Origin of the sequence: Azospirillum cavernae, from assembly GCF_003590795.1 — a bacterium.
Classification (GTDB): Bacteria; Pseudomonadota; Alphaproteobacteria; order Azospirillales; family Azospirillaceae; genus Azospirillum; species Azospirillum cavernae.
On record NZ_QYUL01000001.1, the window covers coordinates 322,672 to 378,442 of the forward strand.

Below are 55,771 nucleotides of genomic sequence, written 5' to 3' on the forward strand. Positions count from 1 at the left end.
TCAAACTCGTGCGAGAAGGCGACCAAGTCGGAGAAGCCAAAGGCGCCGCCGCCGCCCTTGATCGAATGGACGGCGCGGAAGATCGCGTTCACCTCGTCCATGTCGACGTCGCCGGGGGAGAGGCGCAGCAAGCCAGCCTCGGCGACCGCCAGCAATTCGGCGCTTTCGTCGAAATAGGTCTGCTTGAACCGGCTCAGATCGTCCACGATCACCCTCCTTGCCCGTGTCTGTCGGCTTGGCGTCCGAGACCTGCCAGAACGGGGATCAGCCGCACACCTTTTGCACGACGGAAACCAGTTTGTCAGGGTTGAAGGGCTTCACAATCCAGCCGGTGGCGCCGGCGGAGCGGCCCTCGGCCTTTTTCTTTTCGTCGGCTTCGGTGGTCAACATCAGGATCGGCAGGCTGCGGTGGGTCGGGATGGCGCGCAGCTTGCGGATCAGGGTCAGTCCATCCATCACCGGCATGTTCAGATCGGTGATGACCAGATCGACCTTGGCGGCGGCGATCGCGGTCATGGCGGCCTGCCCATCGGGGGCTTCCACCACGTCATAGCCAGCGGCGCGCAGGGTGAAGGACACCATGTCGCGCATGGTGCGGGAATCATCGACGGTGAGGATTTTCTTTTTCACGCTTGGCTCCATTGTTTCAGCCATCCTTGGAGGCCAAGGTCGTCGCACGCGTCCGCGAAGCTTTCCGACGGCGCGGCGACGGCGAAGAGGGCGCCCCGCGCGGCGGAATCGCGGGCGGCGACCACCAGAGCCTGAACGCAGGCCGCGCTGACCCGTTCCACCGCGTCGGCGTGAACCGTCACATCGGCGGACACCGCAAAGGCGGCGCGCAGGCTGTCCAGCAGAGGTTGCGCCATCGGCAGATCAAGATCGCTGGGCAAGGCCAAGCGAACCCGCCCGGCCTCTTCATTCCACTTTATCAGTGTCATGCCCATTCCCTTCCTGTGCGGCGCCAACGCTGAACGGTGCCAGATATGGCCTCAAGGATTCGTTAAGCTCGAACCAATGCCACGGCGGGAAGAGTCTTAGAACCTAGGGATGACCGCAATCCATGCCCTCGCGGGCGCCAAAACACCCAAGAGCGAGCGGCCCGCTACGCCTTCAATCGAGCGATGAGCGGGCGGAACTCGGCTAGGACGGCCTCATAGACGTGGCGTTTGAAAGCGACGATCAGGCCGGGCAGGGCTTCCGCGTCGATCCATTTCCAGGCGTCGAATTCGGGGTGTTCGGTGTCGAGCCGGATGTCGGCCTCGGTCCCGGTGAAACGGGCGGCCATCCACATCTGTTCCTGCCCGCGCCAGCGGCCCTTCCACACCCGGCCCAGCAGCTCGTCGGGCAGGTCGTAGCGGTGGGGGGCGGCGGACATGGCGAGGAATTCGGCCTTGGCGGTGCCGATCTCCTCCTCCATCTCGCGGAAGGCGGCGGCGCGGGCGTCCTCGCCCTCGTCGACGCCGCCCTGGGGCATTTGCCAATCGGCGTCCGACCCGGTGCGGCGGGCGACGAACACCTCGCCCCGGTCGTTCAGCAGCATGACGCCGACGCAGGGGCGGTAAGGCAGCGACTCGCGGTCGATGGGGGCGTGGGGTTTGCCGTGCTTGGACATCGGTGGACTCGCCTTATTGCTTCTGAATGTTGACGACCGCCGAGGCGGGGGCCAGGACAAAGCCCCGATCCGACAGCGCCGTCATCCACAAGGCGATGCGTTCGATGGTGGTCGGGTAGGGCGAGGCCATGCCGACGGCGGCGCCGTTGGCCTTGGCCAGTGTTTCCAACTCGTGGAGTTGGTCGTCGATGGCGCCGCGCGACAGGTCGCGGTCGATGGTGCGGTCGGCCAGCGCGCGGGGAACTCCGGCCAGCGTCGCCAGCGGCCCGGCCACGCTTTTGGGGTTGGCGCGGGCGTCGACGAACAGCAGACCGCGCGCCTTCAGCGCGTCGATCATCGGCTGCACGGCGGCTTGATTGCCGGTGAATTTGCTGCCCGTCGTGCTGGTGATGCCGACATAGCCGACCACCTTGCCCAGCGACCATTCCAACCGTTCCAGATTGCGGTCGGGGCCAAGCATGGTCAGCAGGGCGTTCGGGCCGGGATCGTCGCGCGGGTAGTTCAGCGGCTCCATCGGCACCGCCAGCATCACCTCATGCCCCTTGGTGCGGGCGCGCTCCACCCAATTGTCCAGCCGTTCGGCGTAGGGAACGAAGGCCAGCGTCACGCCGACCGGCAGCTTGGCCAGCGCGTTTCCGGTGGTGACGCCGCTGATTCCCATGTCGGCCATGATGATGGCGATGCGCGGGCGCTTGTCGGCGGCGGGGAAGGGGCGGGCGTAGACCTGCCAGGGCTTGCGCCCATCTTCGGCGATTTTGGGCAGCGGGCCGTTGCGGCTGTCCTCCACCAGTCCGGGAACCGGGGCGGGGGTCAAGGTGACGCTTGCGGCGGCGGCTTCCGGCAGGGCCAGAGGCGCGGCGGCGGTCGGCGGCGGCGGCGGCGCTGGAGGCGCGGCGGCCGGAGTCGCCGCCACGGGCGGTTTGGGCGGCGCCGCCGGGGCCGGGGGCATCGCCACCGTGACGTTGATCTTCGGCGTCGCCGCTTCCCACGCCTGGGTGGTTTCCGCGCCGTTCAGGGCCAACCAACCGGCGATCCCGCCAAACAGCAGGATCACCGCGCCGATGGCCCCCAACAGCAGCTTGGGTGGCGGTTTGCGATGAGAGTCCTCATCGCCGAAATCGGCGTGCGGGTTCATCTTCCGGCGCAGGCGCGCCAGCCAGCCGAATCCGGGGCGAAGGCCCCGGATGTCGAACTTCAGGCGGCCCAGAATCGCAGGCGCTTTCACCCTAAGGCTCTCCCGATCCGATCAGCGCGCGGCGGCGCGCGACTGGAACAGCGCCACGCCGCGCAACAGATCCAGCGCGCGGGCGAGCTGGAAGTCGAACGGGGCCGGAGCGCCCGCCGTCGTCGGAACCGGCGCGTCGGGATCGGCGGGAGCCGCCGGAGTCGTCGCCGGAGCCGCTGCCGGAGCGGCGGCGGGCGTCGTCGCCGGAGCGGCGTTGTTGGCCGCGCCCGGCGCGGGCGGCTTGACGCCCGGACGGTTCTGGTTGGCCGGGTCGGTGTTGCGCAGCGAGCCTTTCAGGTCGGCCTCGCGGCGGCGACCGGCGGCGGTGTCGAGATCCTCCACCTTGGCGACATGCACCTCGATGTCCGGGGTGACGCCAAGCTGTTGGATGGAGCGGCCCGACGGCGTGTAGTAGCGCGCCGTGGTCAAGCGCATGGCCCCGTGGCCGGGCAGCGGGATGATGGTTTGCACCGATCCCTTGCCGAAGGACTGGGTGCCCATGATGATGGCGCGCTTGTGGTCCTGCAACGCGCCCGCGACGATTTCCGACGCCGAGGCCGAGCCGCCATTGATGAGAACGGCCAGCGGCAACCCTTTGATGAGGTCGCCGGGCTTGGCGTTGAAGCGGGTGCCCTCTTCCGACTTGCGGCCACGGGTGGAGACGATTTCGCCCTTGTCAAGGAAGGTGTCGGACACCGAGACCGCCTGATCGAGCAGACCGCCGGGGTTGTTGCGCAGGTCAAGGACGAAGCCCTTCAGCTTGTCGCCCAACTGCTGCTGGATCCCGGCGATGGCCTTTTCCAGCCCGACCTGGGTCTGTTCGTTGAAGCTGGTGATGCGCAGATAGCCGATTTCGCCCTCCACGCGGGAGCGGACCGACTGCACCTTGACCACGGCGCGCGTCAGCGAGACCTCGAACGGCTCGCCCACGTCGCCGCGCCGGACGGTGATCTTCAGATCGCTGCCCACCGGGCCGCGCATCTTTTCGACCGCCTCGTTGAGGGTCAGGCCCATCACCGCTTCGCCGTTGAGCTGGACGATCAGGTCGCCCGGCTGCAAGCCTGCGCGGAAGGCCGGGGTGTCGTCGATGGGGGAGACGACCTTGACCAAGCCGTTTTCCATCGTCACCTCGATCCCCAACCCGCCGAACTCGCCCCGGGTCTGCACCTGCATGTCCTGGAAGCTTTTCTTGTTCAGATAGCTGGAGTGCGGGTCGAGCGAGGTCAGCATCCCGTTGATCGCCGCCTCGACCAGTTGCTCGTCCGTGACCTTCTCGACATATTCGGCGCGCACGCGCTCGAACACGTCGCCGAACAGGTTCAATTGCCGGTAGGTTTCCGACGAATTGCTGGACTGGGCGGTAACGGTGGCGACTCCAGCCCCCAGAAACACCAGGGCAGCCGCCGCGACGGCTCGCTTCATCATCCTCATCTACCCTTGTCCTTTTCCCTCTGGGGCGCCGAACCCGCGCTGCGGATTGATCGGCTGACCATTGCGTCGCAGCTCGAAATAGAGGTCCGGCGTCCCGTCCATCGGCATGGTGGCGATGGGTTCCCCCGCCGCCACCTTCTTGCCGACCGCCGTGTCGATCCGGCCCAAACCCGCAATCAGACTATGATATCCGTTGCTGTGTTCCACGATCAAGATGAGGCCATAACCTTTAAAGGGTCCGGCGAACATGATTGATCCGCCTTGCGGGGCGACCACCGCGGCGCCGGCGCGTGTTTGAATGGTGACGCCCCGGCTGGTCGCGCCGAATCGGTCGGTCTCGCCAAAGCGTGTGGCCAACCGCCCGCCGACCGGAGTCGGCATCCCGCCGACCGACGGCGGGCCGTTCGGGGCCTTGCGGGCCAGCGCCAGTTCGGCGGCGGCGCGGGCGGCTTCCTTGGCCGCGTCCTCCTTCGCGCGCTGCTCTTCGGCGGCTTTCAGGGCGGCGGCCTTTTGTTCGGCGGCGCGCAACTCGGCCAGCTTGCGTTCGGCGTCCTTGCGTTCGGCTTCCTTTTGCGCGGCGAGGCGGCGTTCGGCCTCGCGCTGTTCGGCCAGCCGCTTTTCCGCCGCCTTGCGTTCGGCCTCTTTCTGTTCGGCCTCGCGCTTGGCGGCGGCCTCGGCGGCGGCGCGGCGTTCGGCCTCGATCCGGTCCATCAGTTGCCGCAGGTCGCTGGCTTGGCCGGAAAGCTGGCCCATATGCTGGGAAAGCTGGAGCCGTTCGGCGTCGGTTTGGCGCGACAATTCTTCGCGGCGGCTGACGAGGCGGCTCATCTCGGCCTGTTTGTCGCTCAGCCCCTTGCGGGTGGCGAGCGCCTTGGCGCGTTGAGCGACCAGCGAATCGCGGGTTTCGGCCAGCGCGGTCAGGGCGGCGGTCAGCGCGTCGGCCCGCGCGCGCAGCACCGGCACGGTGTCGCGCAGCAGCAGGGCGGAGCGCAGCGTGTCCACCGGCCCTTCCGGGCGGGCCAACGCCGCTTCCGGCGGCACGCGGGCCAGCCGTTGCAGCGCGCCAAGCAACCCGGCGATCTGGCCGCGCTCGCTGTCCAGCGTGGCGGCGCGGCTGCGCTCCTCGGTTTCCAGGGCGGCGAGCGTGCCTTCCAACTCGTCGAGGGCGCGTTCCTGGACGCGGGTTTGGTCGGCCAAGCCGATCAACTGGCCGCGCAGGTCGTTCAGCTCCTTGTCGAGCGTCTGCGACTGGCGTTCGAGCTGCTTTTGCCGGTTCTTTTCGGTTTGGAGTTCCTGCTCCACCCGCTTCAACGCCTGCCCGGCGGCGTCGGTCTGCGCCAGGGCGGTTTGCGCGAAGGCAGGGGTCGAAAGAAGGCCCAGGGCCATCACCAACCCGGCCAACAATCCCTCTCCCGCTCCGGGAGAGGGTGGCCGCCGCAAGGCGGTCGGGTGAGGGGTGATCCAAGGAAAAAGCCCCTTGGGAGACACACCCTCAGATGAAACGATCAGGATTTTTGCGCAACCCCTCACCCTTCCCGCGTCGCGGGCCCCTTCCCTCTCCCGGAACGGGAGAGGGAAACGCCGAGAGGGGCCGACGGCCATTGGTTATTCCGCAGCCGCGCGGGCGGCGTTGCGGATCAGCAGGTTGCGGCCCGTCATCTCGTCGGGCTTGGGCAGGCCGATCAGGTCGAGCAGGGTCGGCGCGATGTCGGCCAGACGCCCGCTGTCGATCTTCGCCCCCGCCGGGCCGTTGACCAGAACCAACGGCACCTTGTCCAGCGTGTGGGCGGTGTGGGGGCCGCCGTTGTCGGGGTCCTTCATCAGCTCGCAATTGCCGTGGTCGGCGGTGATGAGCATGGTCCCGCCCTGGCGGCGGACGGCGGCCTCCAACCGGCCGATGCTGGTGTCCACCGCGTGCACCGCCTTGATCGCGGCGTCGAGCATGCCGGAATGGCCGACCATGTCGGGATTCGCGTAATTGACGACGATCAGGTCGTAGGCGTCCGAATCGACCGCCGCCACCAGCTTGTCCGTCACCTCCGCCGCCGACATTTCCGGCTGAAGATCATAGGTGGCGACCTTGGGCGACTGGACCAGAATGCGGTCCTCGCCGGGGTAGACGCGTTCCTCGCCGCCGTTGAAGAAGAAGGTGACGTGCGGGTATTTCTCGGTCTCGGCGATGCGCAGTTGCGTCAACCCGGCGTCGCTGACCACCTCGCCCAACACTTTGGTCAGGGATTTCGGCGGGAACAGCGTGGTCATCAATGTGCCGAGCGCGCTGGAGTATTCGACCATGCCGACGGTCGCCGCCAAGGCGGGCAGGGCGCCCCGGTCGAAGCCGTCAAAGCCCGGCTCGACATAGGCGCCGAGGATTTCCCGCGCGCGGTCGGCGCGGAAATTCGCCATCAGAATGGCGTCGCCGTCCTTCATCCCGCTGTAATCGCCGATGATGGTCGGCAGGATGAACTCGTCATGCTTGCCGGTGGCGTAGCTCTGTTCGATGGCCTGGATCGGGTCGGCGGCGCGTTCGCCCTCGCCATGGGTCATGGCGGCGTAGGCCTTGGCGACGCGGTCCCACCGCTTGTCGCGGTCCATCGCGTAATAGCGCCCGATCACCGTGACGATCTCGACGCCCGGCAACTCGAACACGTCGGCCATGAATTCGGCGACCTGGTCCTTGGCGCTTTGCGGCGGCACGTCACGCCCGTCGGTGAAGGCGTGGATGGCGACCGGCACGCCCTCGCGCGCCAAAATCGCGGCGAGCGCGGCCATATGCTCCTGATGCGAATGCACGCCGCCCGGCGACAGCAGACCCATCAGATGGCAGGTTCCGCCGGTCTTGGTCAGCGTCTTGACCAGATCATACAGCGCCTGATTGCGTTCCAGATCGCCGTTCAGGATGGCGTGGTCGATCATGACCAGATCCTGCATGACGACGCGGCCCGCGCCCAAATTCATGTGGCCGACCTCCGAATTGCCCATCTGGCCCTTGGGCAGCCCGACCTCCTCCTCGCTGGCGTCGAGCAGGGCGGTGGGTTCGTTCGCCCACAACCGATCCCAATTCGGCGTGTCGCCCAGCGCGATGGCGTTGTCGGCCGTTTCCTCGCGATAGCCCCAACCGTCCAAAATGCAGAGAACGACGGGCTTCGGGGAGTTGGCGGGACGCTGCGGATCGGTCATCGCGGGTGCCTCTTGCGGACGGTGTCGGGATGGGGTTGGGGTGGTCAAACGCGGTGATAGGGGTGCCCGGCCAGAATTTGCTGGGCGCGGTAAATCTGTTCGGCCAGCATGCCGCGCACCAGCATGTGCGGCCACGTCATCGGGCCAAAGGCCATCAGGAAATCGGCCCGCGCCCGCACGGCGTCGCCGTGTCCGTCGGCGCCGCCGATCAAAAAGGCGAGGTCGCCGGTTCCCCGGTCGCGCCAGTCGCCAAGCTTGGCGGCGAAGGCTTCGCTGGGCAGGGCCTTGCCGCGCTCGTCCAGCGCGACGACCACCGCCCCGGCGGGAATCGCGGCGAGCAGCAACTCAGCCTCTTGCCGCTTCAATTCGTCGGAGGACAGGCGTTTTTTCACCTCGACCTCGCGCAGGGTGAACGGCCAACTCAGCCGTCCGACATACTCGTCGAACAGGTCGCGGGTTGGTCCCCCCCGCGACCGCCCAACGGCGGCGAGCCACACACGCATGACGCAGCCCCCCCGCCTTTCTGGTCGTCGGTCCGTTCGCTTGTCAGGCGCTCAGGCGCGCCGGATCGGACGGCGCCGGCATTTCCGCGCCCCACATCTTTTCGATGTTGTAGAAGGTGCGGACCTCCGGCTTGAACAGATGGATGATGATGTCGCCAGCATCAACCAGCACCCAATCGCACTGTTCCATGCCTTCGGTTTCGACGCGGCGGAATCCGGCCTGCTTCAGCTTTTCGGTCAGCTTCACGGCCATGGCGCCGACATGCCGCGTGTTGCGGCCCGACGCGACGATCATGTAATCGGCGAAGGTGGCTTTCCCGGCCAGATCAATGACGGTGACGCCGTCGGCCTGATCCTCGTCCAGGGTGTGTTCGATGAGCGCCTTCAGAGCCTGGGGTTCCGGGATCTGGAGAACGGCGGTCGGCTGCGGGGCGGACGCGGCCGTTTCGGTGTGCGTGGTGATGGCTCTAACCTCTTGCAACGTGTCACGACGGATGCGCGATCCGGGTGGCGCGTGCTTGCCGGATCGCCGTCGCCGAGGTCGTGTCCAAGGGGTTGCGCAAGAACGCCCAGGCCGGCCGCTTGTGGCGCGCCAGCCCTTTCACCCCAGAGACGGACACCCGTCGACGCATGTAACGCTGGGCGGCTTGGCCGCTCAGCGCATTCAAACAATAGGTCGGACGGGCGAAAACCGCAACCGGCGCCAGCGCGAAGATTCGCGTCCAGGCCCGCCAACGGGGGATTTGCCGCAAATTGTCCGCGCCCATCAGCCAAACGAAGCGTGTTTTTGGGAAACGCCGGGTCAACGCCGCCAGCGTGTCGGCGGTGAATTGGGTGCCGAGCGCCGTTTCAATCGCCGTCACCTCGACGCGCGGATGAGCGGCGACGCGGCGGGCCTCGGCCAAGCGTTGGGCGAGCGGGGCCATGCCCGCGCGGTCCTTCAGCGGATTTTGCGGGCTGACCAGCCACCACACCCGATCCAGCCCAAGCGTCTTGAGCGCGTACAGGCTGATGCGCCGGTGCCCGTCATGCGCCGGGTTGAAGGAGCCGCCCAGGATGCCGACGGTGAGACGGGCGTAGCGCGGGCCGGAAAACAGGCCCGGCTCTCCCCTGGTGGTCGCCGCTCCGAATCCCTCTCCCCGTGGGGGGGAGAGGGCTTTGTCGGGGTTCATCTTACGGTCGCGTCTGGCCATCGCCGCGCACGACGTACTTGTAGCTGGTCAACTGTTCCGCCCCGACCGGGCCGCGCGCGTGGAATTTGTCGGTGGAGATGCCGATTTCCGCGCCCATGCCGAACTGCCCGCCGTCGGCGAATTGGGTGGAGGCGTTCCACAGCACGATGGCGCTGTCCACCCGCAGCAGGAAGCGTTCCGCCGTCGCCGCGTCCTCCGTGACGATGGAGTCGGTGTGGTGGGAGCCGTGGCGGTTGACATGGTCGATGGCCCCGTCCACCCCATCGACCACGCCGCAGGCGATGATGGCGTCGAGATATTCGGTGTCCCAATCCGCCGCGTCCGCCGCCGTCACGCGCGGGTCTACGGCTTGAGTCGCCGCGTCGCCGCGCACGGCGCATCCGGCGTCGAGCAGATCCTTGACCAGCAGCGGCAACGCTGCGTCGGCGATGGCCCGATCGACCAGCAGGGTTTCCGCCGCGCCGCAAATCGAGGTGCGGCGCATCTTGGCGTTCAACACCACCTTGCGCGCCTTCTCCAGATCGGCTCCGGCGTCGACATAGACGTGGCAATTGCCGTCCAGATGCTTGATGACCGGCACCCGGCTTTCGTCGGCGATGCGCTGGATCAGCGATTTGCCGCCGCGCGGGATGATGACGTCGATGAAATCGCGCATCCCCAGCATGAGGCCGACCGCCGCGCGGTCCGTGGTGGGGACCAGTTGGATCACCTCTTCGGGCAGACCCGCCGCGCGCAGCCCCTCGGCCAGACAGGCGGCGATGGCGCGCGAGGATTGGACGCTTTCCGAACCGCCGCGCAGGATCGCGGCGTTGCCCGATTTCAGGCACAGCCCGCCCGCGTCTGCGGTCACGTTGGGGCGGCTTTCATAGATGATGCCGATGACGCCCAGCGGCACGCGGACGCGCTGGATGTTCAGCCCGTTGGGCCGCGTCCAGTCGGCCAGCACGCCGCCGATGGGGTCGGGGAAATCGGCGATGTCCTCCAGACCCTTGGCCATCGCCTCGATGCGCTCGTCGTCCAGGGTCAGCCGTTCGCGCAGGGGGCCGGACAAATCGCCCGCGTTGGCGAGGTCGGCGTCGTTGGCGGCCTGGATCGCCGCCTTGTTGGCGCGGATGGCCGCCGCCGCCGCCCGCAAGGCCCGATCCTTGTCCGGCCCTGGCGCGGTCGCCAGCGCAGCCGAGGCGGCGCGCGCTTTGCTGCCAAGGGCAAGCATCTGATCGCGCAGGGTGTCGAGCAGGGCGGACATGGCTCTCTCTTTCCAGAAAAGGGACGATGACCTTAACGAATTGCGCGGGCCGGTGAAAGCCGTTCGGACGGCGAGCACGGCGGCCTTGCTGAAAACGCAGTGTTCCCAATCGTTGAGGGCAGGGCATAGTCCCCGCGCTGTGACCGCCATGGGGTAGGATTGCCGATGCTCACGCTGCTGTTGATCGTCTCCGCCTTTTTCGCCGGGGCGTTGAACGCCGTCGCCGGTGGCGGCAGCTTTCTGACCTTTCCGGCGCTGATTCTGGCCGGGGTGCCGCCGCTCAACGCCAACGCCACCAGCACCGTGGCGGTCGCGCCCGGCGCGCTGGCCAGCGCCTACGGCTATCGCCGGGAACTGGGCAAGATCAAAGAAATCCATCTGCCGTCCTTCCTGGGGGTCAGCCTGGTTGGCGGGTTGATCGGCGCGCTGGCGCTGCTGTGGACGCCGGAACGGACTTTTGAGGCGATTGTTCCCTGGCTTTTGCTGTTCGCCACCGTGCTGTTCGCCTTCGGTCCGAAGGTGTCGGCCTGGATCCGCCGGACGGTGACGGTCGGCTACGGCTCGGTTCTGGTGACGCAGTTCTTCATCGCGGTCTATGGCGGCTATTTCGGCGGCGGCATCGGCATTTTGATTTTGGCGACGCTCGGCGTCTTCGGCCTGACCGATCTGCACGCGATGAACGGGCTGAAAACCCTGGTGTCGGGCTGCCTGAACGCGGTGGCCGTCGTCGCCTTCATCTTCGGCGGCGCGGTTTATTGGACGGAGGCGCTCATCATGCTGGTGGCGGCGGTGGCGGGCGGCTACGCCGGGGCCGCCATCGCCCGCCGCATCCCGCCGCCGATCCTGCGCAAATTCGTCATCGGCGTCGGCGTGACGATGACGGCCTATTTCTTTCTGGTGAAGGGCTGAACCGTCAGGCGCGGACGCGGCACAGCGCGTCCCAATCCAGCGCGGCGGGATCCTCGACCAGATGGTCCACCGCGTCAAAGGCGATGCCGGGATCCTGCGGCCACGCGATGGTCAGCATCCCGGCGGCGGCGGCGCTGCGCGCGCCGGTCGGGCTGTCTTCGATCACCGCGCAGGCTTCGGGCGGCAGGCCCAGCTTGGCGGCGGCGGTCAGATAGGGTTCCGGGTGCGGCTTGCCGTTGGCGACGTCGTTCCGGCTGATGCTGAACCGGAAATGCGGCAGACCCATCGCCACCATGTGGGCGTCCACCACCTCGCGCCCGCTGTTCGACACGCAGGCCTGATGCAGGCCGCGCGCGGCGAAGGATTCGACCAGCGCGAAGGCCCCCGGACGCGGCTGAACGTTGGCGACGCGGGTCAAATAGAGCGCGTTGATCTCGTCGATGCACTGGTCCACCGTGACCGGCATCGGGCGGGCGGCGTTGAGCTGGGTGCAGAGGTCGCGGAAGGACACGCCGACCAGCGACGCGCACAGCTCCTCGCTCAGCTCATGGCCATAGCCCCGGCAGACATCGACGATGGCGCGCTTGTGCCAGGGTTCGCTGTCCATCAGCGTGCCGTCGATGTCCCACAGAATGGCCCGCACGGGCGCGTGATAGCGTCTCACCGCACCACCAGATCGTCGCGGTGGATGATCTCGTCGCGGTCGCGGTAGCCCAGCAGCTCTTCAATCTCGTGGCTTTTGCGCCCGGCGATGCGGCGGGCGTTTTCGGCGGCGTAGGAGACCAGACCGCGCGCCACCTCGCGCCCGTCCTGGGCGCGGACCACCACGACGTCGCCGCGTTCAAAATCGCCAAACACGGCGGTGACGCCGGCGGGCAGCAGGCTGGCGCCGTTGGCCAAGGCGCGCAACGCGCCGTCGTCCACCGTCAGCACGCCCGCCGTGTTCATGTGTCCGGCGATCCAGGCCTTGCGCGCGCTCGATGGTTCGGCCTGCGGCAGGAACCAGGTGCACAGCGCGCCGCCATCCTCTGGGCGTTTTTCCAGCGCGGCCAGCGGGTTCATCCGCTTGCCCTTGGCGATGACCATGCGGCATCCGGCGGACAAAGCCACCCGCGCCGCCGCGATCTTCGTCACCATGCCGCCGCTGCTGTAGCCGGGCGGCGGCTCGCCCGCCATGCCTTCGATGGCGGGTGTCAACTCGCGCACCGTCGGGATGTGGGTGGCGTTGGGATCCTTGCGCGGGTCGGCGGTGTAAAGGCCGTCGATGTCGGACAGCAGGATCAGCGTGTCGGCGCTTATCATCTGCGCCACGCGGGCGGCGAGCCGGTCGTTGTCGCCAAAGCGGATTTCAGCGGTGGCGACGGTGTCGTTTTCGTTGATGACCGGGACCGCGCCCAGTTTCAGCAGCGTGTCGATGGTGCTGCGCGCGTTCAGATGCCGCCGCCGCTCCTCGGTGTCTTCCAGAGTCACCAGCACTTGCGCGACGGTGACGTCGTGGCGGGCCAGCGTTTCCTGATAGGCGTGGGCCAGCCGGATTTGCCCGGTGGCCGCCGCCGCCTGTTTTTCCTCCAGCTTCAAGGTCCGGCCAACCAGCCCGAGATGCTCGCGCCCGCAGGCCACGGCGCCGGAGGTGACGATCACCACCTCCTGGCCCCGCTTGCGGCAGGCGGCGACGTCGTCGGCCAGCGCGTCCAGCCAGTCGCGGCGAATCTGGCGGGTGTCGCCATCGACCAGCAGGGCCGAACCGATCTTGACGACCAGTCGGCGGGACTCAAGAAGGGTGGGGGAGTCAGACGACATCGGGCTTGGTTCCGTGCTTTTCCTCGTCTTCGGCGTCTTCGGCGTCTTCGGCGTCTTCGCCGTCGCTGTCCTCGTCGGACTCGCCATCCTCGTCGTCGGCGTCCTCATCGTCGGCGTCCTCGCCGTCCTCTTCCCCGTCGAGGTCGCCCTCTTCAAGGTCGCCCTCTTGCGGATCGGCGTCGTCGTCGATCAGGTCGTCGTCGAGATCATCCTCCTCCAGAGGCTCCTCGTCGTCGCCGCCGACCCACACGCCAGCCTCGTCGTCCCACTGCATGCCTTCGTCCGGCAGCTTTTGGCCGACCGGCGGGCGCGGCATCGACCGGGTGGCGGGGGCGTGGATGACCTCCGGCTCGTCCTCTTTCGATTCCTTGATGACGGTCAGCAGGCGGTACAGCACCTGTTGCACGCCCTGGCCGGTGGCGCCGGACAGGACCATCACCTCGGCCCCCGATTCGGCTTCCAGCGCCGCCTTTTTCTCGTCGATCTCTTCGTCGAGCAGGGCGTCGGCCTTGTTCAGCCCGATGACCTCCAGCTTGTCGGCCAGATTGCCGCCATAGGCTTCCAGCTCGTTGCGAATCGTCCGGTAGGAGGCGACGACGTCGTCCGCCGTGCCGTCGATCAAATGCAGCAGAATGCGCGAACGCTCGACATGGCCCAGGAAGCGGTCGCCCAGCCCGTGGCCCTCATGCGCGCCTTCGATCAAGCCGGGGATGTCGGCGATGACGAATTCCTCGTCGCCCGCCCGCACGACGCCCAGATTGGGGGCCAGCGTGGTGAAGGGGTAATCGGCGATCTTCGGCTTGGCCGCCGTGGTCGCGGCGAGGAAGGTGGATTTCCCGGCGTTGGGCAAGCCCAGCAGACCGGCGTCGGCGATCAGCTTCAGGCGCAGCCACACCCATTGCTCCTGCCCCGGCCAGCCGGGATGGAACTTGCGCGGGGCGCGATTGGTCGGGGTCTTGAAATGGGCGTTGCCGTGGCCGCCGTCGCCGCCGCGCAGGAACACGCGGCGCTGCCCGGCTTCGGTCAGATCGCACAGCACGGTTTCCTGGTTTTCGTCCAGGATCTGGGTGCCGACCGGCACGCGCATCACGATGTCCTCGCCACGGGCGCCGTTGCGGTTGCCGCCCATGCCGTGATGGCCGCGCTGGGCCTTGAAATGCTGTTTGTAGCGGTAGTCGATCAGCGTGTTCAGGCCGTCGGCGGCCTCGATCACGATGTCGCCGCCGCGCCCGCCGTCGCCGCCGTCGGGGCCGCCGAACTCGATGTATTTCTCGCGGCGGAAGGCCACGGCGCCGGGGCCGCCGTCACCGCTTTTCAAGTAAACCTTGGCCTGATCGAGAAACTTCATCGTGCACCTTTGCCCATCGGGACGCCCGGTTGGCGAAAACGAAAGAAACGGAAAACCAAAAACAAAAAATCGGGAGTCCGGTCGCCCGGTCTCCCGATTTTATCCCACAACCGTACGGGCCTGCTAGACGGGCCGCGCGACGACCCCGTTCAGAGGCTCTGGTTACTCAGCCGCTACGGCCGGAACCGAGTCGTTCGCCGCCTGAACGACGTTCACATAGGTGCGGCCGTTCGAGCTGTGCTTGAAGAACACCTGACCATCGGCCATCGCGAAGATGGTGTGATCGCGGCCCAGGCCGACATTCACGCCCGGATGGAACTTCGTGCCGCGCTGGCGGACGATGATGTTGCCGGAGATGACGTTCTCGCCGCCAAAACGCTTCACGCCGAGACGGCGACCAGCGGAATCGCGACCGTTGCGGGACGAGCCGCCTGCCTTTTTATGCGCCATGGTGTGTTGACTCCTGTCCTAAAAACGACGCTGGACCAATCAGGCCGCGCCGTTGATCCCGGTGATGCGCAGGACGGTCAGGTCCTGGCGGTGGCCGTTCTTACGGCGATAATTTTGGCGGCGCTTCTTCTTGAAGACGATGATCTTCGGACCACGGTCCTGAGCGACCACCTCGGCCACCACAGCGGCGCCAGCCACGGTGGGGGTGCCAATCGTCGTGTTGCCGGCGTCGCCGACCATCAGCACGTCTTCGAGCGTGATGGAAGCGCCAGCTTCGGCTTCGAGTTTCTCAACGCGGATCACGTCGCCATTGGCGACCTTGTACTGCTTGCCGCCGGTGCGGATCACTGCAAACATCGTCGTCACTGCCTATATCAAAACAAACGGCGGGCCGCTCGCCCACCGTTCGATGCGCAAGCCCGTTCATGGGAGCGGGGATCTATACGCAGCCCGCTGTGAGAGTCAACAGGTTGCTGTTGGGCATGATTGCATTTTTCCGCAAAAAAGGGCTTGCGCGTTTCCTGCGGTTTGATTAGGTTCCCGCCACCCCGGAAACGGGGACGCGGAGGGGTGGCAGAGTGGTCGATTGCACCGCACTCGAAATGCGGCATACCTGTGAGGGTATCGGGAGTTCGAATCTCCCCTCCTCCGCCATAAAACACCGCCTGAAACGGCTTGATGACCGTCAGGCGGTGCAACGGCAGACCGGCAGGCCAAAAAAGCCGGTTCATAATGTTCAAGCGATTAGCGCGGCGTTTTCGTGACCTGAGCGGGCACGGCAAACGACGCGCTTGCGCGTTTTTGCCGAACTGTTTTGGGAGAGCGCGCCGGATCAGGCGCCGAACGCTCCGTCGATGGTTTGCAGCGATCCGGTGATCATGGCGCCATGCGGTCCGGCGATGAAGGCGGTCAATTCGGCGACCTCGCTGGCGTGGGCGTGGCGCTTGATCGCCATGAAGCCGTGCATGACGGCGGCGTTCGGGCCATCGGCGGGATTCATCTCGGTGTCGGTCGGGCCGGGCTGAACGCTGTTCACCGTGATGCCGCGATGGCCGAAATCGCGCGCCAGCCCCCGAACCATTCCTTGCATGGCCGATTTGGTCAGGGCGTAGGCGGCGGCGCCCGCGAAGGGCATCCGGTCGCCATTGACCGAACCGATGACGATGATTCGGCCATTGTCCGACATGCGGCGCGCCGCCTCCACAGCGGCGTGGTAGGGCGCGTTGACGTTCACGGCGATCATGCGGTCGATGGCGTCGGGTTCCAAAGTCAACGGATCCCCCATCACCAGAGCGCCAGCGTTGATGACCAGCACATCCAGCGCCCCTTGCGCGGCGACGGTCGCGATCAGCGCGTCGCGGTCGGCGCTGTCGGTTTGAATGGCCCGCGCGTTGGCGTCCGTGGCCAGAGCCTGGGCGGCGTCGGCCGACCCGGCGTAGGTGAAGGCGACCTGTCCGCCCGCCGCCGCGAAGCGGCGGACGATGGCCGCGCCGATGCCACGGCTGCCGCCCAAAACCAGGATGTTCTTTCCGGAAAACTCAGTCATCGCGACCTCCTTGAGTTAATGTAGTGGTCGCTATATAAATTCGGAGGCGGCTTCCTGGCAAGGATTATTTTAGTGATCACTACAAAAATAAGCGCACCCCGAGGGCGGGCGCGGTCCTTCGATCTGGATCAGGCGGTGGAGACGGCGATGCGCTTGTTTCACGCGCGCGGCTATGACGCGGTGGGGGTGGCGGAACTCGGCGCGGCGTTGGGCATCAAGCCGCCCAGCCTGTACGCGGCGTTCGGCAGCAAGGCGGGTTTGTTCAAACAGGCGTTGGAGCGCTATTTCACCAGCGACGCCAACATCTTCGGGCGGGCGCTGGCCGAGGGGGGCGGGGTGGACGCGGTGATCGGGCGGATGTTCCGTCTGGCCGCGCGGCTCTACCCGGCGCGCGACGGGGTGGCGGGCTGTCTGGTCCTGGACGGCGCGCGCAACAGCGCCGACGACGAGGCGCGCGGGCTGACGGCGGCGGCACGGGCGGCGAGCCGGGTGGCGATGCGCGACTTCATCGCCACCGAACACCCGGCGCGCGCCGACGATCTGGTTGATTTTGTGGTGATCGCGCTTGGCGGCATGTCGGCGGCGGCGCGGGATGGCGCGGGCGAGGCGTCGCTTGCCGCCTTCGCCGCCAAAGCCGACCGAACCTTCCGACGCGAGGCGGCGGAGGGCCGCTGATCCGGCCCAAAATCCGAAAAGGTGGCCGATAAGAAGGCTTGGCGATTTGGCGCCGCCGAATGCGCTCAAGTTTTTTCCGGTCAATCTCCTATGAATGAGAGACCGAGGCGCTCCGTTTTTTCGCGCATGAGGCCCGGTTTCATCGCGTATGAAGGAGGCTCCGCGTCGGCCATGACCAGGGTCGGCGGACGCTCCAACCACAGGGGATGGCATGGCGTGACGCGTCATCAGGCGATTTTGGAAGAGGCCGTCGCCCGGCATCGCGCCGGGGATCTCGCCCGCGCGCGCGTTTTGTACCAGCAGCGTTTGAAAGCGGCCCCGGCCTGCGTCGACGCCCGCTATCTGTTGGCGATGCTGGATTGTCAGCAGGGGCGTTTCGCCAACGCGGCGGGGCCGTTGCGCCGTTTGTGGCGGGAGCAGCCGGGCCGTTTCGACATTGGCTATACGCTGGGCCGGGCGTTGCATGAGCTTGGGGAATTTCCGGCGGCGGTCGAGGCCTACGCGCGGGTGATGCGGGGCGATCCCGGCAACCGCGAGGCCTTCGTCGAAGCGGCGCGCTCCTTGATGGCCCTGCGCGATTGGGCGGCGGCGGCGGGGGTGTGCGAGGTTGGGCTGGCGGTCCACCCCGCCGACGCGGCGCTGCATCTGGCGCTTGGCGTGGTGGCCGGGGCGCAAAAGCGGGACGCGCGGGCGGTTGGGGCGCTGCGGCGCGCCGTCGCCCTGGAACCCGTCAACGCGGAGCATCATTGCGCGCTGGGCCGCGCCTTGCGGCTGGTCAACCGGACCGGCGAGGCGGTGGCGGCCTTGGCGGAGGCGCTGCGTCTGGATCCGGGATTGGCGCGGGCGCGTTTGCTTCAGGCCCGCTTGTTGCCGGTGGCCTATGGAACCGAGGCGGAGGTCGCGGCGTGGCGCGCGCGGGTCGCCGAGGCGCTGGACGGCCTCGCCGCTTTCACCCCGACGACGCCGGACGCCGTTCGGGCGGCCTTCGACGCGGTGATGGACAGCACGAATTTCTATCTGGCCTATCAGGGGCAGGACGACCGCGCCCTGGCGGTTTTGTGGGGCGATCTGGTCCATCGGGTGGTCGCCGCCCGTTTCCCGGAGACGGCTCCCACGTCCCGACCGTCGCGGGCTGGGCGTCCGGCGCGGGGCGGGGGACGGCTGCGGGTTGGCTTCCGTTCGGCCTTTCTGCGCGATCACACGGTGCTGCATCTGTTCCGTCGCTGGATGACCGATCTGGACCGCGAGCGCTTCGAGGTGTTCGTTTTCGCCGACGGCGCGCAGGATGACGAGACGGCGCGGTTGGCCGCCGAGGTCGAGCATTTCCGCGTCCTGCCCGCCGACCCGGAGCGCGGCGCGCGGGATCTGCGGCGCGAATCGCTGCGCAGCCTGATCCATCTGGACATTGGCATGGAACCGGCGGGGCAATGTTACGGCTCGCTGCGGTTGGCTCCGATCCAGGCCGCCGCCTGGGGGCATCCCGTCACCACCGGGTTGCGCCACATTGATTGGTTCCTGTCCTCGGCGGCGATGGAGCCGGAGGATGGCGACGCCCATTACCGCGAGCGGCTGTTGCGCCTGCCGGGGTTGGGCGTCGGCTTTTCCCCATCGCTGGCCCCGCCGCCGCCCGCTGACCGCCGGGCGTTGGGCGTGGCGGCGGACGACGCGCTGTTCTTCTGCGCCCAATCCCTGTTCAAGCTGTTGCCGCAGCACGATCATGTGTGGGCGGACATCGCCGAACGGGTTCCGACGGCGCGCTTCCTGTTTCTGGAAAGCTCAGCGCCGGGGGTGGTCGATGTGGTGCGGCGGCGGCTGGATCACGCGTTCGCCGCGCGCGGCCTGCGGGCCGACGATCATGTCCGCTGGGCGCCGATGCAGGATCATCGCGGCTATCTGGCGCTGAACGCGGCGTGCGACGTCTTTCTCGACAGCGTTGGCTGGTCCGGCGGGCGCACGACGCTGGAGGCGGTGGCCTGCGGGCTTGTGCCGGTGACGACTCCCACCGCCTTCATGCGGGGCCGCCACACGGCGGGGATTCTCAACGCGCTGGGGCTGCCGGATTTGATCGCGGCGGACAAGGCGGCGCTGGTGGAACTCGCCGCGCGGTTGGCCGTTGACGTCGGGTGGCGGGACGGGCTGCGCGCGCGGATGCTGGCCGCCCGCGCTGGGCTGTTCCAGGCGCGGGATTGGCTGCCCGCGCTGGAATCCTGGCTGATTGAAACGGCCAATCCCTGAACCGTTCGGGCCTGAACCGTTCGGGCCTCTTCGAAGCGCGTCCGCTCAGCGCCAGCGCCGCCGGGCGCCGCCGCGTCGGTCGTCCTCGTCGAACAGTTCGGCCAGCTTGTTCATCATGGTGCCGCCCAACTGTTCGGCGTCCACGATGGTGACGGCGCGGCGGTAATAGCGGGTCACGTCATGGCCGATGCCGATCGCGACCAGCTCCACCGGGGAGCGGGTTTCGATCTGTTCGATCACTTGGCGCAAGTGACGCTCCAGATAATTGCCCGCGTTGACCGACAGCGTCGAATCATCGACCGGCGCGCCGTCGGAAATCACCATCAGGATGCGGCGCTGTTCCGGGCGGCCCATCAGGCGGTTGTAGGCCCATTGCAGGGCTTCGCCGTCGATGTTCTCCTTCAGGATGCCTTCGCGCAGCATCAGGCCGAGATTCTTGCGGGCGCGCCGCCATGGCATGTCGGCGGCCTTGTAGACGATGTGGCGCAGGTCGTTCAAACGCCCTGGCGTGGCCGGCTTGCCCGCCGCCACCCAGGCCTCGCGCGATTGACCGCCCTTCCAGGCGCGGGTGGTGAAGCCCAGAACCTCCACCTTCACCGCGCAGCGTTCCAGCGTGCGGGCGAGGATGTCGGCGCTCATCGCGGCGATGGAGATCGGGCGCCCGCGCATCGAGCCGGAATTGTCGATCAACAGCGACACCACGGTGTCGCGGAAATCGGTTTCCTTTTCCTTTTTGAAGGACAGCGGCAGAACCGGGTTGGCGACGACGCGGGCCAGACGGGCGGCGTCGAGGATGCCCTCCTCCAGATCGAAGCTCCAGGACCGCTGTTGCTTGGCCATCAGACGGCGTTGCAGGCGGTTGGCCAGCTTGGAAATCACGCCCTGGAGATGCTGCAACTGCTGGTCCAACAGGGCGCGCAGCCGTTCCAGCTCCGCCGGGTCGCACAGATCGGCGGCCTCGACGATTTCGTCGAACTGGGCGGTGTAGGGCTTGTAGGCGTTGGGATCGGGTTCGTTGCGGCGGCTTTGGTCGTTGCGCCAGGGCTGTCCGGGACCGGCGGGCTGTTCGGCCCCCTCGCCCTCGCCCATCTCCATGTCGCCTTCCTCGCCGGCCCCCTCCTCGGCGCTGTCGCCCATCTCGGAGGAGTCCTGCATCTCCGACGATGCCATGGCGTCCGAGTCGCTGTCGGAATCATCCTGGCTGCGGGTCTGGCCATGCTCGGGCGATTCGGAATCTTCGGAGGAGGATTTGGACTCGTCCTCTTCCTGCTCCTCTTCGGCCTCCTGGCCGACCTCCATGTCCAGATCGGTCAGCAGGCGGCGGACGGCGCGGGCGTAGGAATCCTGATCGGCGGCGTGTTCGGCCAGACCATGCAGATCCTTGCCGAGCTTTTCCTCGATCCACGGGCGCCACAGATCAACGGCGTGGGCGGCTGCGGGCGGCGGCGGCGCGCCGGTCATCGCCTCGCGCGCGATCATCCGCAGGGCCTCGGCCAAGGGAACCTGTCCGCGATCCTCGAAGCGGTCGAAGCCCTGGCGGGTGTATTTGTCGTCCAGCGCCGCTTCCAGATTGCGGGCGACGCCCGCCATATGCTGGGCGCCCAGCGCCTCGCAGCGGGCCTGCTCCAACGCGTCGAAGGCCTGGCGGGCGGAATCGCCCAGCGGCAGGCGGTGGGCGTGGATGATCGGGTCATGATGGCGCAGCCGCAACGACACGGCGTCGGCGGCCCCGCGCAGCTTGGCGATGTCCGCCGGATTGAGATCGCGCGCCGGAAGCGGCACCCGCACCCGCTGCCCCGCCATGCCGGGCGGGTCGGAGGAAAAGGCGACCTGCACCTCCATCCGATGCGACATGGCGCGCACCGTGGCGGCGGTGGACCGCTTGAAGGCCTCGACGGGGTTGTCGTTCTGGGTGGTCATCGCGGGGGTGTCTTCGCTTGTGGCGGTCAATCAGCGGTGGGCAAGGTTGCCACGGATTTCACGGATTTGGACGCGGATTTCACGGATGTTTTGGAGGCGGCAGCACGCGTCGTATGGCTAGGCTTGGCGCCGCAAAGTTGAACAGAAGGCCAACGGGCAAGCCGCTGACTCGAAGATAATTTACAACTTGGCGAAGATGGGCTTGGCCCAAAGCGTCGCAGACCTTCAACTCAACGATGACCCGGCCCTCCACGACGATGTCGGCAAAATAAGTGCCAACCAGATGTCCACGGTAGTGAACTTGGAAAGGGACTTCGTTTGCAGCCTCAAGGCCGCTGTCCGCGAGTTCACGGAGCATGGCCTTTTTGTAGACGGTTTCAGCGAAGCCATGACCGAGCGCGCCGTGAACGGCAAGGGCTGCGCCGACGACACGCTCGGTCAACCCATCCAATGTGGCGCCCAGGCTCACCTTCATCCGTGAAATCCGTGCTTCAATCCGTGAAATCCGCGTCAAATTTTGTGCGCGACGCCGCGCCTTCCCTTCAAGGGTGAGGCGCGGCGATCCCGCGACCGATCACACGAGGTTCGCTTGAACCCCGGTTTCCGGCAGTTCGACGCCGAAGCAGCGCTGGTAATATTCAGCGACCGTCGGACGCTCCACCTCGTCGCACTTGTTCAGGAAGGTGATGCGGAAGGCAAAGGCCACATCGTTGAAGATGCGCGCGTTTTCCGCCCAGGTGATGACCGTGCGCGGACTCATCACGGTGGAGATGTCGCCGTTCATGAAGCCCGCCCGCGACAGATCGGCCAGACGCACCATCGAGGCGACCAGCTCGCGCCCCTTGGGATCGTCATAGGCCTTGACCTTGGCGGAGACGATCTTGATCTCGTCCTCGACCGGCAGATAATTCAGGGTCGCGACGATGTTCCAGCGGTCCATCTGACCCTGGTTGATCTGCTGCGTGCCGTGATACAGGCCGGTGGTGTCGCCCAGGCCAACCGTGTTGGCGGTGGAGAACAGGCGGAAGGCCGGGTGCGGGCGAATGACGCGGTTTTGGTCGAGCAGCGTCAGCTTGCCTTCGACCTCCAGCACGCGCTGGATCACGAACATCACGTCGGGGCGCCCCGCGTCATACTCGTCGAACACCAGGGCGCAGGCGTGCTGCAAGGCCCAGGGCAGGATGCCTTCGCGGTATTCCGTGACCTGGACGCCGTCGCGCAGGACGATGGCGTCCTTGCCCATCAGGTCGATGCGGCTGATGTGGCTGTCCAGATTGACGCGAATGCACGGCCAGTTGAGGCGGGCGGCGACCTGCTCGATGTGGGTCGATTTGCCGGTGCCGTGATAGCCCTGCACCATGACCCGGCGGTTGAACGCGAAACCGGCAAGGATCGCCAGCGTCGTGTCGCGGTCGAAGCGATAGGCTTCGTCCACGTCCGGGACATGTTCGGTGCGCTGGCTGAAGGCCGGCACCTGCATGGTGCTGTCGATGCCGAAGACGTCGCGCACCGAAACGGTGGTGTCGGGCTTGTGGTCGAACAGGGCCGAACTGGCCTGCGTGGCTCCTTGGGAAGGCATGGGTTGGCTTCTTACGTTCCAGCGAGTGTCGGTTGTCCGGCGGTCGCGGGGGATGCCCGGCCCGCCATCGTGGGGTCACGCAGCATAACAGGCTTTCAGCGTGTTGTAGGCGAGATTGATCTCTTTCAATTTTTCTTCCGCCGCCTTGTCTCCTCCGTTCGCGTCGGGATGATGCAGTTTGGCCAGTTCCCGATAGCGCGCCTTGATCTGGGTGAAATCGACCGGGGGCGCCAGATTGAGGACGGCCAGAGCCTCCTCCTCGGCGGTGCGGGCGGCCTGACGGCGTTGCGCCGCCTTGGTCTCTTCCTCGCTTTTGCCGGATTCCTGGCCGAATTCAAAGCTGAAGCCGTGGAGCACGCGGTCGCGCAGGAATTTTTCCTGCGCCCCCCATTTGCCCAGCGGCCAGCTTGGCCGTTGCCAGGTGGTGTCACGGCGGACCTCGGCCTCGATCTGATCGACCGACATGCCCGCGTAATAATCCCAGGAGCGGTTGTAGTCCCGCGCGTGCTCCAGGCAGAACCACCAATAATCATTCAGCGAGTTGCGGCTTTTTGGCGCGCGATGCTCGCCCGAGGCCACGCAGTCCGGGTGGTCGCAGACGCGGGTTCCCACCCGCGAGGCGGTGTGGCTATCGTAGCTGTTGCGGGCGCGGCTCTTGCTCATGGGGCCAAGTATGAGAAGCGGCGGGCGGTCTGGCAAGCGCGCCCGCGCGTCCGTCCGTCATGCGCGCGGACGCTCATCCCCGGCTTGACAGAGCGGGGCTTGACAGGGCGGGGCTGTCCCACTCACCTGTTTTGCGAGGCCTTCGCCGGATTGACCGCCAACCCCTGGGGATTTCATGGAATACGCCGCCCGCATCCGTCAAAAGCTGACCGCTGGCCTGTCGCCCGTCCAGTTGGACATCGTTGATGAGTCCGACCGTCACGCCGGACACGCCGGAGCCGACGCCAAGGGGGAGACGCATTTTCACGTCACCGTGGTGTCCGCCGCTTTCACCGGAAAATCACGGGTGGAACGGCAGCGCATGGTTTACGCCCTGTTGGCCGATGAGTTGAGCGAGCGTGTCCACGCTCTGGGCCTGACCACGCGGACGGACGCTGAAACAACCGCCTGAAACAAGTTCCCGCCAAGACAATCGAGGCCCTGCGCACAGAAATGCACACATACGCGTGCAACCGATGGTCGATATTCCGATAAATCAGAACAAAAATATCGGCGAGCGATGTTGCATTTCTCGTATCGTTTAGTAGAGTGCCACCTATGCAACCATGTATCGCGCCGGGACGGACGCAAACTTCGCGTGTTCGTCGGCGGCTTCGTGGAAGGGGCTGCGGATGGCGAAGCGTGGGCCGAAGAAAAAGCGGGTGGATCCCCCCAAACAGGGGGTGGAGCCGCTGAGAAGCCAGAACATCATGATCGGCGGACACCGCACGAGCATGCGGTTGGAGCCGTCCATGTGGGACGCTCTGGAAGACATCGGGCGTCGGGAAGGGCTTTCGGTCAACAAGCTCTGCACCTCGATCAAGGAGCGGATCGAAGAGCAGGCGCGCCGTCGCGGCGTGCCGCCGGAGGAGGCGGACGTCACCTTGACCTCGGCGGTCCGGGTGTTCATCGCCGCCTATTACCGGCGGGCCTGCACCGAGGATGGGCATATTCGCGCCGGTCACGGCGGCAGCGATCCGTTCCTGGGAACCCCGTTCGAGCTGACGGGGGACGAGGAGGAGTCTGAGCCGAGGGCGGCGTCCGACCGGGAGGCTGATTCGGGATTTTCGACCCACGGCAACACGGGCGCCCCGAAGAATCGGCTCTCCGGCTTGATTTGAGCCTGTTGGCGCGGCGGTCTGAACGGTTTCAGGCCGCCTGTTTGGCGCGCTCCTCAATTTCGGGAGCGGCCAAGCGGGGGCGCTGAACCGCCTTCGTTTCGTCCGTCGCCGTGCTTGGCCGGCTGGCCCGCGCCGCGCCCCGTGCTGACGGCTGACGGACGCCGTTCCGGCGTCAGGCGGCGCGGAGTTCGGCGAGGAAGCCGTCCATCGCCTGCTTCAACTGCGACGATTGCCGGGCAAGGTCGTCCGACGCTTGTTTGACGTTGCCGGTCGCGGCGCCGGTCTCGTTTCCAGCCACTTGGATGCCCTGAACGTTCCGCGACACTTCGGTGGTGCCGACGGCGGCCTGTTGGGCGTTGCGGCTGATCTCGACCGTCGCGCTGCTTTGCTGGCTGACCGACGACGCCATGTCCGCCGTCGAGCTGCTGATGTCCTCAACCTGCCCGATGATGGTGCGCATCGCTCCGACGGTGCGTTCCGACGCGCTTTTGACCGCGCTGATTTGGTTGGTGATCTGTTCGGTCATCGCGTGGGTTTGATTGGCCAGATTCTTGACTTCGCTGGCCACCACGGCGAAGCCCTTTCCGGCTTCGCCCGCGCGGGCGGCTTCGATGGTGGCGTTCAGCGCCAGCAAATTGGTTTGGCTGGCCACGGCGTTGATCGCGGCGACGATCTGGTCGACCTGGTCGATGGCGCTGGACAACTGATCCAGTTGCCGCTGGGCCTCGCTGGCTCCCTCGGCGGCGCGTTTGGAACGATCAGCGGCGCGGACGACGCGATCCGACAGATCGTTGATCGAGGCCGACAGCTCTTCCGACGCGGCGGCGACGGTTTGCACGTTGGCGCTGGCCTGTTCGGACGCGGCGGCCACATTGGCGCATTGCGCGCTGACCCGATCGACCGTCACGGCCAGTTGCGACGAGGTCGCTTGAAGTTCGGTGGCGGAACTGCCGACGGCGTTGACGATGGCGCCGACGCGGTCCTCAAAACTCCGGGCCAAGGCCAGAGTGTTGGCGCGTTTCTCGGCGGTGGCCTGGAGTTCGACCTGCTTGACCTCCTCCTCCAACTTGCGGGCGCGAAGCATGTTGTCTTTGAACACCTCCACGGTGCGGGCCATCGCGCCGAGTTCATCACCCCGATCCGTTCCCGTGACGATGGCGGCGGAATCTCCCGCCGCCAGACGCTCCATCACCGTGTTCAGGGCGGTGAGCGGGCGGCGGATGCCGACGATGACCAGCAACACCGCCAGAACGCCAACCAGGGCAATCAGGGCCACGGCGATGGTCATGGTGGTGAACATCGTCCGGTCGGTTTGGTCGCTCAGGGCTTGAGAGTTGCGATCAACCCCGGCGGCGACCTCGTCGGACAGCGCGGCGGCGACGCTGTAGACCTCCACCAGCAGCGGGCGTCCTTCCTTGTCATAAACGGCGGCGGCTTCGGCGTGGTCGCCCTTTTCCTTGGCGGCGAACACCTTGGGCAGCGCGGCTTTGATCGCCCCCACCAGCGTGGACAATTGGTTGACTTTGTCCTTGTGCTCCGGCTTCGCCAGACGGGTGATGATCGCGCCGGATTCAGCGACGGCGGTTTGAATGTCCCCAATCGCCTTGGTCAAGGCGGGCAGGCCAGACGGGTCCTGGAGCAGCAGCACGTTGTTCACCTGACGCCCCATGTTGGCAAGGTCGCCGCGCATCCGCTCCAGCTTCAACCCAAAGGTGACGTCGTCGCTCAACAGGGCGCTGTACTGCGCGTCGATGTTTGAGATGGTGCGATTCATGAACAGCGACACCCCCAAGGTCAGAGCGCTGAGAATCGCGACCACGGCGTAAATTTTGCTGCCGATGCGCAGGTTCTGAAGAAGCGTCATGTCCATACCTCGGTCAGGGAGTCAGTGTTGGTGGTTCGGCTGTTGCACGCGGAAATTGGGGAGTGTGCAAAATATGTCAATGAGCTGATTTGGGGGGAGATGGTATTTTCCCCGCCCGCAAAATTTTTAGGGGAAATAATTTTGAAGTTGGAACGTCTTTTTTGCTTAAAATGAAGGCGCTTTTTGATTGGCTCAACAAAAATATATGCGTGTCATCAGAAAAAAGTCTTAGATTTATTCAGGTTTGACGCGGGGTTTTAGGTTGAATTTTGCAAGAGGTTCAGGGGTTGAACGCGCCAAATCGCCCGAACACGGACCAGGAACCGGCGCCCCTCACCCAGCGGGCGCGTAAACCGCCAGCAGCGCCGACAGGGTGACGACGCTCAGCACCGTGGACACCAGGATGGCGGACGAGGTGCGGTCCACGTAAATTTGATACTGCTGCGCCACAACGAAGGTCAGCGCCCCGGTGGGCAGGGCGGCCAGTATGATGGCCGAGCCGGTCCAGAAGGGATCCATCGGGAACAGGGTGACGGTCAGCGCCCAGGTCAGGGCCGGTTGGACCAGCAGCTTCAGGGCGCTGATCCACCCCACCTCGACCAGATCGGCCTTCAGGCTGCGCCCGGCCAGGAACAGGCCGATGGCGAACAGCGCGCAGGGACCGGCGGCGGCCCCCATCAACTCGCAGAAGGTGGCGATGGGGCGCGGCACCGCCACGCCCGGCAACAGCGCCGCCCAGGCGATGCCGATGGCGGTGGAGACGATCAACGGATTCTTGGCCAGCGCCCGGCCAACGTCCGTCAACGCCTTGCCCAGACCGTGGCCGTGGCTGTTGGCGAACTCCAGCCAGATCACCGCGATGCCGACCATGATCGCGCTCATGATGACGGTGGCGAGGATGGTCGGGGCCAGATGGTCGGGGCCGAACGCGGCCAGAAACAGCGGGATTCCCATATAGCCGGTGTTGGAAAAGCTGGCGGTCAGCCCCTGCATGCACAGGATTTGCGTGCGCTCACGGTGGACCAGCCAGCCAATCAGCGCGCCCAGCGCGTAGACCGCCAGCATGGCTCCGAGGAAAGCGCCGATGAACGGCCCGTTGAAAATCTCCGACAGGGACCGCCGCGCCGTGCCGAGGAACAGCACCGGCGGCAAGGCCATCCAATAGACGAACTTGTTCAACGCCTCCGACGAGGCGGGGCCAAGCAGCTTCGCCTTGCCGGACAGGACCCCGGCGAGGATGATGGCGAAGACGGGAAGGGCGACGTTCAGGACAACCGACATGGCGCTGACAATAGGGGGCGCGAATGGTCGCGTCGAGCCGTCGATCCCCCCGTTTCCGGCATGGCACCCTTGACGCGCCGTCGCCGCCGGGCAAGATAGCGGCGACGGGGCGTCCCGCTTCCCGAGGATTCCCCGCTCCAAGGATGAGCCAATGATCGACCATCACAACGCGCTGATTTACGTCATGGTCCTGGTGTCGGCCTGTGACGGCGACATGACCACCGACGAGCTGGAAACCATCGGCGAGAATGTCCGCTATCTGCCGATCTTCCGCGATTTCGACGGCGATTCGGTGATGGCCGCCACCCGTGAATGCACCGCCATGCTGGCCGACAACGACGGGCTGGACACGGTGTTGACCATCATCGAGCAGGCGTTGCCCAGCAAGCTGCGCGAAACCGGCTACGCGGTCGCCTGCGACGTCGCCGCCGCCGACGCCAAAGCCTCGCAGGAGGAGTTGCGCATGCTGGAGATGATTCGCCTGCGGCTGGGCGTCGACCGGCTGTGCGCCGCCGCCATCGAACGCGGCGCCCGCGCCCGTCACATGCGCCTGTGATCCCGCGCATGACGGACGCGATGACGCAGGACGCCTTCCGCCCCGACCTGTCCGGCCACACGGTCGGCTTCATCGGGCTTGGCCTGATGGGCAAACCGATGGCGCGCGCCCTGGCGCGGGCGGGCGCGTCGCTGGTGGTGTCCAGCCGCAGCCCCGGCCCGGTCGCCGAACTGGCGGCGGAGGGCATGATCGCCGCCACCGGATCTGTGGCGGTGGCCGGGCAGGCCGACATCGTCATTCTGATGCTGACCGACACCCCGGCGGTGGAAAGCGTGGCCGAGGCGCTGTCGCCGGTGCTGCGGCCCGGTCATCTGATTGTGGACATGAGCACGACCGCCGTCGCCGCCACCCGCGTTCTGGCCGCGCGCGCCCGGGCGGTCGGGGCCGATTGGCTCGACGCCCCGGTGTCGGGCGGCACGGTGGCGGCGGAGAGCGCCGCGCTGACCATCATGGCCGGTGGCCGCGAGGCGTCCTTCGTCCGCGCCCTGCCGCTGTTCCAGGCGATGGGGCGGCGGATCACCCTGGTCGGCGACAGCGGGGCCGGGCAGATCGCCAAAACCGCGAACCAAGTCATCGTCGGCCTGACCATCGGCGCGGTGGCCGAGGCGCTGGCGCTGGCCAAGGCGGCGGGGGCCGATCCCGCCCGCGTGCGCGACGCCATTCGCGGCGGCTTCGCCGAATCCCGCATCCTCGACCTGCATGGCGGGCGGATGGTGACGGGCGATTTCACGCCGGGCGGTCGGGTGACGACCCAGATCAAGGACTTGCGTCAAGCCGAGGAGCTGGCCGAACAATCCGACATCGACCTTCCGGCGCTCGGCCTGACGCTGGAGCTGTTCGAGATGCTGGCCGACCAGGGCGACGGCGGGTTGGACCACGCGGCGTTGTACCGGCTGTTTGGGCGGTGAGGCGACCGGGGCGACGGCGTAGAGGACCGGGACCGCCGCCGCGTTCGTGCCGCCGTCACTCCTCCAGATAATCCCGCGCCAAAATCTCGGCGATCTGCACGGCGTTCAGGGCCGCGCCCTTGCGCAGATTGTCGGCGACCGACCAGAAGGCCAGACCGTTTTCCACCGTCACGTCGTCGCGGATGCGGCTGATGAAGACCGGGTTTTCGCCCGCGACCTCGACCGGGGTGATGTAGCCCTCGGGGGTGCCGGGCTTGTCCAGCACCGACAGGCCGGGGGCGGCGCGCAGGACCTCCAGCGCGTCGTCGGCGTTGATTTCCTGCTCCGTTTCGACATGGACCGACGCTGCGTCGCCGATGAAGACCGGCACCCGGACGCAGGTCGCCGCGATCTTGATCTTGGGGTCGAGGATCTTGCGGGTTTCGACGTTCAGCATCCATTCGGCGTTGGTCGATCCGTCGTCAAGGAAGCCGTCGATCTGCGGGATGACGTTGAAGGCGATCTGCTTTGGGAAGGCGCTTTTCACCACCGGGTCGGCGACGAAGATGGCGCGGGTCTGGGTGAACAGCTCGTCCATCGCGTCCTTGCCCTCGCCCGAGACGGCCTGATAGGTCGCGACGACGGCGCGGCGGACGGTGTAGCGGTCGTGCAGCGGCTTCAGCGCGATGACCAGCTGGATGGTCGCGGCGTTGGGCGCGGCGACGATGTAGCGCTGCTTGTACCCGGCCAGCGCCTGCGGGTTGACCTCCGGCACCACCAGCGGCACGTCGGGATCCATGCGGAAGGTCGGGCCGGTGTCGATCACCACGCAGCCGGACGTCGCGGCGCGCGACGCGTGGGCGGCCACCAGCTTGGCGTCCACCGCCATGAAGGCGATGTCGGCGGTGGAGAAGTCGAACTTGGTGAGATCCTGGACCTTCAGAACGCCGTCGTCGCCATAGGACACCTCATGCCCGACGGCGCGATCCATGCCCAGCGCGATGACGGTGTCGGCGGGAAACTTCCGCTCGGCGAGCGTGTTCAGGATCTCCCGCCCGACGTTGCCGGTGGCGCCGATGACCGCGACGGTGTAGCCCATGACGGAGGTCTCCTTGGTGCTCAGGGTAAACATGCGCGAAGAGCGAGTGACCTAGGCGCTTTCCCGGTCAATTGCAACCCGTCCGCCTGCGAAAGCGATGGTCAGTTCGGGATCGGGGCCGCGCCGATCTTGCCGCGCGGGGCCGCCTTGATCGTCGGCCCGGCGTTGTCCACCGGCTTGGCGAGAGTCGTCGTGGTGCCGCGCGTGCCGCTGGGCGCGCTGCCCTTCAGGCGCAGCAGATGCAAACGGACATAGGCGGTGGAGCCGCCCGCCTTCACCGCGACCCAATCGCTGTTGCGCACCCGGCCCAGCGTCGTCACCGACTGCCCGGCGCCAATGCTGGCGATGACGGCGGCGCCGTTGGTCGGTTGGGCGCGCAGTTGGGTCGGCTTGTCGGCCTCCCATTGGCCGAAGATGGGGTCGAGGCCGGGGCCGGTGTCGGGCGCGCTGCGGACGTCCGCCGGGTTGGGGATGCGGTCGCGCGGCAGGCATCCGGGGACCATCAGCATGGTCAGGGCCAGACCCAAGGGGAACAACACGCGCCGATTCATCGCACACCCTGTCGAACACACAGTACAGCGGCGACCTTACAGGAGAAACCGCCCCCTTCGCCACCGCAGCGCGACCCTTCAGGCTATGAGCTTTTTGAGGCGCGGGCGCTGGACTCTTCAGAACAGCGAGGCGCAGCCGTCGGATTTCACGGCCCGCAAACTGCTCGGCGGGTTGGCGGCGAGCTTGCCCGCCGGGCGGATCGGGCGGCGGACCAACTCCCCGCCGCAATTGGGGCAGCGCTGGCCGGGCAGACGGTCGCGGCAATCGACGCAGAAGGTGCATTCAAAGGAGCAGATCACCGCGTCGAGGGAGTCGGGCGGCAGATCGCGGTCGCAGCATTCGCAGGAGGGGCGGAGTTGCAGCATGGTCGGGCAGTCCTTGGGATGGGAACGCAACGTCGCCAGGATAGCGGCCATCATCGCGGGGTGGGAGTGGCGTGATTGACAATGTTCATCAAGATCACGCCATTTCTCAGCGGCCATTTCGTCGCGGAGGGCGTTGATGGATGGTGGATGATTTTGCTTCCCAGTTTATCTCTATTAAAATAATAGATATAAAGAGAATGAACGCGTGACGGCGCCGTCCTGCCGCTCCGACGCCCGCGCCCCTGACCTCAAAAGGTGGAAAGTCGCCATGTCCAGCCCAGCGCCCTGTCGCCCCGCCGACGTCTCGCCCGAACAGACCATCGCCATCGTTGGCGGCGGGTTCAGCGGCTGCTTGTTGGCCACCCATCTGTTGCGCGCCGCCCAACGCCCGCTGGCGATTCATCTGATTGAGGCGCGGGACCGTCGTGGCGTCGGCGTCGCCTACGCCACCCAGAACAACGCGCATGTGCTGAACGTGCGGGCGCAGAATATGAGCGCCTTTCCCGACGACGCGGGGCATTTTCTGCGCTGGCTGTCGGCGCGGAGCGGGGCGGAGGAGACGCCGCAACGCGGGCAATCCTTCGCCACCCGCGCGGAGTATGGGGCTTACATTCAAGATGTTCTGGGGCAGGCGCGGGCCGCCGCGCCGTCCCACGCCCGCTTGATCGAGCGTCGGGGCGAGGTGGTGGAACTGACGCCGACCGACGGCGGCGCGGCGCGTCTGCGGCTGGCCGATGGCGGCGATCTGACGGCGGATTCGGTGGCCCTGTGCATCGGCAACTTCCCGCCCTTGCCGCCCGGACTGACCTCGGCCACGGCGAAACAGGTTCTGGCGAGCGACCGCTTTCTCGGCGACCCTTGGGACAACGAGGCGTTGGCGGCGGTTGACCGGGACGCGCGGGTGGTCATCCTCGGCACCGGCCTGACCATGGTGGACATCGCGCTGCTTCTGCTCAACCAGGGTCATCGCGGGGCGATCACCACCCTGTCGCGCCGGGGCTTCTTGCCGCACCGGCACGCCGAGACGCGGCCCATCGACGCCTTTCTCCACCCGGACCGGATGCCGCGAACGGTTTTGGACGTGTTGATCGCCTTGCGGGCGGCGGCGCGGCGGGCGGACGAGGCCGGGGACGGCTGGCGTTCGGCCTTCGACGCGCTGCGCCCCCATCACCACCGTCTGTGGGCGGGGCTGCCGCTGGACGAGCGCCGCCGCTTTCTGCGTCACGCCCGGCCCTTTTGGGACATCCACCGCCACCGCATGGCCCCCGCTGTCGCCGATCGGATCGACGTCGCGCGCGCCAGCGGTCAATTGACCGTGCAGGCCGGACGCTTGACGGACATCGCCGCCAGGGCGGATGGGCTGGAGTTGTCGGTGCTGGCGCGCGGCGGGGCGCGGCGGACGACCTTGCAGGGCGACGTCGTCATCAACGCCATCGGCACGAATTGCGACTATGACCGGGTGCGACACCCGCTGGTGCGCTCGCTGCTCGATCAGGGGCTGGCGCGGCCCGATCCGTTGCGTCTGGGGTTGGACGTCACCGCGACGGGGGCGCTGATTGGCGCGAACGGCGTCGCGTCCGCGCGCGTCGTCGCCTTGGGGCCGGTCAGCAAGGCGCCCTTCTGGGAAATGGTCGCGGTGCCGGAACTGCGCCTGCAATGCTTTGAAACGGCAAAACGCCTGTTGGATGGGCTGGAGGGATAGAGTTGACATGGAAACGGGGCGGTCCTCGTGAGAGAACCGCCCCGTCATTCGCTCAGTCGCGCCGGATCAGAGCGATCCGGCGATCCTGTTTGTCCTTACCAAGCCTTGGCGCGGGCGACCGGCTTGCCGCCGTTGCCATGGGCTTCGCGGCGGGCGTGGCTGTGGTCCGGACGGGCGTCCGAACGGCCATGCTCCGAACGCGGGCCACGCGGGCCTTGGGCGGCGGGCTTGTCGTTGGCGCCACGCTGCCAGGGCTTCGGGCCGCCGCTGGGGCGGGCGTTGCGGCTGGGCGGACGGCCACCAGCGGTGAACGGGCGTTGCGGCTCCAGACCGGGGATCACATGCACCGCCAGCGCGGCGTTGGTGTAACGCTCGATGCGGAACAGGGTCTCGCGGTCGGCGCGGCCAGCGAAGGAGATCGCGATGCCCGAAGCGCCCGCACGACCCGTGCGACCGATGCGGTGAACGTAATCTTCGGCCGAACGCGGCAGGTCGAAGTTGATGACGTGGGTGATGTCACGCACGTCGATGCCGCGCGCGGCGACGTCGGTCGCCACCAGCAGACGGATCTGCCCGGTGCGCAGACGCTGGAGCGTGCGGTTGCGCTTGCCCTGGTCCATGTCGCCGTGCAGAGCGGCGGCGGAGTGACCGGCGTCAGCCAGTTCCTCGGCCAGCGAATCGGCGTCGCGCTTGGTCGCGGCGAAGATGATCGCCTTGCCGACTTCCGGCTGAGCGGCGAAATGCTGGAGCATCTTGCGCTTGTGGTCGAGATCGTCGGCGTGGTGCAGACGCTGTTCGACGTTGATCGCCGTGGCTTCGGTTTCCACCGCGACCCGTTCCGGGTTGCGCAGCAGGTTGTTGGCCAGGCCGGTCATGCGGCGGTCGAGCGTCGCGGTGAACAGCATGGTCTGGCGGGTCGGCGGGCAGCATTTGGCGATGGTTTCCACGTCATCGTGGAAGCCCATGTCCAGCATGCGGTCGGCTTCGTCGAGGATCAGAACCTCGACCGCTTCCAGATCGATGCGGCGGCGCGACACATGGTCGATCAGACGGCCCGGCGTGGCGACGACGATGTCCACCGGACGCGACAGCAGGCGAAGCTGCTCGCGGTAGGGCATGCCGCCGACGACGTCCACGATGTTCAGCTTCATGAACTTCGCGTATTTGCGGGCGGCGTCCGTGACCTGCTTGGCCAGTTCGCGGGTGGGGGCCAGCACCAGAACGCGCGGAGCGGCGACGCCCAAACGGGGCAGTTCGGCGATGCGGGTCAGGGCGGGCAGCATGAAGGCGGCGGTCTTGCCGGTGCCGGTTTCGGCGGTGGCGAGGATGTCGCGGCCAGCGATCGCCGGGGGAATCGCGGCGGCCTGGACCGGGGTCGCGACGGTGTATTCAAAAGCCTCAAGGGCCTTCAGGACGAGCGGGTGCAGACCAAGTTCAGCAAACGACAATGCAGTCAACCTTCTCAAGACAAGACGGCACGCCCACACGCGCCCGAATGGCGAGCGTGAGAGAAGCCGGCGGTTTCGCCGGGAGGAGGTCGAGAGGGAGAGGCGTCTATCCGAAGCATGAACCGCCCAAACCCCTCACAGTGGGGTGGACGCCCTGCGAAATCAAAGCGCGTCTCGCTCAAGAGACGCGCGAGCCTCCAGCGATCAAGACGCACTTAATAGTCTATTGCGTCGCACAAACCAAGATCTTTCGGCGGGACAAGCCCTGCGTCCCTCACCGGACGACCATGCGTTCTATGTAGACGTCGCGGATCAGCCCGGCCCCGGCCTCGCGCCGCACCGCGTCCTTGACGGCGTCTTTCAGCAATTGCGCCGATCCGGGCGCGGTCAGCCGATCCGCCTCCACCCGGCCCACGCTTTCAAACAGCCGGTCGGCGATGCGGTCCTGATAGCGCAGAACGGCGTCGGCCTTCACCTTGGGGGCCAGCACCAGCGACACCTGCATGTCGATGGCGCGCGACCCGCCCAGCGCGATGTCCAAAGCGGGCAGGGGGGCCAGCCGGGCCTTTGGCCCCATCTGCGCGGCGACGCGGCGGCTTTCAAACACATGGCTGAAGGCGAAGGTGCCCGCATAGGCCAGCCCGGTCAGTGTCAGAAGGACCAGCAGAACGGTGGCGATCAGACGGCGGGTGTGCGGTTCCTGCCGGGGGTGATGGATGGAGGTCGGAGCCGGGCGCGCGGGCGCCGGGGGATTCGGCGTTGGGTGTTGGGGAATTGGGTGGCTGGGTGTCGGGTGGAGCGGGGTGTGGGCGGCCATGATCGGAACCCTCCGAACCGGCGGCGCGCAGAGGCTCTACCGCCTGTGGCGTCGCCTTGGGAACCACGATCAGACTACACCCGTTCGCGTTCAGAATTCGTGAATCCACGGGCCGCGACGGCGTGCCGCATGGCCTTTCGCGCTGTGGCATGAACGGAAACGGGCGAGCCAATGGCCCGCCCGTTTCTCTTTATTCTGGTCCTGCGTTTGGGAAGACCGGGTTACGCCAGACGCCCATGGCAATGCTTGAACTTCTTGCCCGATCCGCAGGGGCAATTGGCGTTGCGCGGCGTGTTGGCCATCACATCGTCCGGCAGCGGCTGGTCTTCCGGGATGAGAGCGCCGTCGCCACCGGCCATGGCGAGCGCCGGGTCGTTGCGGCCCTCCTGCATCTCCTGCATGCGGCGGGCGAACATCTCCTCCTCCGACGGGGCCATGCGGACTTCGACATGCATCAGCACCGACGTGACCTGCTCGCGCAGATTCATCAGCATGGTGTCGAACAGCTCGAACGCCTCGCGCTTGTACTCGTTCAGCGGATCCTTCTGCGCGTAGGCGCGCAAGGAAATGCCCTGGCGGAGATGGTCGAGCTGGAGCAGGTGATCCTTCCATTCCTGATCGAGGATCTGGAGCAGCAGGCTCTTTTCCACATGGCGCATGGTGTCGGCGCCATAGGCCTCTTCCTTGGCCGCGTATTTCTCATCGGCGGCGGTGCGGACCCGCTCCTCGATCTCCGGCTCGGCGATGCCCTCTTCCTTGGCCCAGTCATGAACCGGCAGATCCATGCCCAACAGGCGGTTGGCCGATTCATGCAGCGAATCGATGTCCCACTGTTCGGAATAGCTGTTGGCGGGAATCGCGGTGGCGACGACGTTGGCGATGATCTGGTGGCGCATCTCGCGGATTTCCTCCGCGATGTCCTCGCTGTCCATCACCTCGCGGCGCTGTTCATAGACGACCTTGCGCTGATCGTTCATGACGTTGTCGAACTTCAGCAGGTTCTTGCGGACCTCGAAATGGTGCGCTTCGACCTTTTGCTGAGCCTTTTCCAACGCCTTGTTGATCCAGGGATGGATGATCGCCTCGCCTTCCTTCAGGCCAAGGCGTTGCAGCATGCTGTCCATCCGCTCCGACCCGAAGATGCGCATCAGATCGTCTTCCAGCGACAGGAAGAATTTCGACGTGCCGGGATCGCCCTGACGGCCCGAACGGCCACGGAGCTGGTTGTCGATGCGGCGGCTTTCGTGACGTTCGGTGCCGATGACGTAGAGGCCGCCAGCGGCCTTCACCACCTCGCGCGCCTCGGCGATTTCGGCCTCGATCTGCGTGATGCGGGCGTCGCGCTCCGGGCCTTCCGGGATGTCGGACAGCTCGACCTCGATCCGCATCTGAAGATTGCCGCCCAACTGGATGTCGGTGCCGCGACCGGCCATGTTGGTGGCGACCGTCACCGCGCCGGCGCGCCCGGCCTGGGCGACGATGTAGGCCTCCTGCTCGTGGTGGCGGGCGTTCAGCACATTGTGCGGGATGCCGCGCTTGGTCAGCAGATCGGCCAGCAATTCCGACTTTTCGATGGAGGTGGTGCCGACCAGAACCGGCTGGCCGCGCTTGCGCGCCTCCTCGATCAAATCGATCATCGCGTGGTATTTTTCGGCGCCGGTGCGATAGACCTCGTCGTCATGGTCGATGCGCTTGACCGCGACGTTGGTCGGGATGTCCACCACCTCAAGACCATAGATCTCGCCGAATTCGGAGGCCTCGGTCATCGCGGTGCCGGTCATGCCCGCCAGCTTGGGATAGATGCGGAAATAATTCTGGAAGGTGATGGAGGCGAGAGTCTGGTTCTCGCGCTGGATCGTCACCCGCTCCTTGGCTTCCAGCGCCTGGTGCAGCCCTTCGGAGAAGCGGCGACCGTCCATCATGCGCCCGGTGAACTCGTCGATGATGATGACCTTGTCATCCTTGACGATGTAATCCTTGTCGCGCTGGAACAGCGTGTGCGCGCGCAGGGCCTGTTGGGCGTGGTGGACCAGCGCGACGTTCTGAATGTCGTACAGCCCGCCGGTTTTCAGCAAATCCGCTTCGGCCAGCAGCTTTTCCATGTGCTCCTGCCCGATTTCGGAGAAGCTGACGGAGCGGTGCTTCTCGTCCTTCTCGAAATCCTCCGGGACCAGCAGCGGGATCAGGCGATCCACCTGGAGATACATTTCGCCCGCGTCGGTCGACGGGCCGGAAATGATGAGCGGGGTGCGCGCCTCGTCGATCAGGATCGAGTCGACCTCGTCGACGATGGCGTAATTGAACGTCCGCTGGACCATTTCCTCCAGGCGGAACTTCATGTTGTCGCGCAGATAGTCGAAGCCGAACTCGTTGTTCGTGCCATAGGTGATGTCGGCGGCGTAGGCGGCGCGGCGCTCGTCGTCGTCCAGGCCCGGCACGATGCAGCCGGTGCTCAGGCCGAGGAAGCTGTAGACCCGGCTCATCCAACCGCTGTCGCGGCGGGCCAGATAGTCGTTGACGGTGACGACGTGGACGCCCTTGCCCTCCAGCGCGTTCAGATAGACGGCCAGCGTGGCGACCAGCGTCTTGCCTTCGCCCGTCCGCATTTCCGAAATCTTGCCCTGGTGCAGCACCATGCCGCCGAGAAGCTGCACGTCGAAATGCCGCTGGCCCAGCACGCGCTTGGCCGCCTCGCGCACGGTGGCGAAGGCGTCGGGCAGGATGTCGTCCAGCGACTCGCCCTTGGTCAGCCGTTCGCGCAGCCAATCGGTGCGCGCCTTCAGCGCCTCATCCGACAGCGCCGCGACCGACGGCTCCAAGTCGTTGATCTGCTGGACGGTTTTGTGCAGCGCCTTGACCACGCGCGTGTTGGCGGTGCCGAAAATCTTGCGGGCGAGAGCGCCGAACATGAAAACCTCGGAAGTAAAACGGAGTGTGGGCCAGCCTATCGACGGGTCTCACATAGGGCTATGGCGGGGCGCTGTCAACGAGACCGGCCCATTGGACCCACGCAAAACCACCGCAAAAGCGGCTGTGGGGCTGGTATTGGCGCAGACGGCTGCCCAGTTGTGTGACGGATTGATGGGGGCCTTGCCCGGCACGCGCAACCCATGCTTAATCCTCACGAAATCGGGCGCGGAGCGGCGGGTGGCTCTGGCGCCGCGAGTCACGCTTCGCCCCACACCCGCCGGAAGGAAATGAGTCGCCATGGTGAATCGAGTGTTCCGCACCGCTCTTCTGTCGATGGCCGTTTGCGGCGTCGCGCTGACCGCGCACGCGCAGACCGCCGCCCCGACCCCCGCCGCCGACCCGGTCGTCGCGCGCGTGAATGGTGAGGAACTGCACCGCTCCGACGTTACCCGGATGGTCGCGCAACTGCCGCCCCAGGTGCAGCAGATGCCCATCGAGATGATCTATCCGGCGGTCATCGACCAGCTCGTCAGCGGCAAGCTGGTGGCGTCGGCGGGCTACAAGGCCAAGCTGGCCGACAGCGCCGAGGTCAAGGACGAGGTCAAGCGCGCCGAGGAGCGCGCCGTGCAGCGCGCCTTCATCCAGAAGGAAATGAAGTCCCGCATCACGCCCAAGGCGCTGGACGAGGCCTATCAGGCCTATCTGAAGCAGAACCCGCCGCAGGACGAGGTCAAGGCCGCCCACATTCTGGTCGAAAAGGAAGACGAGGCCAAGGCCATCATCGCCGAACTGGCCAAGGGCGGCGATTTCGCCAAGCTGGCCAAGGAAAAGTCGAAAGATTCGGTGGCGGCCCAGCAGGGCGGCGATCTGGGTTACTTCACCAAGGACGCGATGGTCGAGCCGTTCGCCGTCGCCGCTTTCGCCATGGCGAAGGGCGAGGTGAGCAAGGAGCCGGTCAAGACCCAGTTCGGCTTCCACATCATCAAGGTCGAAGACAAGCGCACCCAGCCCGCTCCGACGCTGGACGAGGTCAAGCCGCAGCTTGAACAGACCCTGTCGAAGGATCTCGTGACCGCCCTGGTGGACGAGCTGCGCGGCGCCGCCAAGGTCGAGACCTTCCAGATGGACGGTTCGCCGATGCCCAAGGAAGATCCCGCCGCCGCCCCGAAGGCGGACGAGCCGAAGAAGCCGTAAGCCTGCCGATCGGAAAGCGGTCGCGGCGACGGCCCCCTCCCTAACCCTCCCCCGCTCACGCGGGAGAGGGGATGGGCGTCGCTGATCCGCAAGGCCCCCTCTCCCGCGTCAGCGGGGGAGGGTTGGGGTGGGGGCAAAACCCCGCTCCGCGTTCGCGCTACACAAAACCCACCCCCCGCACGGGAATTCCCCCATGGCCACGACGCTCTCTCCCTTGGCTCCCGCCAGCTTTCCGACGCTGCCCCCCATCGCGGGCGTGCGCATCGCCACGGCGAACAGCGGCATCCGATACAAGGGCCGCGACGATCTGCTGCTGGCCGTGCTGGATCCCGACACCGCCGTGGCCGGGGTGCTGACCCGCTCGTTGACCTGTTCCGCTCCGGTGATCTGGTGCCGCGACAGCCTGCCCAAGGGGTCGGCCCGCGCCGTCGTGGTCAACGCGGGCAACGCCAACGCCTTCACCGGCAAGGCGGGCGACGCCACCGTTCAGGCGACCGTCCAGGCCGCCGCCGCCATCGCGGATTGCGCGCCCGACGAGGTGTACATCGCGTCGACCGGCGTGATCGGCATCCCGCTGGCCGCCGACGCCATCGGCAAATCCCTGCCCGCCATGGTCCCGACGCTCGCGGCGGATTCGGCGGCGTGGGAAAAGGCCGCCCGCGCCATCATGACCACCGACACCTTCCCCAAGGGCGCCGTCCGCAGCGTCACCATCGGCGGCACGCCGGTGACGATCGCCGGTTTCGCCAAGGGGTCGGGGATGATCGCCCCGGACATGGCGACGATGCTGGGCTTCGTCTTCACCGACGCCGCCATCGCGTCCAGCGCCTTGCAGGACATGCTGTCGGAATTCACCGAGCGCACCTTCAACGCCATCACGGTGGACGGCGACACCTCGACCAGCGACACGCTGCTGCTGTTCGCCACCGGCAAGGCGGGCAACGCCCCGGTGTCCAGCGCCGCCGCCGCCGAACTGGCCGATTTCCGCGCCGCCCTGGAAGATTTGCTGCTTGATCTGGCCTTGCAGATCGTTCGCGACGGCGAAGGCGCCACCAAATTCGTCGCCATCACGGTGGACGGGGCCGACAGCGACGCGGCGGCCAAGCGCATCGCGCTGACCGTCGCCAACTCCCCCCTGGTCAAGACCGCCGTCGCCGGCGAGGACGCCAATTGGGGCCGCATCGTCGCCGCCATCGGGCGGGCGGGCGAGCGCGCCGACCGCGATCTCATCAAGATCACCGTCGGCGGCACGCTGATCTGCGCCGAAGGGATGGAAGTCCCCGGCTATGACGAAACCCCGGTCGCCGCCCACATGAAGGGCAAGGAGATCGACGTCCACATCGACCTTGGGCTTGGTCGCGGCACCGCCAAGGTGTGGACCTGCGATCTGACCCACGGCTACATCGACATCAACGGCAGCTACCGGAGCTGACGCGCGCCGATGGCCGCGTTTGGGGGCGCAATGGGGTTGCCGGAGCGGGTGGACGCGCGGAACCTCCGTCTGCGCCCCTTCCGGTTGACGGACGTTCCGCAGCTCGTGCCGTTGATCGGGGACCGCAGGGTGTCGCGCTGGCTGCCTCGCGCGCCCCATCCCTACACCGACGCGGACGGGCGGGCGTGGGTTGAGTGGTCCAGCCGCCAGCGTCAAGCGGGCGAGGCGTTGGAGCTTCTGGCGGAGCGGCGCGGCGACGGTACGGTGATCGGCGGCGCCGGATTGCGCCTGGACGCGGATGGGCGGACGGGAGCCGAACTCGGCTATTGGGTCGGCCTGCCGCACCAGCGTTTCGGCTATGGGCGCGACATGGCGCAGGGAATGCTGTCCGCCGCGTTCGACCGCCTGGGCTTGTCCGTCGTATGGGCTGAGGTGGATCCGGCCAACCATCCGTCCCAAAGGCTTGTGACCGCGCTCGGCTTTGAACCCTCGCCTTCGTCCGTTTCCGCTTCTGCGGCGCATGGAAGCGCGGCGGAGGGAGACGGCGCGGATCGTTTCGTGATGACCGCCGCGCGTTGGCGGAGCTTGCAAGGAGAGCGCGCGTGACCGCCTGTTTCGATCCCACCTCCACCCCGCCGCGCGGCAGCCTGCCGACCTTGTTCGTCGTCGCGGTGGCCCTGGTGGACGCTGATGGCCGCGTGCTGCTGGCCCAACGCCCGCCCGGCAAGTCGCTGGCGGGGCTGTGGGAATTTCCCGGCGGCAAGGTGGACGCGGGGGAAACCCCGGAAGCCGCCCTGGTGCGCGAGCTGAAGGAGGAGTTGGGGATCGACACGGCGGCGAGCTGTCTGGCCCCCTTCACCTTCGCCTCGCACAGTTACGAGAGCTTTCACCTGCTGATGCCGCTCTATGTCTGCCGGGTGTGGGAGGGCGACGTCGTCGCGCAGGAGGGGCAGCGTCTGGCCTGGGTCCGTCCCAACCGCATGGGCGATTACCCGATGCCGCCCGCCGACGTGCCGCTGGTCGCCATGCTGCGGGATCTTCTGTAGACCTTGCGTTGAAAAAGGACGGCGACGGCGCTATAGTGATGGGAGGAGGCCGATGGGTGTTCCTGCACCCACCGGCCCGCTCCTGATGCTTAGCGGCGGGTCACGCGGATTTCGATCCGCCAACGCCGCCACTGGAGCACCAGGGAGAAGGGCATCTTCTTCATGCCTTTTTTCCTCCTTCTGAAACGGCGGATGGACCACCCATCCGCCGCTTTCAGTTTACACGGCAGGAAAGAAAAACTCCCCTATCTCCACACGCATGTGTGGAGTTGACAGCGGGCCGCCGCGCGGTCCGCTCGCCCGAGTCGTGATTGCGGCTTTGCCGTTGGGGCAATCTGTGCGACATCATGGGGCCTGATCCGAAGGCCGGGTTCCGGCCCCCACTTTTGAACCGCATCGGCGTGGATTCGTTGTTTTCCTTTTCTGGTCGCGACTCCGGCGCGAGTCCCGGCGACGACCCTGACGCGGCGCTCAATGCGCTGCGCACGGTTTTCGGCTACGCCTCCTTCCGGGGGCAGCAGGCCGACATCATCGATCATGTCGTGCGCGGCGGCGACGCGCTGGTGCTGATGCCGACCGGCGGCGGCAAATCGCTGTGCTACCAAATCCCGGCGCTGGTGCGCGACGGCGTGACCGTGGTCGTCTCGCCGCTGATCGCCCTGATGCGCGACCAGGTCACGGCGATGCGCGAGTTGGGCGTGCGCGCCGCCTTCCTCAACTCCTCCCTGGGCGCGGCGGAAGCGCGCGAGGTCGAACGCGACATGGCGCGCGGCGACATCGACCTTGTCTATGTCGCCCCGGAACGGCTGGTGACGCCGCGTTTCCTGGAGTTGCTCGACCGCACCAAGCTGGCGCTGTTCGCGCTGGACGAGGCGCATTGCGTGTCGCAATGGGGGCATGATTTCCGCCCGGAATATCTGCAACTGTCGATCCTGCACGAACGCCACCCGGATGTGCCGCGCATCGCGCTGACCGCCACCGCTGATGTGCAGACCCGCAACGAGATCAAGGAAAAGCTGGGGCTGACGGAGGCGCGGGTCTTCCTGTCCAGCTTCGACCGCCCCAACATCACCTACCGCGTCGTGCCGAAGAAGAGCGAGCGTCAGCAGATGCTGGCCTTCCTCAACGAGAATCACGGTGAGGACGCGGGCATCGTCTATTGCATGTCGCGCGCGAAGGTCGAGGACACGGCGGCCTGGCTGAACGCCCAGGGGCGCGAGGCGCTGCCCTACCACGCCGGTCTTCCCGCCTCCGTGCGCGAAGCCAACCAGGACCGCTTCATCAAAAGCGAGGGCATCGTCATGGTGGCGACGGTGGCCTTCGGCATGGGCATCGACAAGCCGAACGTCCGTTTCGTCTGCCACCTCGACCCGCCGAAAAGCCTGGAGGCCTATTACCAGGAAACCGGGCGCGCCGGGCGCGACGGCCTGCCCGCCAACGCCTGGATGTCCTACGGCATGGCCGACGTGGTCATGCTGCGCCAGATGCTGGAGCAGTCGGAGGCGGGCGACAGCCACCGCCGGGTGGAGCGCGGCAAGCTGGAGGCGCTGCTCGGTTATTGCGAGACGTCGGGCTGCCGTCGTCAGGTCTTGCTGAATTATTTCAACGAGACGATGGCCGAGCCTTGCGGCAATTGCGACACCTGCCTGGACCCGGTGGCGAGTTGGGACGGCACCATCGCCGCGCAAAAGGCGCTGTCGGCGGTCTACCGCACCGGCCAGCGCTATGGCGCCGGGCATCTGATCGACGTGCTGTTGGGAAACGCGACCGAAAAGGTGATCCAGCAGGCGCATGACGCGCTGAAAACCTTCGGCGTCGGCAAGGATCTGGCGAAGACCGAATGGCAATCGGTGTACCGCCAGTTGGTGGCCAACGGCTTCCTGACCGTCGATCTGGAAGGCTATGGCGGTTTCCGCCTGACCGACGCCGGGGTGGCGGTCATCAAGGGGCAACGGTCGGTCAGTCTGCGCAAGGATCCGGTTCAGGAGCGCCGTCGCGGCGTCCACGACGCCTTGCGCCGCCAAACCGGACGGGGCGGGGCGGGAAGTGGTGGTTCGTCGTCGAGCGGAACCCGCACCAGCCTGTCGGCGGCGGACGACGCCCTGTGGCACGCCCTGCGCGATTGCCGCACCGGGCTGGCCAAGGAGCAGGGGGTGCCGCCCTACGTCATTTTTCACGACAGCACCCTGTTGGAGATGGTCCATCAACGCCCGCTGACGCCCGACGCCTTCGCCCGCCTGCCCGGCGTGGGCAGCCGCAAGCTGGAACGCTACGCCGCCGCCTTTCTGGACGTGATTCACGAGCATGGCTGAGGCCGACCAGGGGCGTGATTTTTTTTGAAATTGTTCGCTTGCATCCGTCCGATCACGCCGCTATGTTCCCCGCCACAACGACGCCGCAGTAGCTCAGGGGTAGAGCAACTGATTCGTAATCAGTAGGTCCGGGGTTCAATTCCCTGTTGCGGCACCACTCTAAGGCCCTGAAACGTAATGCGTTTCGGGGCCTTTCCATGTCTGGCTTCCGCCATTTTTCCCACCGCCGAAAATGGCGATTTCCCACTTGGCGTTTGGCGGGCGTGCGGTGGGGTGAAAATAGGCCCCGTCATGAACGCGGTTTCCGGCCGGTCTGGCGTTTGTTTTGCGCCGCCGTGGCCATGCGTTCATCGGGCCGAACATACACCGCCACGACGCCTCTCGACCTGTGACCCGTCACCGAGCGGATTTCATCGTCGGTCGCCCCCGCCGCGCCCAGCTCCGTCGCCGCCGTCCGCCGCAGGTCGCGGAATTGCAAATCCGAAGGCAGCTTGGCGATCGCCCGGATCCGGGCGAACTCATGGCCGAAGTGAAATTGCTGATAAGGCCGTCCGGTGGCCTCGCTCACGATGATCTGGACAGCCTGCCGTTTCATCGCCGCCAACCGCGCCTGCATGTCGGGCATCACCGGCACCCGCAACGCGTGCTTGGTCTTGTTCTGAACGATGGTGAACGCCGCGCCGTCATAGTCGTTCCACGTCAGCGCCAGGATGTCGCCCTGCCGCTGGCCGATGTCGAGCGCCAACCGGACGGCGAGCGCCAGCGACTCCCGCTTCTCCGCCGCCGCCGCCGCGCAAAACGCCTCGACCTGTTCAGGCGTCCAGATCTGGGTTCGGGCGGCGACGCCGGTCAGTCGCATCCCATCCGCCGGTGAAACGTCGATCATCCCCCGGTCACAGGCATGCCCCAGCAGAATGCGCCAGACGCGCATCATGGCGTTCGCCGTCGCCAGCCCGGATTTCGTCTGCACCACCTCATAGCCCGTGACCAGCCACGCGCGCGTGATCGTGGACACGATCTTCGACGCCGCGACCTTCTCGATCCGGCGCAGCAGCAGCCGGTAATCCTGCTTGGTCTTCGGGGCCAGCTTGGCGAATTGCGGCGACGCCTCATACTTGCCGATCAACGCGGCCACGCTGCCGGGGATGATCGAGGGCGGCAGCCCGGCGCGCCGCGCCCGCTCGTTCTCGACCTGGGCGTTCAAATCGCGCGCGCGGGTGATCGCCTTGTCGGTGTCGTCGCCCAGCGCCTCATCGCAAAAGCCCAACGCCTTCACCGCCGCCGTGGTGCGCCAGTACCAGCGCCCGGCCACCCGCTTCATGCGCGGGACGTTCAATTCCACCCTGCCCATTCCGAAGCGCCGCCCGTCCGGTTGTCCGCGATGGAGTCTTGCTGGAGTCCGCTGCGTTCGTCCTGCCGTTTGTCAAGCAAGAGCCGATCCCACAGCAGGCGCCCGGCGCGGGCGGACAAGACGGCGCCCCGACGTTCGGGCGGCGGCCAATGGCCGTCGGCGACTTCCCGGTCGAATTGGCCGGGCGACACGCCGACATAGCGCGCGGCTTGGTCGCGGCTGAGCAGGCGCGGCCAATAGGGCAACCCGGCGAGGTCGGACACTTTGGCGATCACGATCAACCTTCCTGACGCGCCACGTCGGCGCCGTGCTGGTCATGCATGATTGAGGGCGGCGGTTCGGCTTGGCGCGGACGATGACGGATCCAAGGAGACCGCGCCGCCTGGAATCGGCGCCGCGCCCGTCCCATGGCGGCGTGGCGGTGGTTCCAATTGGGCCAGGACCGGGGCAGGGGCCGTGTAGGTTTGCAAAAACAGGCGGACCAGCGCCGTCAACGGCTGTTCACGGGCGTAGGACCGCTCATGAATCGCGCTGATGAGCACGTCTCGGTTTGCGTAGCCCTCGACCTCGGCGATGTGGTCGAGCAGCAGCCACGACGTGACGTCCAACCGCATGGACGTTCGGTGCGCGGTCCAGCGGTTGGCGATCACCACATTGTACGCGACCAGCGGCGTTGAGCCGCCCTTCGGCAGAGCTGGCGCCATGTGGCGCAGCGTGCGTTCCATCTTGCCCGACAGGACGCCAAGGGATCGGTCCATCGGCACGTTTTGCGGCCCGTCCCGGCGCGGCAAGGGGGCCTTGATTGCGCCCTTCATCGGCTGACTCCCCGAAAAATCTTGATCCAAGGGCGCTGGCGTTCCCGGCCTGCCCTGTATTAGGATGCGCGGTATATCGTGAGTTCGTCAATCAAAAATTCAACGGTATACCGCGTTTTCTGATGCGCTGATTTGCCCCCGCTCTGACCGGGCGAGGGCGGCGGCGAGCCGCTTTCAGAGGCAACTGTTGGAGAATGTCCGCAACAGGGCGCAACTTTTCCGTTTGTGCGCAAACCATGCCGGGTCGGGGCGCGCCCTGTGGTCAGCCGCGCGCCTGCCCGACAGCCGGGGCTGACCCCCGGCGGGGCGATGAATCAATGGGGGATGGCGGTGTCAGACACGCCGAAGAACGAGCAGTCGAGTTCCCTGTCATACCGGCGCGCGCGTGAGGATCGCGCCGTCGAACTGGTGACGTTGCTGTGCCGCCGCGAGGGGGCGGACAAGATCCTGCCGCTGATCGACCGCTGGATTAGGATGCGTCGGAGTCGCGCGGCCCGCTGCGCCGCTCAAGGAGCCGAATCAGGCCATCGACGTCCTCGATAGTCCAGGACCGGAAGGTGTTCCGGATCTTGACCTGGACTTCCCAGTCCGGATCGCCATGGGCCAGCAGCTCCGCCAGAGTCATCCCGGCGCCTTCCGCAAGCTTGGTCAAGGTGTCGATCGTGCTGTTCGATCCCTTGAAGGCGTCCAGAACCGTTGTGGTCGGGATCTTCGCCAATCCCGCCCAATGGTTCTTGGACCGCAGACGCTCTTTCCGCGTCAGCAGGACACGATTGAGCGCTGCGGCGATGTCGGTCTTGGGCGGCGTTTCCATGGCGGCATTATGCGGACCCGGCGCAAAAGCGCGAGAACGCTGTACCGATGATTCAAATTGCTCTAACACCGAAAACACCCCCTTGACATTCACGGTATACCGATGGATTTTGGTGGTCATGAAACACGTCATGCACATCGATGCTTCGATTCATCGAATCTGCGCCTTCGCCCGGCACATGGGGTGGACCGCGCAAACATTCGGCCGGGCCGCGTCCATGCCACCCAGCACCGTGCGTGACGTGCTGCGCCAGCAGGGAAACCCGACCGCCATCACCCTGCGAGCCATGGAGGCGGTGATTCCCCCCGATTTCATGACCGATCCCGTGGCCCTGGCCGCCAGCGACCTCAGCGCGCCGCTTTTGGGCAAACCGCGCGGGAAAAGGAGAAGGGCATGACCCGAGGGAATCGGCAAAATCCCGGACTCCTGGTTGTTTCGTTGGGAAGCATCGCTCGCTCTGCGCGATCAAGCAACCCTGAAGGATCTGGCCTTGCGGGATATGTCCTTCACGCCGAATCAGGCGCTTGCCGTCCGGTGGGGTCAATCGGGGGCGCCCCGACCTCCCAGGCGCCGTCATGACCGCCGCCGAATCCTCCCCCCTCACCCCCGCCCAGCGCGCCGTTTTGGCGGCGTGGCCCGCGTTTGAGGCCGCCGCCGCTGTGAAAAGCTGGAGCCTCGACCGCCTGGTCTGGGCGGTGTTCCGCGTCCACCGCCTCGCCGATCTGCCGGACCATGAGGCGGACGAGCTGTTGTCCCTGATGACGCGCGCCACCGCCCGCCTGCGCGACCTGCGGGCGGCTCCGGCCCGGCAAGGGACGGCATGACCGGGCGCCGCCCAACCGTCCGCGCGCCTTCGGATCCCAGATCCATCCAGAAAAACAATCTGTTCCGCCCGCCAACCCGCCATCGCGCGGGCTGGGCGCGCGGCCCGCCGCCGCCGCGCGGGGCCGAGTCGTCTCCGCCCCCTCGTCCTTGTGTTGAGGACCGCGCCGCTTTCGGTCGCCCCACGACCGGAGGCGATGCGCGTTTGCGCCCCCCAACGCCGCGCGCGCCCGCGCCGGTGAACCCTGGAGCTTCGCCATGAATCCGCGCGCCCCGCCCTGACGCGGGACGGCCCCGCCGAGGCCGCCCCGCTGGGACTCCGATCATCGCCGCCGCTGTGACGCCCGCCGTTCGCGCGGCGGGAACGCGGTGATCTGCGCCCAGAGGGTATCGCAAAACAGGAATAAATTCCGATGTTTCTTGCAGCCACGCCCCCGTGCGCCCGCAGGAAACCGCCACGCCCCGGCGGACCCACGCGCCGCCGGTGACAGGACAGGTGCGCCATGACCGCAAAACCGCCCCGGACCAGCCGCGAGCCTCGACCTCTGGCGCGGGAGGACGCGCCATGAGGTGGGTTCGCCTGTACAACGAGACCGCCATGGATCCGAAATGGCGCCTCGTCGCCGCCGACAGCGGCCAGCCGGTGCACGCCGTGCTGGCGGTGTGGTCGGCGATGCTGTGCCACGCCTCGGGCATCGAGCCGCGCGGTACCCTGCTGGGGTGGAGCGACCGGCTGATCGGCGCGGCGCTGGATCTGCCCGCCGCCGCCGTCGCGGCGATTCGCGCGGCGATGCAGGGGCTGACGCTGGACGGCGACCGCCTCAGCGCCTGGGACAAGCGCCAGTTCAAGAGCGACCATGACGGGGCCGAACGGATGCGCGAACACCGGGCGCGCAAGGCCACCGGCGAGCCGTCGCCGGACGCGCCGCCATCTGTGACGCCCCCACCTGTGACGTCACCTGTGACGTCACGGCCTCTGCGCGCGACAGATTACAGATTTCAGATTACAGAAAGAAAAAACACCCCCCAAAGCCCCCCGCCGCCGGACGATCCGCCGCCACGCAGCTCGCCACCGGATTTCCCGCCGTCGCTGGAGGCCGATTTCGCCGACTGGTACGGGCGTTACCCGCACCGGGTTGGCCGCGCCGCCGCCGAGCGGGCTTACCGGGCGGCGCGACGGCGCGGAGCGACTCGCGAGGCGTTGCTGTCCGGCGCCGCCCGCTATCGCGAGCGTCTGGCCCAGCCGGAGGCGCCCCGGCCCTGCAACCCGGCGACCTGGCTGGCGCAAGACCGCTGGCTGGACGAACCCATGCCGCTGGAAACCCCATCGCGGATCAAGGCCTGCGGACGCTCAATCGCCCCAGAGCCGACTCCGTCGCCCCCGCCGCCGCCATCGCCGCTGTTGACCACGCGCCGCCCGTCGCGGGCGGCCATCGCGGGCGTCCTCGCCCAGCGCTGCCCCCGCCTGCACCCGGCCCGCGTCCAGGATTTCGCCCAGCAGCTCGACCAGTGGTTCAGCCGGGGGCGCATCGGCTGGAACAGCTTTTGGGGCGATCCGCCCGACAGCCCGGAGTGCGAGATCCCGGCGGCGGCCATCGACGCGGTCCGCGCCCATCTGGCCGAGGCCGTCGAGGGGAGGGCCTGAGCCATGCCCGCGCCCTCCGGCCATCTCCGGCGCCGTGCGCCCGACCGCCAGCTTCGCCTGGATCTGGGCGATCCGCCCCGCACGGCGCGCCACCGCCCGGCGCCGCCCCAGCCCGAGGCCGACGCCCTCTATCGCGCCGTCCAGGCCCTGCGCGCCGCCGGTCATCGGGTCTACCGATCCGGCGCGCTGCACCGGGTGGATGACCGCCTGTTGACCACGACGGACCTGATCCGGCTGCGCCGCGCCGATCCACGCTGCGAACAGCCCGAGGGAGAACGATGATGGGCGCGGCGAGCCTGATGTTCGCGCGGCTCGGCGCCGTCCTGCCGCGCGGCGTCGGCTGGGAGCTTGGACGCCGCGCCGCCCGCCCGTCAGGCCGCGCGGGGGTCGACGCTGCGCTGGATGTCCTCGCCGCGCTCGGCGACGGCGGCGGACAGGTCATGCGCCATCTGGAGATTCAGCCAGAATTCTGGCGTGGTGCCGAAATAGCGCGCCAGCCGCAACGCGGTGTCGGCGGTGATCCCGCGCCGCTCGTTGACGATTTCCCCGATGCGGGCCGCCGGAACGCACAGCGCCAGCGCCAGCGCGTTGGCCGAGAGATCGAACGGGACGAGGAGCTCGTCCCGGAGAACCTCGCCAGGGTGGGTTTTGATCCGCATGGCGCCCTCCTTGGCGTTGGCTGGTCAGTGGTAATCGACGATTTCGACCTCGTGAGCGGTGCTATCTTACTAGATGAAGATAATACGCTTATGTTGCGCTGTTGAGTTGAAATGAATTAGAATTCTTTTGTTGGATTAGAGGCTGGAACGCCTCCAGATCCTACAATTTAGAAAATGTTAACATCACCTTCCCTTAAGAGGATTTTCATGACAGACGGTGGAAGTGGGTATATCGGGTCCAAGTATGGACGATATGTTGAAGAGATAAAAGATGATATATCAGAAACTATGCAGAAGTTTGGCTGTCAACCCATACTATTCGTAGGTTCCGGTCTAACGAAAAGATATGTTGGCACGCCAAATTGGGATGAACTTCTGAGCTATCTTGCTGAATTGTGCCCAAATATTGAAAAAGGAATTGGCTTTTATAAGCAGTCATTCAAAACGCCTATGAGAATTGGAGAAGAATTTTCTCGCCTTTTCCAGAATTGGGCTTGGGGCAATGGGCACGCTCATTTCCCAAAAGAAATGTTTGATGCGTCTGTGGATGCGCAATCCTACATAAAGTATAAGATAGCTACATATATCCGTGAATTTACGGAGAAAAATGATGGCATTTTCTTTGATGAATATAGCGATGAAATTGGTTCCCTAAAAAAAATTAGACCTCACGCTGTAATTACAACAAATTATGACTGCATGATGGAAATTTTATTTCCAGATCATACTCCTATTATTGGCCAGCAGATACTAAAGGGTCAGCAGATATCAATCGGAGAAATATATAAAATTCATGGCTGCGTAAGCGAATACAATAGTATTGTTTTTACGCAAAGAGACTATGATAACTTCATGAGGAAAAAGAAATTCCTTAGCGCAAAGTTGCTCACTTTCTTTAACGAACATCCCTTGATTTTTATAGGTTATAGTGCCGGCGATCCAAATATAAGGGCGATATTGTCTGATATAGATGAGGCTCTGCCAGAGAAAGGAGGCGTTGTCCCTAATGTTTATATTCTGGAGTGGAATAGGAATATTAGCAGCAAATCCACTCCTGCGCGTGAAAAAATAATTCCTACCGAGGATGAGCGTTCAGTTCGCGTGAAGCTGATAGAAGCGTCTGATTTTGGTTGGGTTTTTGATGCTTTTTCTTCTAATCCTGTTCTTAATGATATTAACCCTCGAGTGCTTCGGGCTCTTGTTGCGCGTTCATATGATTTGGTTCGTCATGATATTCCTAATATGAAGGTGCACGCCGATTTTCAGATGCTTACTGAATCAGTAGAGAGTTCAAGTTCTTTTGCCAAGTTGTTCGGGATAGCAAACATTAGTGATTATAGCATAGCTTCTGCACAGCATCCATTAAGTGCGACTCAACTTGGAAAAATGCTTGGTTTCAAAGGGTGGCATCACGCTAACAAATTGATGGATAAAATAATTTCGGAAAAGGGCATAAATATTAAGGAGTGCGATAATAAATACCACCGATCTGAAATGGTAAACAAAACAAAATTTCACAAGTTTTCCCACGATGCGGTCGACCTACTTAGAAAGGTAAAAAATGGAGAAGATTATAATGTAGATATATAAATGATGTATCAGAAATGGAATTCATCGTTTCTATATAATACGGAGATAAAAATGAAGCCTATTGACAAGCCATATATATTATTGGACTACAATGTTGTTAAGTACATAAAAAATGGCTATGCCCCTAAGGATAAAAATGGAGATTGCTCAAAAGATGGAGTTGCATTATCGCATCTAGTGCAAAGATTGAAAAGGAAATATTGTTTTCCAATTTGTGAGTCGCATTTACTTGATCTTAAGAAAAGCGTCAATCCAGGAAATGAAGATCGCGTGTTAGATGACCTAAGGTTCATGTCTGAAATGTCGAATAACACAGCGTTGTTCATGAAGCGAGATGGTGACCAAAAAATTGTGTTGTTTGAAGGCGTTGATATAAAAGATCATTTTCAGAAAATTCTTTCTGAAAACGAACCTCAACAACCGATCAATATAATAACCGGAAGAAGTTTCAATGTTGATATGGATAAAGTTGATGAAGACTCAATTTTCATGGATGAGCTACAAAAAAATAACGGATTAATGGATAAAGATGTAATAAAAAATGTATTGAGAGAAATTTGGATAAATATAGATAATCCAGTGTATTATAATAAATTTAAAAAAAACATCATCATGCTAAGGGATAACTTGATGAATAATGATACATCGATATCTGATCATACGAATGAGATTGAGAAAGCGATCAAATATCTTGATTTCTTCAATGAGAATGATGACGATCTATTTGACGGAAAAGCAATGGAGTTTTGTTCATGGTTGAGTGAGGTTGGCGGAGTAAAAATCGATAGCATGAATTTGCATTATAAAATCCAGAACCTATATATGGTTCTTGATTTTCACCCAATTCTTTCTGAGAAAACTGATAAAAAAAACAAGCCAAGCAATATTATGCGAGACTGTAAGGCTGCAATATTTGGATCTTCAGCGGAGTATTTAGTAACTGAGGACAATAAATTTTACAGAAAAATAAAGATTGTCTATAGAATTCTTGGAATTCGCACAAAGACTGTGAAAATGTCTGAATTCATGGATCGTTTTCTCTGATAATTTCTTTAGGATCCCCAAAATTTTTACTAATACTCAGGTGCGGAAGGAAAATACATGTGACCTGCCTCCAAGGCGTTGATTTTCCCCGGCTGTCTCTGAACCATCTGAATGCGTCTGTGTACTGGGCGCGGTATTGGTATTGCTCTTGACGCCCCACCCCCAACGGAGCGACTCTTCCCCCCGGAGCCTCAGAACCTCCTCTACAGGCGGCAAGCCACCCGCGCGTTTTCGCGATGTGGCTCTTTTCATGCCCGGACTCTGTCCGTAGCATGCCCCTTCGCCGGGGGTCGGATAATACAACACCCGCAAGGGGAATAGTCCGGCCTGACCTGTACAGGTTCTGAACCCCCGGCACCAGGGCGGTCCTCAGAAGCCTTCTTGATGTCGGCCACGCCGTACAGGAGGGCTTCGCCATGGACACCATGGGCGACAACGGGCAAGCCTTGCCCGCGTTATCACTGACCGACATCGACACCACCATCAGCGGCGAGCCGCGCATCCTCGACCTGCGCCTCGCCGAAGCCTTGGGCTTCAAGAAGCCCCGCGACATCCGCCCCCTGATCGAGCGCCATCTCGACGCCCTGGAGCGGCTTGGCGGAATTTGCCGCACCGTGCGGCAAAATCCCGGACGCGGACGCCCGGCGACCGAATTCTGGCTGACGAAAAAACAAGCCATCTACATCACCACCAAGGCCGAGACCGACCGCGCCACCGACATCACCATCGCCGTGGTCGAGCTGTTCGACGCCGCGACCGGCGCCGCCGCTCCTCCCGCCCCGGCTCCGGCGCTGACCCGCGCCGACCTCGACGCCATCGACCAGCGCGCCCGCCGGATCGGGCAGGAGGAGGAGCGCCGCGCCCGCGCCGCGCTGACCGGGCAGGCGCTCGACCGTCTGCGCCGGGGCGAGCCGATCGACGCCGCCCAGCTTGACGCCGCTCGGTTCGACGCCGCCCGGCCCGCCCTGTCCGCCGCTCCGCCCCCGCCGCCGCCCCGCCGGACCCACGCGCAGAGCGTCGATCTCGCCGTCGCCCACCTCCGCGCCCTGCCGCCCGAACTGCGCGAGGAGGGTTTCCGCCTGACGCGCGCCGTCAAGGCCCACAGCGACGCCCTGAAGGAGCTGAAGGCCGCGACCGAAGCCATCCACTCCCCCCTCGACGCCGTCGCCGAAATCCTGGAACGCGAAGCCCACACCCTGCGCCAAACCCTCGCCGCCCAACCCACCACCGCCCGCTCCGCCACCGCTCCGGGGGACCGGGCGTGAGGACGATCCTGGCGGTCCAGGGAAAGGGCGGCGGTCCAAAGACCGCCGCCGTCCGCAATCGGGCGGCGGCTGGGGCACGAGCGGGCCTATGCCCTGCGGTGGTTGGTGGGCACGATCCGGGGTGAGCCATCCCCAAAAAGAACGCGGCGGGCCGAAGCCCGCCGCACATCTTGTGCCATCAGGGGCGAACCCCCATGACGTGTTAACGGAAGGACCCCGATCCCCCAGCGGCTAAGCAAGGAAATTGTCATTCCATCCCCAGGGTTGCACGGCGCAAACCGCGCGTCAAGGACGTGCATTCTCCTTTCCGAATAGACTTTGCGCGGACGTCATCCGAAAGTTGATCCTCCATAAGGCGAGTTCTCGTTGCTCCATCGCCGCATTCTGGGGGAAGCTCTTCATGTCCAAACGTCTCCGCTACCGCCTGTCGCTCGATCTCGGGACCAACAGCGTTGGTTTCTGCCTGCTCGATCTGAACGGAGAGGGGCGGCCTTGCCGGGTGCGGCGCATGGGCGTGCGGATTTTTCCCGATGGGCGCGATCCCAAATCCCAGGAATCGCTGGCCGCCGACCGGCGGCTGGCGCGGTCGATGCGGCGGCGGCGCGACCGTTATCTGCGGCGGCGCGCGGTTCTGATGAACGCGCTGATCGCCTGCGGCCTGATGCCGACGGACGAGGCCGCGCGCAAGGCGCTGGAGGTGGAGCGGGATCCCTACGAGCAACGCGCGCTCGCGGTGACGCAGCCGTTGCCCGCGCCCCAGCTTGGCCGCGCGCTGTTCCACCTGAACCAGCGGCGCGGCTTCAAGAGCAACCGCAAGGCGGGCGGCGACGAGGCCGAGGCGGGCAAGGTCAAGACCGGCGTTTCCGCCCTGAAGGAGGAAATGAAAAAGGCCGACGCCCAAACGCTGGGGGTCTGGCTGGCGGCGCGCCACAAGAACCGCCAGCCGGTGCGGGCGCGGCTGACCGGCAGCGGGGCCAAGGCGTCCTACGGCTTTTACCCCGACCGCGCCCTGGTGCTGGAAGAGTTCCAGGCGATCCGCGCCGCGCAGGCGCCGCATCACCCCAACCTGTCGGCGGCGCAGTGGGACCGGATCGAGTCGATCATCTTCCACCAGCGCCCGCTGCGCCCGGTGCGCCCCGGCAAATGCACCCTGTTCCCGGCGGAGGAGCGGGCGCCCTGGGCGCTGCCCATCGCCCAGCAATTCCGCATCCTGACGGAGCTTGCCAACCTGCGCTTTGAACGGCCCGGCGCAGCCGCCTGGGGCCTGACCGCCGAGGAGCATTCCCGCCTGTTCGACCGGCTGTGTCACAAGGGCGATTTGACCTTCAAGGCGTTGGCGAAGGAGCTGGCCCTGCCGCCTGACGCGAAAATCAATCTGGAGGACGACAAGCGCGACCGGCTGAAGGGCGACGCCGTGGCCGACGCGCTGGCGGCGGAAAAGGGAAAGCGGCGGCGCATCGGCGCGGCCTGGCGCGCTTTTTCCCCCCAGCGCCAGCGGGAGATCGTCGGTCGCCTGCTCGACGCCGAGGATGAAGGGGAATTGGCGGCGTGGCTGGTGTCCGATCTGGGGTTGGATTGGGAGCTGGCGACCCTGATGGCCGAACGCCCCGGCCTGCCCGAGGGCCA

At 65.6% G+C, this 55,771-nt stretch carries 56 protein-coding genes and 2 tRNA genes (2 of these 58 running past the window's edge); 23 read left to right on the top strand and 35 right to left on the bottom strand.

The features are described from left to right. The 12 genes from D3877_RS01525 to D3877_RS01580 form a co-directional block, all read right to left on the bottom strand. On the bottom strand, window positions 1-206 hold the beginning of the coding sequence (locus tag D3877_RS01525; RefSeq protein ID WP_119830711.1) for a chemotaxis protein CheA. The gene continues 2,071 nt to the left of window position 1, outside the view; only the first 206 of its 2,277 coding nucleotides appear in the window; the start codon lies at window positions 204-206; the stop codon falls past the left edge of the window. A gap of 58 nt (window positions 207-264) precedes the next feature. Next, window positions 265-642, bottom strand: coding sequence for a response regulator (locus tag D3877_RS01530; RefSeq protein WP_119829031.1), 378 nt, complete (start codon window positions 640-642; stop codon window positions 265-267). Further along, window positions 627-938 (bottom strand): STAS domain-containing protein, encoded by a 312-nt coding sequence (locus tag D3877_RS01535; protein WP_119830712.1) that lies wholly within the window; start codon window positions 936-938, stop codon window positions 627-629. Before D3877_RS01535 ends, D3877_RS01530 begins: the two co-directional genes overlap by 16 nt. Window positions 939-1,102: 164 nt before the next feature. Then, entirely contained in the window at window positions 1,103-1,612 is a 510-nt protein-coding gene (locus D3877_RS01540) for an RNA pyrophosphohydrolase (protein ID WP_119829032.1), read from the bottom strand. A gap of 13 nt (window positions 1,613-1,625) precedes the next feature. Further along, window positions 1,626-2,837, bottom strand: coding sequence for a divergent polysaccharide deacetylase family protein (locus D3877_RS01545; RefSeq protein ID WP_119829033.1), 1,212 nt, complete (start codon window positions 2,835-2,837; stop codon window positions 1,626-1,628). Window positions 2,838-2,858: 21 nt separating this feature from the next. Continuing rightward, window positions 2,859-4,268: a S41 family peptidase gene (locus D3877_RS01550; protein WP_119829034.1), complete on the bottom strand. Its 1,410-nt coding sequence runs from the start codon at window positions 4,266-4,268 to the stop codon at window positions 2,859-2,861. Continuing rightward, window positions 4,269-5,669: a murein hydrolase activator EnvC family protein gene (locus tag D3877_RS01555; RefSeq protein WP_238474676.1), complete on the bottom strand. Its 1,401-nt coding sequence runs from the start codon at window positions 5,667-5,669 to the stop codon at window positions 4,269-4,271. 204 nt (window positions 5,670-5,873) lie between these two features. Then, on the bottom strand, window positions 5,874-7,448 hold the full coding sequence (gene gpmI / locus D3877_RS01560; protein ID WP_119829036.1) for a 2,3-bisphosphoglycerate-independent phosphoglycerate mutase: 1,575 nt from the start codon (window positions 7,446-7,448) through the stop codon (window positions 5,874-5,876). A gap of 44 nt (window positions 7,449-7,492) precedes the next feature. Next, complete coding sequence (gene rlmH, locus D3877_RS01565) at window positions 7,493-7,951, bottom strand: 23S rRNA (pseudouridine(1915)-N(3))-methyltransferase RlmH (RefSeq protein WP_119829037.1); 459 nt, start codon at window positions 7,949-7,951, stop codon at window positions 7,493-7,495. Window positions 7,952-7,994: 43 nt separating this feature from the next. Beyond that, complete coding sequence (gene rsfS / locus D3877_RS01570) at window positions 7,995-8,432, bottom strand: ribosome silencing factor (protein WP_119829038.1); 438 nt, start codon at window positions 8,430-8,432, stop codon at window positions 7,995-7,997. A gap of 4 nt (window positions 8,433-8,436) precedes the next feature. Next, complete coding sequence (locus D3877_RS01575; protein ID WP_119829039.1) at window positions 8,437-9,123, bottom strand: nicotinate-nucleotide adenylyltransferase; 687 nt, start codon at window positions 9,121-9,123, stop codon at window positions 8,437-8,439. A gap of 1 nt (window position 9,124) precedes the next feature. Then, window positions 9,125-10,390, bottom strand: coding sequence for a glutamate-5-semialdehyde dehydrogenase (locus tag D3877_RS01580; protein ID WP_119829040.1), 1,266 nt, complete (start codon window positions 10,388-10,390; stop codon window positions 9,125-9,127). Window positions 10,391-10,555: 165 nt separating this feature from the next. On the opposite strand from D3877_RS01580, the gene D3877_RS01585 reads away from it, so the two are divergent. Continuing rightward, window positions 10,556-11,299: a sulfite exporter TauE/SafE family protein gene (locus D3877_RS01585; protein ID WP_119829041.1), complete on the top strand. Its 744-nt coding sequence runs from the start codon at window positions 10,556-10,558 to the stop codon at window positions 11,297-11,299. Between the two features lie 4 nt (window positions 11,300-11,303). Here the strand turns inward: D3877_RS01585 and D3877_RS01590 are convergent, their stop codons facing one another. The 5 genes from D3877_RS01590 to rplU all read right to left on the bottom strand — a co-directional run bounded on the left by D3877_RS01590 (window position 11,304) and on the right by rplU (window position 15,254). Then, window positions 11,304-11,963 (bottom strand): HAD family hydrolase, encoded by a 660-nt coding sequence (locus tag D3877_RS01590; RefSeq protein ID WP_238474677.1) that lies wholly within the window; start codon window positions 11,961-11,963, stop codon window positions 11,304-11,306. Continuing rightward, window positions 11,960-13,099, bottom strand: a complete 1,140-nt coding sequence (gene proB, locus D3877_RS01595; RefSeq protein ID WP_119829042.1) for a glutamate 5-kinase — start codon at window positions 13,097-13,099, stop codon at window positions 11,960-11,962. Before proB ends, D3877_RS01590 begins: the two co-directional genes overlap by 4 nt. Next, window positions 13,089-14,447: a GTPase ObgE gene (obgE, locus tag D3877_RS01600; RefSeq protein WP_119829043.1), complete on the bottom strand. Its 1,359-nt coding sequence runs from the start codon at window positions 14,445-14,447 to the stop codon at window positions 13,089-13,091. Before obgE ends, proB begins: the two co-directional genes overlap by 11 nt. Before the next feature lie 162 nt (window positions 14,448-14,609). After that, the gene (rpmA, locus tag D3877_RS01605; RefSeq protein ID WP_119829044.1) at window positions 14,610-14,897 is read right to left on the bottom strand and encodes a 50S ribosomal protein L27; all 288 of its coding nucleotides are present in this window, start codon (window positions 14,895-14,897) and stop codon (window positions 14,610-14,612) included. A 39-nt stretch (window positions 14,898-14,936) separates the two neighbouring features. Next, entirely contained in the window at window positions 14,937-15,254 is a 318-nt protein-coding gene (gene rplU, locus D3877_RS01610) for a 50S ribosomal protein L21 (protein ID WP_119829045.1), read from the bottom strand. A gap of 207 nt (window positions 15,255-15,461) precedes the next feature. On the opposite strand from rplU, the gene D3877_RS01615 reads away from it, so the two are divergent. Beyond that, window positions 15,462-15,551: transfer RNA gene (locus D3877_RS01615), tRNA-Ser, on the top strand. 178 nt (window positions 15,552-15,729) lie between these two features. Here D3877_RS01615 and bdcA read toward each other — a convergent pair. After that, window positions 15,730-16,443, bottom strand: a complete 714-nt coding sequence (gene bdcA / locus D3877_RS01620; RefSeq protein WP_119829046.1) for an SDR family oxidoreductase — start codon at window positions 16,441-16,443, stop codon at window positions 15,730-15,732. Window positions 16,444-16,590: 147 nt separating this feature from the next. Here bdcA and D3877_RS01625 point away from each other — a divergent pair, with 147 nt between their 5' ends. Together D3877_RS01625 and D3877_RS01630 are read left to right on the top strand one after the other, a co-directional pair. Continuing rightward, complete coding sequence (locus D3877_RS01625; RefSeq protein ID WP_119829047.1) at window positions 16,591-17,118, top strand: TetR/AcrR family transcriptional regulator; 528 nt, start codon at window positions 16,591-16,593, stop codon at window positions 17,116-17,118. Between the two features lie 216 nt (window positions 17,119-17,334). Further along, on the top strand, window positions 17,335-19,353 hold the full coding sequence (locus D3877_RS01630) for an O-linked N-acetylglucosamine transferase, SPINDLY family protein (protein ID WP_119829048.1): 2,019 nt from the start codon (window positions 17,335-17,337) through the stop codon (window positions 19,351-19,353). Window positions 19,354-19,398: 45 nt separating this feature from the next. Here the strand turns inward: D3877_RS01630 and cobT are convergent, their stop codons facing one another. From cobT to D3877_RS01650, 4 genes are all read right to left on the bottom strand, one after another. Next, window positions 19,399-21,273: a cobaltochelatase subunit CobT gene (gene cobT / locus D3877_RS01635; RefSeq protein WP_119829049.1), complete on the bottom strand. Its 1,875-nt coding sequence runs from the start codon at window positions 21,271-21,273 to the stop codon at window positions 19,399-19,401. Window positions 21,274-21,352: 79 nt separating this feature from the next. Further along, window positions 21,353-21,748, bottom strand: coding sequence for a GxxExxY protein (locus tag D3877_RS01640; RefSeq protein WP_119829050.1), 396 nt, complete (start codon window positions 21,746-21,748; stop codon window positions 21,353-21,355). Between the two features lie 99 nt (window positions 21,749-21,847). Next, complete coding sequence (gene cobS, locus D3877_RS01645; protein ID WP_119829051.1) at window positions 21,848-22,852, bottom strand: cobaltochelatase subunit CobS; 1,005 nt, start codon at window positions 22,850-22,852, stop codon at window positions 21,848-21,850. Between the two features lie 75 nt (window positions 22,853-22,927). After that, complete coding sequence (locus tag D3877_RS01650; protein ID WP_119829052.1) at window positions 22,928-23,515, bottom strand: J domain-containing protein; 588 nt, start codon at window positions 23,513-23,515, stop codon at window positions 22,928-22,930. A gap of 175 nt (window positions 23,516-23,690) precedes the next feature. Here D3877_RS01650 and D3877_RS01655 point away from each other — a divergent pair, with 175 nt between their 5' ends. After that, the gene (locus D3877_RS01655; protein ID WP_119829053.1) at window positions 23,691-23,966 is read left to right on the top strand and encodes a BolA family protein; all 276 of its coding nucleotides are present in this window, start codon (window positions 23,691-23,693) and stop codon (window positions 23,964-23,966) included. A gap of 220 nt (window positions 23,967-24,186) precedes the next feature. Beyond that, window positions 24,187-24,675: a ribbon-helix-helix domain-containing protein gene (locus D3877_RS30425; protein WP_238474678.1), complete on the top strand. Its 489-nt coding sequence runs from the start codon at window positions 24,187-24,189 to the stop codon at window positions 24,673-24,675. 172 nt (window positions 24,676-24,847) lie between these two features. On the opposite strand, the gene D3877_RS01665 is transcribed toward D3877_RS30425, so the two are convergent. Both D3877_RS01665 and D3877_RS01670 read right to left on the bottom strand, forming a co-directional pair. Further along, on the bottom strand, window positions 24,848-26,539 hold the full coding sequence (locus D3877_RS01665) for a methyl-accepting chemotaxis protein (RefSeq protein WP_158599757.1): 1,692 nt from the start codon (window positions 26,537-26,539) through the stop codon (window positions 24,848-24,850). A 333-nt stretch (window positions 26,540-26,872) separates the two neighbouring features. Continuing rightward, a complete protein-coding gene (locus tag D3877_RS01670) occupies window positions 26,873-27,820 on the bottom strand; it encodes an AEC family transporter (RefSeq protein ID WP_119829055.1) in 948 nt (315 codons plus the stop codon). Window positions 27,821-27,971: 151 nt separating this feature from the next. Here D3877_RS01670 and D3877_RS01675 point away from each other — a divergent pair, with 151 nt between their 5' ends. Together D3877_RS01675 and D3877_RS01680 are read left to right on the top strand one after the other, a co-directional pair. Further along, entirely contained in the window at window positions 27,972-28,376 is a 405-nt protein-coding gene (locus D3877_RS01675; protein WP_119829056.1) for a tellurite resistance TerB family protein, read from the top strand. An 8-nt stretch (window positions 28,377-28,384) separates the two neighbouring features. After that, window positions 28,385-29,284, top strand: a complete 900-nt coding sequence (locus D3877_RS01680) for an NAD(P)-dependent oxidoreductase (RefSeq protein WP_238474679.1) — start codon at window positions 28,385-28,387, stop codon at window positions 29,282-29,284. Between the two features lie 55 nt (window positions 29,285-29,339). Here D3877_RS01680 and D3877_RS01685 read toward each other — a convergent pair whose 3' ends face one another. From D3877_RS01685 to D3877_RS01695, 3 genes are all read right to left on the bottom strand, one after another. Then, window positions 29,340-30,362: an aspartate-semialdehyde dehydrogenase gene (locus tag D3877_RS01685; protein ID WP_119830715.1), complete on the bottom strand. Its 1,023-nt coding sequence runs from the start codon at window positions 30,360-30,362 to the stop codon at window positions 29,340-29,342. Between the two features lie 101 nt (window positions 30,363-30,463). Next, window positions 30,464-30,901 carry an SH3 domain-containing protein gene (locus tag D3877_RS01690; protein WP_238474680.1) on the bottom strand — a complete coding sequence of 146 codons (438 nt, stop codon included), beginning with the start codon at window positions 30,899-30,901 and terminating at the stop codon, window positions 30,464-30,466. A gap of 129 nt (window positions 30,902-31,030) precedes the next feature. Beyond that, window positions 31,031-31,279 carry a DUF1272 domain-containing protein gene (locus D3877_RS01695; RefSeq protein WP_119830716.1) on the bottom strand — a complete coding sequence of 83 codons (249 nt, stop codon included), beginning with the start codon at window positions 31,277-31,279 and terminating at the stop codon, window positions 31,031-31,033. Between the two features lie 268 nt (window positions 31,280-31,547). Between D3877_RS01695 and D3877_RS01700 the strand changes: the two genes are divergently transcribed. Next, window positions 31,548-32,981 (top strand): FAD/NAD(P)-binding protein, encoded by a 1,434-nt coding sequence (locus tag D3877_RS01700; protein WP_119829058.1) that lies wholly within the window; start codon window positions 31,548-31,550, stop codon window positions 32,979-32,981. Between the two features lie 95 nt (window positions 32,982-33,076). Here D3877_RS01700 and D3877_RS01705 read toward each other — a convergent pair whose 3' ends face one another. The 3 genes from D3877_RS01705 to secA all read right to left on the bottom strand — a co-directional run bounded on the left by D3877_RS01705 (window position 33,077) and on the right by secA (window position 38,155). Further along, complete coding sequence (locus D3877_RS01705; RefSeq protein ID WP_119829059.1) at window positions 33,077-34,429, bottom strand: DEAD/DEAH box helicase; 1,353 nt, start codon at window positions 34,427-34,429, stop codon at window positions 33,077-33,079. A gap of 274 nt (window positions 34,430-34,703) precedes the next feature. Then, entirely contained in the window at window positions 34,704-35,246 is a 543-nt protein-coding gene (locus D3877_RS01710; RefSeq protein ID WP_119829060.1) for a flagellar basal body-associated FliL family protein, read from the bottom strand. Between the two features lie 221 nt (window positions 35,247-35,467). Next, entirely contained in the window at window positions 35,468-38,155 is a 2,688-nt protein-coding gene (secA, locus tag D3877_RS01715) for a preprotein translocase subunit SecA (protein ID WP_119829061.1), read from the bottom strand. A 298-nt stretch (window positions 38,156-38,453) separates the two neighbouring features. Between secA and D3877_RS01720 the strand changes: the two genes are divergently transcribed. From D3877_RS01720 to D3877_RS01745, 6 genes are all read left to right on the top strand, one after another. Continuing rightward, window positions 38,454-39,350, top strand: a complete 897-nt coding sequence (locus tag D3877_RS01720; protein ID WP_119829062.1) for a peptidylprolyl isomerase — start codon at window positions 38,454-38,456, stop codon at window positions 39,348-39,350. A 193-nt stretch (window positions 39,351-39,543) separates the two neighbouring features. Beyond that, a complete protein-coding gene (argJ, locus tag D3877_RS01725; RefSeq protein ID WP_119829063.1) occupies window positions 39,544-40,782 on the top strand; it encodes a bifunctional glutamate N-acetyltransferase/amino-acid acetyltransferase ArgJ in 1,239 nt (412 codons plus the stop codon). Window positions 40,783-40,791: 9 nt separating this feature from the next. Then, complete coding sequence (locus tag D3877_RS01730) at window positions 40,792-41,388, top strand: GNAT family N-acetyltransferase (RefSeq protein ID WP_119829064.1); 597 nt, start codon at window positions 40,792-40,794, stop codon at window positions 41,386-41,388. Then, window positions 41,385-41,828, top strand: a complete 444-nt coding sequence (locus D3877_RS01735) for a (deoxy)nucleoside triphosphate pyrophosphohydrolase (protein ID WP_119829065.1) — start codon at window positions 41,385-41,387, stop codon at window positions 41,826-41,828. Before D3877_RS01730 ends, D3877_RS01735 begins: the two co-directional genes overlap by 4 nt. A gap of 401 nt (window positions 41,829-42,229) precedes the next feature. Beyond that, window positions 42,230-44,140, top strand: a complete 1,911-nt coding sequence (recQ, locus tag D3877_RS01740) for a DNA helicase RecQ (protein ID WP_119830717.1) — start codon at window positions 42,230-42,232, stop codon at window positions 44,138-44,140. An 82-nt stretch (window positions 44,141-44,222) separates the two neighbouring features. Next, window positions 44,223-44,297 (top strand) — tRNA-Thr (locus D3877_RS01745). 132 nt (window positions 44,298-44,429) lie between these two features. On the opposite strand, the gene D3877_RS01750 is transcribed toward D3877_RS01745, so the two are convergent. The 4 genes from D3877_RS01750 to D3877_RS01765 form a co-directional block, all read right to left on the bottom strand. Then, a complete protein-coding gene (locus D3877_RS01750; protein ID WP_158599758.1) occupies window positions 44,430-45,482 on the bottom strand; it encodes a tyrosine-type recombinase/integrase in 1,053 nt (350 codons plus the stop codon). After that, the gene (locus D3877_RS01755) at window positions 45,473-45,766 is read right to left on the bottom strand and encodes a hypothetical protein (RefSeq protein WP_147395071.1); all 294 of its coding nucleotides are present in this window, start codon (window positions 45,764-45,766) and stop codon (window positions 45,473-45,475) included. Before D3877_RS01755 ends, D3877_RS01750 begins: the two co-directional genes overlap by 10 nt. A gap of 39 nt (window positions 45,767-45,805) precedes the next feature. Beyond that, on the bottom strand, window positions 45,806-46,306 hold the full coding sequence (locus D3877_RS01760; protein ID WP_119829068.1) for a ribbon-helix-helix domain-containing protein: 501 nt from the start codon (window positions 46,304-46,306) through the stop codon (window positions 45,806-45,808). Window positions 46,307-46,775: 469 nt separating this feature from the next. Further along, window positions 46,776-47,240, bottom strand: a complete 465-nt coding sequence (locus D3877_RS01765) for a hypothetical protein (RefSeq protein ID WP_238474681.1) — start codon at window positions 47,238-47,240, stop codon at window positions 46,776-46,778. Window positions 47,241-47,337: 97 nt separating this feature from the next. Between D3877_RS01765 and D3877_RS01770 the strand changes: the two genes are divergently transcribed. The 4 genes from D3877_RS01770 to D3877_RS01785 all read left to right on the top strand — a co-directional run bounded on the left by D3877_RS01770 (window position 47,338) and on the right by D3877_RS01785 (window position 49,869). Continuing rightward, window positions 47,338-47,517, top strand: a complete 180-nt coding sequence (locus D3877_RS01770; protein ID WP_238474682.1) for a hypothetical protein — start codon at window positions 47,338-47,340, stop codon at window positions 47,515-47,517. Window positions 47,518-47,695: 178 nt separating this feature from the next. Next, window positions 47,696-47,944 carry a hypothetical protein gene (locus D3877_RS01775; protein ID WP_119829070.1) on the top strand — a complete coding sequence of 83 codons (249 nt, stop codon included), beginning with the start codon at window positions 47,696-47,698 and terminating at the stop codon, window positions 47,942-47,944. A gap of 563 nt (window positions 47,945-48,507) precedes the next feature. Beyond that, on the top strand, window positions 48,508-49,587 hold the full coding sequence (locus tag D3877_RS30095) for a hypothetical protein (RefSeq protein ID WP_199720669.1): 1,080 nt from the start codon (window positions 48,508-48,510) through the stop codon (window positions 49,585-49,587). Window positions 49,588-49,590: 3 nt separating this feature from the next. Beyond that, a complete protein-coding gene (locus D3877_RS01785) occupies window positions 49,591-49,869 on the top strand; it encodes a hypothetical protein (protein ID WP_119829071.1) in 279 nt (92 codons plus the stop codon). A gap of 89 nt (window positions 49,870-49,958) precedes the next feature. Here D3877_RS01785 and D3877_RS01790 read toward each other — a convergent pair whose 3' ends face one another. Then, window positions 49,959-50,246, bottom strand: a complete 288-nt coding sequence (locus D3877_RS01790; protein WP_119829072.1) for a HigA family addiction module antitoxin — start codon at window positions 50,244-50,246, stop codon at window positions 49,959-49,961. A 207-nt stretch (window positions 50,247-50,453) separates the two neighbouring features. On the opposite strand from D3877_RS01790, the gene D3877_RS01795 reads away from it, so the two are divergent. The 4 genes from D3877_RS01795 to cas9 form a co-directional block, all read left to right on the top strand. Continuing rightward, window positions 50,454-51,836: an SIR2 family NAD-dependent protein deacylase gene (locus D3877_RS01795; protein ID WP_158599759.1), complete on the top strand. Its 1,383-nt coding sequence runs from the start codon at window positions 50,454-50,456 to the stop codon at window positions 51,834-51,836. Between the two features lie 51 nt (window positions 51,837-51,887). Then, window positions 51,888-52,880: a hypothetical protein gene (locus tag D3877_RS29265; protein WP_147395072.1), complete on the top strand. Its 993-nt coding sequence runs from the start codon at window positions 51,888-51,890 to the stop codon at window positions 52,878-52,880. Window positions 52,881-53,296: 416 nt separating this feature from the next. Next, a complete protein-coding gene (locus D3877_RS01800) occupies window positions 53,297-54,145 on the top strand; it encodes a hypothetical protein (RefSeq protein ID WP_119829074.1) in 849 nt (282 codons plus the stop codon). Window positions 54,146-54,545: 400 nt separating this feature from the next. Continuing rightward, on the top strand, window positions 54,546-55,771 hold the 5' portion of the coding sequence (gene cas9 / locus D3877_RS01805; protein ID WP_119829075.1) for a type II CRISPR RNA-guided endonuclease Cas9. Its footprint extends 1,966 nt past the window's final position; only the first 1,226 of its 3,192 coding nucleotides appear in the window; it begins with the start codon at window positions 54,546-54,548; its stop codon lies beyond the right edge, outside the window.

What these genes read in the sequence shown, in the direction of transcription:
- D3877_RS01685 (WP_119830715.1), bottom strand. Translation starts at nt 30,362, where the DNA reads ATGGGCTACACCGTCGCGGTCATCGGCGCCACCGGCAACGTCGGGCGG.
- D3877_RS01640 (WP_119829050.1), bottom strand. Translation starts at nt 21,748, where the DNA reads ATGAAGGTGAGCCTGGGCGCCACATTGGATGGGTTGACCGAGCGTGTC.
- cobS (WP_119829051.1), bottom strand. Translation starts at nt 22,852, where the DNA reads ATGCCTTCCCAAGGAGCCACGCAGGCCAGTTCGGCCCTGTTCGACCAC.
- D3877_RS01760 (WP_119829068.1), bottom strand. Translation starts at nt 46,306, where the DNA reads ATGAAGGGCGCAATCAAGGCCCCCTTGCCGCGCCGGGACGGGCCGCAA.
- argJ (WP_119829063.1), top strand. Translation starts at nt 39,544, where the DNA reads ATGGCCACGACGCTCTCTCCCTTGGCTCCCGCCAGCTTTCCGACGCTG.
- D3877_RS01770 (WP_238474682.1), top strand. Translation starts at nt 47,338, where the DNA reads ATGCCACCCAGCACCGTGCGTGACGTGCTGCGCCAGCAGGGAAACCCG.
- D3877_RS01530 (WP_119829031.1), bottom strand. Translation starts at nt 642, where the DNA reads ATGGAGCCAAGCGTGAAAAAGAAAATCCTCACCGTCGATGATTCCCGC.
- D3877_RS01720 (WP_119829062.1), top strand. Translation starts at nt 38,454, where the DNA reads ATGGTGAATCGAGTGTTCCGCACCGCTCTTCTGTCGATGGCCGTTTGC.
- D3877_RS01580 (WP_119829040.1), bottom strand. Translation starts at nt 10,390, where the DNA reads ATGTCCGCCCTGCTCGACACCCTGCGCGATCAGATGCTTGCCCTTGGC.
- D3877_RS01575 (WP_119829039.1), bottom strand. Translation starts at nt 9,123, where the DNA reads ATGAACCCCGACAAAGCCCTCTCCCCCCCACGGGGAGAGGGATTCGGA.
- D3877_RS01650 (WP_119829052.1), bottom strand. Translation starts at nt 23,515, where the DNA reads ATGAGCAAGAGCCGCGCCCGCAACAGCTACGATAGCCACACCGCCTCG.
- D3877_RS01790 (WP_119829072.1), bottom strand. Translation starts at nt 50,246, where the DNA reads ATGCGGATCAAAACCCACCCTGGCGAGGTTCTCCGGGACGAGCTCCTC.
- D3877_RS01775 (WP_119829070.1), top strand. Translation starts at nt 47,696, where the DNA reads ATGACCGCCGCCGAATCCTCCCCCCTCACCCCCGCCCAGCGCGCCGTT.
- D3877_RS01550 (WP_119829034.1), bottom strand. Translation starts at nt 4,268, where the DNA reads ATGAGGATGATGAAGCGAGCCGTCGCGGCGGCTGCCCTGGTGTTTCTG.
- gpmI (WP_119829036.1), bottom strand. Translation starts at nt 7,448, where the DNA reads ATGACCGATCCGCAGCGTCCCGCCAACTCCCCGAAGCCCGTCGTTCTC.
- secA (WP_119829061.1), bottom strand. Translation starts at nt 38,155, where the DNA reads ATGTTCGGCGCTCTCGCCCGCAAGATTTTCGGCACCGCCAACACGCGC.
- D3877_RS01670 (WP_119829055.1), bottom strand. Translation starts at nt 27,820, where the DNA reads ATGTCGGTTGTCCTGAACGTCGCCCTTCCCGTCTTCGCCATCATCCTC.
- D3877_RS01675 (WP_119829056.1), top strand. Translation starts at nt 27,972, where the DNA reads ATGATCGACCATCACAACGCGCTGATTTACGTCATGGTCCTGGTGTCG.
- D3877_RS01785 (WP_119829071.1), top strand. Translation starts at nt 49,591, where the DNA reads ATGCCCGCGCCCTCCGGCCATCTCCGGCGCCGTGCGCCCGACCGCCAG.
- D3877_RS01540 (WP_119829032.1), bottom strand. Translation starts at nt 1,612, where the DNA reads ATGTCCAAGCACGGCAAACCCCACGCCCCCATCGACCGCGAGTCGCTG.
- D3877_RS01795 (WP_158599759.1), top strand. Translation starts at nt 50,454, where the DNA reads ATGACAGACGGTGGAAGTGGGTATATCGGGTCCAAGTATGGACGATAT.
- cobT (WP_119829049.1), bottom strand. Translation starts at nt 21,273, where the DNA reads ATGACCACCCAGAACGACAACCCCGTCGAGGCCTTCAAGCGGTCCACC.
- D3877_RS01535 (WP_119830712.1), bottom strand. Translation starts at nt 938, where the DNA reads ATGACACTGATAAAGTGGAATGAAGAGGCCGGGCGGGTTCGCTTGGCC.
- D3877_RS01700 (WP_119829058.1), top strand. Translation starts at nt 31,548, where the DNA reads ATGTCCAGCCCAGCGCCCTGTCGCCCCGCCGACGTCTCGCCCGAACAG.
- obgE (WP_119829043.1), bottom strand. Translation starts at nt 14,447, where the DNA reads ATGAAGTTTCTCGATCAGGCCAAGGTTTACTTGAAAAGCGGTGACGGC.
- D3877_RS01665 (WP_158599757.1), bottom strand. Translation starts at nt 26,539, where the DNA reads ATGACGCTTCTTCAGAACCTGCGCATCGGCAGCAAAATTTACGCCGTG.
- proB (WP_119829042.1), bottom strand. Translation starts at nt 13,099, where the DNA reads ATGTCGTCTGACTCCCCCACCCTTCTTGAGTCCCGCCGACTGGTCGTC.
- D3877_RS30095 (WP_199720669.1), top strand. Translation starts at nt 48,508, where the DNA reads ATGAGGTGGGTTCGCCTGTACAACGAGACCGCCATGGATCCGAAATGG.
- D3877_RS01680 (WP_238474679.1), top strand. Translation starts at nt 28,385, where the DNA reads ATGACGGACGCGATGACGCAGGACGCCTTCCGCCCCGACCTGTCCGGC.
- D3877_RS01585 (WP_119829041.1), top strand. Translation starts at nt 10,556, where the DNA reads ATGCTCACGCTGCTGTTGATCGTCTCCGCCTTTTTCGCCGGGGCGTTG.
- D3877_RS29265 (WP_147395072.1), top strand. Translation starts at nt 51,888, where the DNA reads ATGAAGCCTATTGACAAGCCATATATATTATTGGACTACAATGTTGTT.
- D3877_RS30425 (WP_238474678.1), top strand. Translation starts at nt 24,187, where the DNA reads ATGGCGAAGCGTGGGCCGAAGAAAAAGCGGGTGGATCCCCCCAAACAG.
- bdcA (WP_119829046.1), bottom strand. Translation starts at nt 16,443, where the DNA reads ATGACTGAGTTTTCCGGAAAGAACATCCTGGTTTTGGGCGGCAGCCGT.
- D3877_RS01695 (WP_119830716.1), bottom strand. Translation starts at nt 31,279, where the DNA reads ATGCTGCAACTCCGCCCCTCCTGCGAATGCTGCGACCGCGATCTGCCG.
- rpmA (WP_119829044.1), bottom strand. Translation starts at nt 14,897, where the DNA reads ATGGCGCATAAAAAGGCAGGCGGCTCGTCCCGCAACGGTCGCGATTCC.
- D3877_RS01710 (WP_119829060.1), bottom strand. Translation starts at nt 35,246, where the DNA reads ATGGCCGCCCACACCCCGCTCCACCCGACACCCAGCCACCCAATTCCC.
- rlmH (WP_119829037.1), bottom strand. Translation starts at nt 7,951, where the DNA reads ATGCGTGTGTGGCTCGCCGCCGTTGGGCGGTCGCGGGGGGGACCAACC.
- D3877_RS01655 (WP_119829053.1), top strand. Translation starts at nt 23,691, where the DNA reads ATGGAATACGCCGCCCGCATCCGTCAAAAGCTGACCGCTGGCCTGTCG.
- D3877_RS01730 (WP_119829064.1), top strand. Translation starts at nt 40,792, where the DNA reads ATGGCCGCGTTTGGGGGCGCAATGGGGTTGCCGGAGCGGGTGGACGCG.
- D3877_RS01765 (WP_238474681.1), bottom strand. Translation starts at nt 47,240, where the DNA reads ATGACCACCAAAATCCATCGGTATACCGTGAATGTCAAGGGGGTGTTT.
- D3877_RS01800 (WP_119829074.1), top strand. Translation starts at nt 53,297, where the DNA reads ATGGACACCATGGGCGACAACGGGCAAGCCTTGCCCGCGTTATCACTG.
- D3877_RS01625 (WP_119829047.1), top strand. Translation starts at nt 16,591, where the DNA reads ATGCGCTTGTTTCACGCGCGCGGCTATGACGCGGTGGGGGTGGCGGAA.
- rplU (WP_119829045.1), bottom strand. Translation starts at nt 15,254, where the DNA reads ATGTTTGCAGTGATCCGCACCGGCGGCAAGCAGTACAAGGTCGCCAAT.